Here is a 55,367-nt window from a genome sequence, read left to right on the forward strand (position 1 = left end):
GTGCGGCGGGTGCGCCGCGCCGATTTCTTTGCCATCGAAAACTCCTGTCGCCAGCCTTCCACGGCCGGCATCATGCACGGAGTTTCCACTGAAGACGCTGTTCAGATTTCCGGAGCCACTTCTCAGCCCCCAAAGCGTGCAGTCGATCCGCAAGCGGATCGAAGCGTGCATCGTCTGCCGCTGTGGCAACTCCGCGCAGCAGCTCACGTGCATCGATACTCATCTGAAACTCCCTTCGTAGCCACGCGCCCAGCCTCGTCAAGTCGGCGTCAGTGATCGGCCCCGGCTCGACTGCACCGCACCTGTCGAACAGCCGCCATGAGCCACACCGCACCGGCTTTCCTTCCAATGCGTTGAACCCCACAAGCCCCTGCATCTGAGGATGATTCCGAAAAAGCACCACGATATTGCCCGCCTCGCCCGCCAGTGCGCCCGTGCGCAGCTTCACGAGCTTGTCCCCCGACAACGCGAGCGACTCTTCGAGCCCCGGTGGCAATGTCGGGGCCGGCTGTCCGGGGGCGGTAGTGACTTGCTTGCGCATCCAATCCAGTGCAGCAACGCTGGCGCTGCTTACCGTTCGCGTTCTGTAGTCGTGGCGCTTCCATTTGCTGCGCTTGCTTAGGTCCGAGCCGCGCCACACCTCGCACACTGACTCTTGCGAGTCACACCCGTAGCGGCACGCTTGGATGCACAGGAACAGGTCCGCCGCACTGTGATCGCCGCCCCATGGTGCAAGGTCAGCGCGCAGGGCACTCGCCAACTTGCCTCTCGGCTTCTCCGCCGCACGGCGGCGCAGCTCATCGAGCACCGCACTTGCTGGTGAGACGGGCCGCAATTCCGCGAGCGCAGCGAAGCAGCCCTCTGCGCTGTCCTTGTCGGGGCCGGCGCCGTTGTCGGGGCTTCTGGCGCCTTTTCGCTGCAGCACGCTGGCCAGCCAGTCAATGCCTGCTTGGCATTCCACCACTGTGTCCAGTTCGCGCCCCTGCCACACCACCGGCAGTCCCGTGCAACGTAGCCAGCGCCCACCGTCACCCGCCGCGTACATCTCGACGCCAACCGGCTTGCCGCCGGCAGCCTCGCCAAACGTCGCCTTCGTCGGCGTTCCTGCCGGCACGGCGCCGACGGTGAAGATGCGGAGCCCCGTCCCACTCGGGGAGACTTCCACATAGCAGCCTGCGAACTTCTCCACCGCCTCCAGCGCCAACGGATGTAGTCCGGCTTCGCCCACGACGTTGTCAAGGTCGATACCGACAAGCCCCGGATTCCCCGCACTTACCAGGCCCCCGACTCCACCCATCGACAGCCGTTCCCGCACATGTAGCGCGTCTTCCAAGCTGCCCGCCGTGCTTGGGGCACTGCTCTTTCCCGCTCGAGCTTTGCCGCGCGGAGTGCGCGGTATTTTGCGATCCCTCCCCACATCGTCCGGCAGGCCCCACACGAACCAATACGGCATCCACTCTGCGAGGCGGAGGAGCCTCCCCACCTGTGCCTCTCCTAACTCGCCCTCAACGTATCGAGGGATTGCCGGCTCTGTCACTCCCATAGGACAATTCCATTCTTCGTCTTGTTGTTGTTGTTGGAATCCATAAAGCCCCGGCGTTGCCGCGCCGGGGCTTTGCGTTCTTAGGGGCGCGACGGCTTGACGTTCTCTGCTTCGTCCGCCGCGCAAAGAATTCGAGCCAGCGACGCCGCCGCCGGCAGCAGCCCGCTTGTGCTCGGCTCCATCGGCAAAGCACGGAGCGCGAATACGGCGCGCGCGAGGCGACGGTCCACGCCACCCCCAGTCCCTGAAGGAGGCAGAGGAGGAACGCTTCGCCGGCGCACCAACTCACACACATTTGCCGAGAGAACCTTGCGGGCACGCTTGGCGGCTTCGTAGCCAACTTGCTCCAGCACGTACCAGCTTGCCAGCTTCCAATGTTCCGCGTCGGCGCATGCCTCCTCCACCAGGCTCGCAACAGCGAGGTATGCGGAAGCGCTGGACTCTCCGGAAGGGACTCCCGCAAGGTGGGGATACGCGAACTGGAGCGCTGTCATTGCGCACCTCCTTGCTGCGCGAACTGCTCGACTGTGACCCGGGACCAGCGCACCACTCGACCCCGCTTCAGTGTGGCGGGAGGGAAGATGCCAGCCGCGATCCAGCGGAATAATGTTGCCCGGTGAATGCCCAGCATCTGGGCGACTGCGGCGGCGCTGACTAGGAGCGCGCGTTGCGAGGTTTCCATAGCTCTAACCTTCTTCTAGTTGTTGTGGGGATCAGCATGCCGCTGTTAGTCGCGGCGGGTAGCAGTCTGGGGAAAGACCTCCAAGAAGTGAATCCCCCATGAAAAAGCCCGGCATGCAGCCGGGCGAGTGGGACTCCGAAGTGTGGGGCAGAACGCCCCGGCAGGGACTCCAAAGGGTGGGCAATGCGCCCTTGCTCTAAGCGGCTTTCTTCGGCCGTTTGAACTCCACCACGGCGGCGCCATCGGCTGCCGCCACCGTGTCCAGATGGTCCGCCCACCACTGCGCGAGCTTGCGGCGCTCGTCCATGTAGTCGGACTTGTTGTACGTCTCTTCCACAGTCTGGCTGTTCACGTGCGCGAGCGCGTGCTCAATCGCCTTGGCCCGATTCACGCCTGCATACGGCCACATCGAGTGAGCCGCAGTGCTGAACAGCTTGCGGAAGCCGTGGCCGGTAAGCTGCCCATGCAGCCCTATGCGGTCCAGAAAGTCATTCACTGCGTTTTCGCTGCACACAGCGCCGGCCCCCGCCCCGGCGTAGCGAAAGAAGACAAGCTCGTTCGGGTTCACGTACTCCTCTGCATGCGCGCGCAGTTCGCGCAGGATCGCCGAAGCCTGTCGGGAGAGAGGGACAATCCACGGTTTGCGCTTCTTCATCCGCTCGGCAGGGACTTCAATGCGAGCGGCGTCGTCGTCGTCAAGTTGCTTGACGTCTCCCCACTTCGCCAAACGAATCTCCTTCGTACGGGCAGCGGTGAGGAGGAGCAATTCCGCCAGCCGCGCGCTGTAGTCCAAGACACCGACCTCCTGCTTAGCTCCGCCTCGGATAGCGCGAACGATCCCGCCAAGCTCGCTGACGTGCGGCGCGCGGTGCCCGACCCTCTGCGGCTTCTCCAACGTCCGCACAACGCCAGTGCAGGGGTTCTCGCCCTTGCGCCAACCCTTGCCCCTCGCCCAGTCAAACGCTTTAGTAAGGTCCTGCAGCACGCGCCGCGCAGTCTCAATGGCGGGAGCCTTCCGCGCGGTGAAGACTTCGAGCGCCGCAGCTATGTCCGCAGTTTCGACCGCCGCGACAGGCATACCGCGCAGCGCGGCGCGACCGGCGCTATGGTCCAACGCATCATCCAGGCGCCGGCCCTTCTGAGCAGCGTACTTCGGGCTGGTGAGCTTTCGAGTGTCCTGCACCAGCCATGCCTCCACAGCCGCACCAACTGTGTGTGCCTGCCGCGCTCGCTCGGCATGCGCGGCTTCGTGGCCGGCCCTCTTGTATTGCACGGGGTCGATGCCGCGTGCAAGCAGCCCCCTCAACTGCTCGGCTGTCTGCTTCGCTTCCTTCAGGCTGATTCCGGGGAATGGGCCCAGCCCCATGCTGTTTTTCGTGGCCTTGCCCGCCTTGCCGCCGGGGATCGAATACCGGAACACCCAGCTTGCGGACACCGGGGGGCGTACCTGCAGGAAGAGGAGGGGAGCAACGCGGAGCCGCTGCACCCCGTTTCCGGCGAGCGCGGCAGCTCGAAATTGCTGCAGTTGAGCGACAGTGAACTCGGACACAGTTACCTCTCAATTACCTCCGATTGTACTGCGCTTCGATGCAACTTCAAAAGACTTTCTGCGACCTCGGGAGACAATTTTCAGAGGAGAGAGGACAGCGATCCTCATTTACAGAGCCAATCTTGAAGGAACGTTAGGCGGACTCCTGCTCCGCCACCTAAAAGGGCCTACGCGCCCGCATGCAATGCGCAGGCACCGTCGCGAGCCACGGCTTGGGCGATCGCGGCCAGCAAGGGCTCCTCGAACAGCCAGGCGCGATCCGGCCTCTTCACGCTCCCCGCAGGGGCCGCCGGAAGCTCTCCGAGCGGGTGCTGCTGCCGCCAGTAGTTTTCTGCAGCCTCGGCCGGCGGGATATAGCCTATGGGTTCGAGCAAGCGAGTTGGTTGAACCGCAGACCCAGCCGAGCGTTGCAAGTTCGACGGCTTCACATGTCTTCCACGGTGCGCGGCAGTGAATCAATTCGGCCTTGTACAAACCATCGATCTCGATAACACGGACGGGACGGAGCTTCTGGCGGCGGGTTGATGCATGCCACTGTTTCGGCCGAGGCGTCAGTTACATCACCAGCGCCGGCGCCAGCGCGCGGATGCGAGACGCAACGTGGCGTGCAGCGCGCGACAGCGGCCGCTGGGTGCTGAGCGCCATTGCTATCGTGCGGCGGATTCCCGGCTTGATCACGCGGGCAGCGGCGAGCGTGCCGCGCTCGAGCTCTTCGTGCACCGCCATCATCGGCAGCAGCGTGTAGGCGTGGCCGCTGCGCGCCACGTCCTTCATACTGCCCGCGCCGTCGAGTGACATCGCAACCTCCAGCCGTACGCCGTGGCGGCGTGAGAGCTGGTCGAGCGTCACGCGCAGCCCGTTGGGCGCGGCTGGCAGCACGAGCGGCACACCAGCGAGGGACTTGAAAGCCACCGTTTCGCTCCCCAGCAGCGCGCTGCCCGGCCTGCCCACCAGCCACGTTTCCGCCGTGCCGAGCACTTCCTCCTTTCGCGCGGCGGCGGGCCCATAGCGATTGATCACAGCCACGTCGAGCCGCCCGTTCGCGATCTGCTCGTCCAAGCTGCCGCTAAACCCTTCGGTGGCATGCAGGCTCACGCCGGGCGCGTTCGCGCGCAGGTCCGCGAACAGCAGCGGCAGCAACTGCGGGGCCAGCGACGGGAGCACGCCGACGTGGACGGTGCCGGTGGGCACACCTGCCGATTCGCGCGCCACTTCATCGAGGCGCTGCACCTGGTGCAGCGCAGTGCTCACTTCCACCAGCATGCGCCGGCCGAAGTCGGTGAGTGCCATGCCGCGGCCCGTCCGCTCGAACAGGCGATCGCCCCAGCCGGTTTCGAGTGCGGCGATGTGCCGGCTGATGAGCGACTCGGCCAAGTCCGTCGCGGCCGCAGCCTTGGCGAGCGAGCCCTGCTGCGCGACGTGCAGGAACGAGTGCAGCTGCTTGAGATTCACGCCTTCACTTTAATGCAAGTCTGGATTGTGCGATCTGCTATTTGATGCAACGCCCTGCCAACCTATGCTGGCCCCATTCATCCAGGAGACATTCCCATGCGCATCGCCCGGCTGTTCCTCGCGCTCACCGCATCGCTGTGGTTCGCAGCGCCCCTTGCCCACGCACAGGCACCGGCCTGGCCGCGCCAGCCGGTGACGCTGGTGGTGCCGTTCCCCGCCGGCGGGCCGACCGATGCGATGGCGCGCGCGCTCGCGCAGAAGTTGGGCGAGCGCCTCGGCCAGACCGTCGTCGTGGACAACAAGGGCGGCGCGGGCGGCGCTATTGCCGCAGAAGCGGTCGCGCGCGCCGCGCCCGACGGCTACACGCTCTTCTTCGGGACGACGGGCACGCTCGCGATCAACCCCAGCCTCTACAGCAAGCTGCGCTACGACCCCGTGAAGGACTTCGCACCGGTCAGCCTCATGGCCACCACGATGAACGTGCTGGTGGTGCACCCCGACGTGCCGGCCAGGAACCTGGGCGATCTCGTGAAGCTCGCGAAGGCCCGGCCCGCTAGCCTCACCTACGGCTCCGCGGGCAACGGCAGCTCCAACCATCTCTCGGGCGAGTTGTTCCGCACGAGCGCCGGCATCCAGGTGAACCACATTCCGTACAAGGGGAGCGCGCCGGCGCTGGTGGACCTGCTGGGCGGCCGCATCACCATGATGTTCGACACCATCGCGCAGCAAACCCAGAACATTGCTGCGGGCAAGGTGCGCGCGCTCGCGGTGACCGGTCCCAGGCGCTCGCCGCTGCTGCCCGACGTGCCGACGGCCCAGGAAGCCGGCCTCAAGGACTTCGACGTGACGATCTGGTTCGGCGTGCTGGCGCCTGCAGCGACGCCTGCCCCGGTGGTCGAGCGGCTCAGCCGCGAGATCGCGACGGTCATGTCGAGCGACGACATGAAAAAGCGGATGCAGGCCGACGGCGCCGAGGCGCGGCCCACCACGCCCGCGGAGTTCGCCGCGCTCATCAAGCACGACATGGCCAAGTGGGGCCCTGTGGTGAAGGCATCCGGCGCCACGCTGGACTGAAGGAGCACGCGTGAACCCGCTCGACCCGCGCCTGGCCGCGATCTTCCGGCCGCGCAGTGTCGCCGTCGTCGGCGCCACTGAAGACCGCAACCGCGTCGGCGGCCGGCCGTTGCACTACCTGCGCAGCTTCGGTTTTGCCGGTGCGGTGTACCCGATCAACCCCAAGCGCGAGACCGTCCAGGGCTACCGCGCCTATGCCTCGCTCGCGGACTTGCCAGAAGCGCCTGACGTCGCGGTGCTTGCGGTCGCCGGCGACCAGGTGCAGGGCGTGCTGCGTCAATGCGCGGCGCGGGGGGTGCGCAGCGCCGTCGTGATGAGTTCCGGCTTCGGCGAAACCGGTGCGGCCGGTGCGCAGCGGCAAGCGCAGCTGGTCGAGGAGGCGCGTGCTCTTGGCGTGCGGCTCATCGGGCCCAACGCGCAAGGCGTCGCGAATTTCCAGACGGGGGCGGTGCTGAACTTCAGCACGATGTTCATGGAGGTGCCGCCGCAGGACGGCCCCGTCGCGGTGATCAGCCAGAGCGGCGCGGCCAGCGTCATGCCTTATGCGCTGCTGCGCGAACGCGGCATCGGCGTGCGCTACGTCGTTGCGAGCGGCAACGACGCCGACGCCTCCGTTTGCGAGCTTGCGCTCACCGCTGCGGCAGACCCCGACATCCGCGTCCTGCTGCTGTACATCGAGTCGTTGTCCGATCCCGCGATGCTGGCCGAGGCCGCGCGCCTAGCCCGCTCGCGTGGCGCCGCTGTCGTGGCGCTGAAGTCGGGGCGCAGCGCACACGGTGCGCAGGCTGCCGCTTCCCACACCGGGGCGATCGTCAGTGACGACGCGCTTGTGGATGCCTTCTTCGAGCGGCACGGCATCTGGCGCGCCGACGACGTGCACGGGCTCGTCAACGCCGTCGAGCTCTACCTCGCCAGCGGCTTGCGCGCCGCGGAACACCTCGTCGTCATGAGCCACAGCGGGGCGGTGGGCGTGGTGTGCGCGGACACGGCCGAGCGCTTCGGTGTACCCCTCGCGCAGCTTGACCGAAGCACCGTGCAGGCGCTTGCGCGCATCGTGCCGGGTTTTGCGACCGCGCAGAACCCGGTGGACCTCACCGCGTCGTTGCTCACGGACGGCAGCATGTTCGGACGCACGCTCGACGCGCTGGCCGGCGACCCGCAAGCCGACATGTTCCTCGTCGGCGTGCCGGTCGCGGGCGAAGGCTACGACGTTGCGGGCATGGCGGCCGACACTGCGCGATTCCTGCGGCAAACCGGCAAGCCGCTGGCCGTCTCTGCACCGCAGGCGTCCGTGCGCGACGCGTTTCGCGCGGCGGGCGTGCCCGTGTTCACGCACGAGACCGACGCGCTGGCTGCCTTGCACCAGGTCAGCCGGCACGCACTGCTCGCGCAAGGCGCAAGCGCGCGCGACGCCCGTGATGCGCCTGGGCAGGCTTCCCCTGTGCCGGGCGCGACGCGCACGTTGTCCGAGTCGCAGAGCCTCGCTTTGCTGCAATCGGCAGGGGTGCCGGTGGTAGCGCACCGGCTTTGCACGAGCGCCCACGAGGCGGTGCAGGCGTGGCGGGAACTCGGCCCCGACGTCGTCGTCAAGGCTTGCAGCGGCGACATCCCGCACAAGTCGGAGCACGGCCTCGTGTTCCTGAACCAGCGCAGCGAAGAAGACGTGCTGCGGTCATACGAAGAATGCGTCGCGCGCGTGCGCTCGCTTGGCGCGCCGCTGGAAGGCGTGCTCGTCGCCCAGCGTGTGCGCGGCCAGCGCGAGTTCGCGCTCGGCGTGAAGCAGGACCCGCTGTTCGGAACGGCGGTGATGGTCGGCGACGGCGGCAAGTACGTCGAGGCGCTGAAAGATTTTGCGGTGCTGCTGCACCCGTTCAGCGAGCAGGACGTGATCGACAAGCTTGCCCGGTTGCGCATCGCACCCATCCTGGCCGGTGTGCGCGGCGAGCCGGCCGTGGACCTGCAGGTCGTTGCACGGGCGGCGGTGGCGCTGGGTGGATTCGCAGCCGCGCGCGGGGCGCAGGTCGTGTCCATCGACCTGAATCCGCTGATCGCCGGTCCCGCAGGGACAGGTGGCTGGGCGGTCGACGCGGTGGTCGAGGAAAGCGTGGCCGGCCATGGCTGACGAGCAGCCCGTCACCACGCAACTGGACGGCCGCGTCGCCGTGGTACGTTTCAACCGTCCGCAGGCAATGCATGCGGTCAACGACGGCATCCGTACGGGCCTCATGGCCGCACTGCGCGAGCTCGATGCGCACGCGGGCGTCGATGCGATCGTGCTCACCGGCACAGGCGAGCGCGCTTTCTGCGCAGGGCAGGACCTGGAGGAATCCGCCGGCATCACGACCGCCAACGTGGCTGCGTGGCTGAACCGGCAGCATGCGATGTACCAGGCGGTGCGCGACGTGACCAAGCCCATCATCGCCGCGCTCAACGGCACCGCGGTCGGGGCGGGATTCCAGATGGCGCTGATGTGCGACCTGCGCGTTGCGCATCCCGGCATCCGCATGGGCCAGCCGGAGGTGCGCGCGGGTCTGGCCAGCATCGTGGGTTCGTGGTTGATGTCCTTGCAGATCGGGCACTCGCTCAACCAGCAGCTGTCGCTCACGGGCGAGTTGGTCTCCGGCGAGCGGGCGCATGCGCTCGGACTCGTGAACGACCTCGTGCCGCAGGGCGAGGTGCTCTCACGTGCGCTGCAACGGGCGCGCGAATTGGCGGCGCTGCCGCGCACCGCGGTGCGCCTGACCAAGCAACGCTTCCGCGAACGCACGCAGGCGGGCTTCGAGGAAGCCTGCAACGCAGGCATCCGGTACCAGCTCGAGTGCTATGCAAGCGGTGAACCCGCGCGGGTGATGGAGGAGTTCGTCGCCCGTCGCCGAAACAAGGACAACCCATGAAGATCCACGACCAACTTTTCATTGATGGCGCCTGGCGTACGGCCACCGGCGACGCCGAGCTGCAAGTGACCGACAGCTACACCGAAGAGCCGTTCGCGAGCTATCGCACGGCATCGCCCGCGGACGTGGACGCCGCGGTCCGCGCTGCACGCGCGGCGTTCGCCGCATGGTCGGTGATGCCGCTGCCCGAGCGGGTTGCGGCGGTCCGCCGCGTCGGGCAAGCCCTGCGGGAGCGCAGCGGTGCCATCGCAAACGTGATCTCGCGCGAAGTAGGCATGCCCTTGAAGCTGGCCGCGCGGATCCAGGCCGCCGCGCCGATCGCCGCATGGGAGCTCCATGCCGAACTCGCCACGCAGATCGAATGGGAGGAACGTATCGGCCACTCGCTCGTGCAGCAGGTCGCAGTCGGCGTCGTCGCATGCATCACCCCGTGGAACTACCCGCTGCACCAGGTGACTGCGAAGCTTGCACCGGCGCTGCTGGCCGGGTGCACGGTGGTGCTCAAACCGTCGGAGCTCGCGCCCTCGAGCGCCTTCATGCTTGCCGAGGCGATCGAAGCTGCAGGGCTGCCGCCGGGGGTTTTCAACCTGGTGCATGGCACCGGGCCCGAAGTGGGCGAAGCGCTGGTCAAGCACCCGGAGGTCGACATGGTCTCGCTGACCGGTTCCACCGCCGCGGGCCGGCGAGTCGCGGCGCTCGCGGCAGCCGATATCAAGCGCGTCGCGCTGGAGCTCGGCGGCAAGTCGGCCTCCGTGGTGCTGCCCGGCGCTGACCTCGCAGCCGCCGTGAAGGCGACACTCGCCAGCTGCTACCTCAATTCGGGCCAGACCTGCTCGGCGACTACGCGCCTGCTGGTGCCTCGCGCCCAGGCAACGCAGGCCGCGCACCTTGCGGCGGAACTCTCCGCGCAGTGGAAACCGGGTGACCCTGCCGACCCGGCAACGCGGCTCGGACCTCTTGTTTCCGCCGCGCAGCGCGCGAAGGTGCGCGCGATGGTGCAGGCGGCCCTGGCAGCAGGCGCGGAGCTCGCGACAAGCGATACGCCTCTGCCCGCGCACGGATTCTTCGTCGCACCGACAGTGCTCAAGCGCGTCACGCCCGACATGGCGATTGCGCGCGAGGAAGTGTTCGGGCCGGTGCTGGCGCTGATCGACTACGACGACGAGGATGACGCGGTTTCGATGGCCAACGGAACCGAGTACGGCCTTGCGGCGGCGGTGTGGGCGGCGACACCCGCGGCCGCACTGCCAGTCGCGCGCCGCCTGCGGGCGGGGCAGGTCGACATCAACGGCGCGCCCTTCAATCCGCAGGCTCCTTTCGGCGGCTTCAAGCGCTCGGGAATCGGGCGCGAGAACGGCCGCGCGGGCATCGAGGAGTTCCTCGAGCCTGTTTCATTGCAATTGCCAGCCACTTACTTCGAAACGCCATGACCTACCAGCAGATCCGCGTGAGCCTTGATGACGCCGTCGCCGTCATCACATTGAACCGCCCCGAGCGCATGAACGCGCTGACCAAGGTGCTCGAAGCCGAGCTGCGCGATGCCGTCGAACAAGCCGGCCGCGACAAGGAAGTGCGCGCCATCGTGCTGACAGGAGCGGGGCGCGCGTTCTGTGCCGGCATGGACATGGACGAACTCGAGGTCCTGCCGCCCGACGACATCCGCGCGGCGCAATGGATGCGCCCGTTCGACATGAACCGGCGCGCGGACTACCAGACGCGCTATTCATACTTCCCGGCGGCGCCCAAGCCGGTGATCACCGCGATCAATGGCGCCGCCGCGGGGCTGGGACTCGTGATGGCGCTGTACAGCGACTTTCGCATCGCCTCGGAGCAGGCGGTCTTCGCCACGGCGTTCGCCAAACGCGGGCTGGTGGCGGAACACGGCATCGCGTGGATGCTGCCCCGTATCGTCGGTCATGCGCATGCAACGGACCTGCTGCTCACCTCGCGCAAGGTCGACGCCAGCGAGGCGCTGCGCATGGGGCTGGTGAACCGGGTGGTGGCGGCGGATCACTTGCTGCCCGAGGCGCTGGCGCTTGCAAGCACGCTGTCCACCGAGGTCTCGCCGCGCTCCGTGCGCGTGATGAAGCGGCAGCTGTGGGAGGCGCCGTTCCAAAGCCTGGGCGAGGCCGTGGCGCTGGCCAACGCCGAGATGTTCACCAGCCTGCAAAGCGAGGACTTCAAGGAAGGCGTGGCGCACTTCCAGGAGAAGCGGCCGGCGCGGTTCACGGGCAACTGAGGGCGCTCAAGTACGTATGTCGGCTCCGTACGTGTCCTCGAGGCGGGCAGCTACCGTGCGCAGCGTTTCCAGCTTCTCCTTGCTGCCGATCGTCTGATCCGGATGGCTGAAGCAGCACACCGTTGCGAATGCGAGCCCGTCGCTCCCCACGATCGGTGCATCGCACGCGCCGCGTCGCGTTCGTCGCATGGCGCGACGCGGCTTGCGCAATGGAGGCTGCAGCCGCAGGGAGTCACCCGTCGTGCGCGGATCAGAAGTTCAGGTCGCGGTCGGCGTCCTGGACCTTGCGCCGCGACATGGCCAGGTTCGCCTTGGCCTTGTCGAGCACGTAGTAGATGAAGACGCCTTCCTTGCGCGCGCAGGGCCGGATGATGTGGTACTGGCGGCCAAGCGTGATGAGGATGTCCTCGATCGTCTCGTTCAGGCCCAATGCCTTCATGGTCTTGAGCTTGGCGCGCACCACCTCCGTGTTGCCCGCGGCGGCAATCTCGAGGTCCACCCCCGAGCCGGCCGAGCCGAGCATCATTCCGCTGTTGGAGTCCACGACAGCTGCGCACATGGCGCCGTCCCCCGTGAGCAAGTCGTCGAGCATCTGCTTGATAGTTGACATCTGAGTCCCTTTCGTAGGTCGTTGCGTCCGTTGGATCCAGTCCGGCGTGTGACGCGAAAGCCCGCCGGCCGGCATTGGGTGCCGCCTCAGGCGGCGGCAAGCGCGCGCGCGGCGGCCGCGGCGCGGTAGTTGACCTCACCGACGAGTGCGCCGGGCCCGGCGATCACGTTGATCACGAGCGGCGTGTCCACGCGTGCCACGCTGAAGACGACCGCGAAGCCGCCGTCGGTGTCGACCGTCACGCTGCGCGCCTTGCCCAGCTTGGCCTCGACGGAGACCACCTCGCCGATTGCGGCAATCGAACTGGCAAGGGCCGCGATGCGATGCGGGTCGATGCGGGCGCGCAGTGCAGTGGCGATGTCGAAGCCGTCCATGGTCGCAACGACCACCGCCTGCGCGCCACCGGTCTCGTCCAGGATGTGCTGGGCCTCGCGCTGGGCGGCGGCGGCGAGCGCGGCCGCCACTTTCACCTTGTGCTGTTCACTCATGGTCTTCGGTCCACTCCACTTCGATCTGCGCGAGCAGGCTGTCGATCAGCAGCAGCACGTCGTCGCGCTGCCGCACGTCGACCGGGATCACCGGCACGAGCACGCCCATGCTCGCGGCGGTGTCGGCGTAGTCGTCGCACGTCGGCGACTGCGTGATGTCGCAGCGCGTGACGCCGATCACGCATGGCACCTCGGCGATCTCCTGCGCGAATCCTTCGAGGTAGACCTTGAGGTCCTCGAGCGGCTGGGGCCTCGAGTTGTCCGCCAGGATCACCAGGCCCAGCGCATTGCGCGCCAGGATCTTCCAGAGGAAGTCGAATCGGGCCTGCCCCGGCGTGCCGAAGAGCCGGATGCGGTCGCCGGAGTCGAGCGAGAGCACACCGAAGTCGAGCCCGACGGTCGTGCGCGCCTTCGCCAGCGAGGGGTCGGAGTTGGCGACGTCCGTGATCACGGGCGGGATCTCCGTGACCTGGCCGATGGCGGTCGTCTTGCCGGCGCCCATGGTGCCGGTGAACAGGATCTTGTACTCGGTCATGCTCAGATTCCCAGGCGGCGGCGAAAGCTCTGCACCAGCGTGCGGCGTGCGTCCGGCGCGGCTTCGTTCGGGCGCACGGCCTGTGCACGCGCTTCGGACCGGGTTGGCGCGGGCGCGCCCCCCTCCTGGACGGTGAGCAGCCCCAGGCTGCGCAGCGTCTGCACGAAGCTCAGGCACTTCTCCGGGGGCAGGCGGCTGGCTTCGGAGAGTTCCTCGATCGAAAGCGTCTTGCGAGAAAGCATGGTGGCCATGCGCACGCGTGCGGGGTCGTTGTGCACCGACTCGGCCGGTGGCCAGCGCCGCAGGCGGTAGCGCGTCGTGCGCCCGGGCGAGCCGAACGCCGGCATGCCCACGGTTTGCGTCGCTTCGGCGCGCCCGAGACGCTGCTCCGCGGTTCGCAACCAGCGGCCCAGGCGCTCTGCACGGATCGGCCGCGGCAGCGTGTCATCCGCATCGACGGCACCAACCGGTGCCACCGTCAGGATGGCCGGCGCGAGCTCCTTGACCTGCGGCTCGTCGGCGAATTGGCTGTCGACGAGGACTGCGTCGTAAGGGCCGTTCTCCACGTACGCCCAGCCCTGTTGCGGCGAATCCGCGGACAGCAACGCGACCAGCGCGCGCACCAGCCGCGCTTCCGCCTGCGGAAGCTGGTACACGCCGAGTCTCAGGTCCGGCATGGATGACCTCCCGCTTCGTCGTTGCCTGTTCCGGGACGGATGTGGGTGCGGCGAAGCACCTGCAGCGCCGTGAAGGGCGGCATGATGCGCGCATCGACGGCCAGTGCATGTGCCCAGCACGTCGCGCCCTCGATGCGGTCGGAGCAGTACCAGAGAACCGGGATCGTGCAGGTTCGCGGATCGGCCTCCAGCCGCCGCAGCGCGACGATGCTTTCGAGCTCCGGCATCGCCGGGTCGAGCAGGATGGCCGCAGGCATGTGCCGGACGGCGTCTCGGTGCGCATCTTCGGCTGACTCCGCGATGCGCACCACAACGCCATCGCGCGTGAGTGCCCGCTTGAGTTCCTTTCGCAGCGGGCCCTGTTCACCGACGATGAGCATCATGCGTTCATCGTAGGCAGCGCGCCGGGCGGTTTCATCGGTGCGCATCGCCCACCGTTTGCCTGCGAACCCCCGCGGGGTGGGGGACTGCCCCTTAACCCCAACGCATTAGTGATGGCGGTGCGGCGCGCGGGCCTCGTGGAGGCAGCCGCAAAGCGACAGCCCATTGAGCACCGCGGCGATCGTTGCCGGCGCGACGTCCAGCTTCACCGAGAGTTCGACCGGCGTGCACGTCGTCTTGGCGAGGCGCTTGCAGACCCGCATCGCGAGCGGGTCCTCGCCAATCGCGTGGAACGATGGCCATCGCAGGAGTTCGTAGCGCCTGTCCTCGCCGAGCCAGGGCGCAAGCCCGTGGACGACCGCATAAAGGTCCCCGAGTTGCCAGCACACGCGGTCGAGGGGTTCGCCAGATTCGTCGTCGAGCCGGCCGCCGTGTTGCGCCGGCGGGGCATCGACTTCCTCGCAAAGGAGGCGCGGCAGCAACTTGAGGGCCCACGGGCCGGAGCTGTCGAACACGCGGTCGCGATGGACCCACGCCACGAGCGAGCCGTCCGAGCAAGCGAGCAGGGCATGGGGCCGCAGCCTCTGCGGCCCGCGGATGCGCTGCAGCACGCGCCAGTTGGCGAAGAGCACATACGGCGCGGCGCGCATGCGGGCATCACCCTTCGTATGGAGAGACGAGGCCGATGCGCACGGCGTAGCGCACGATGCCGGCGATGTCGCGGATGCCCAGCCTGTCCATGATCTGCCCCCGGTGCGTCTCCACCGTCTTGAGCGACAGGCCGAGCGTGCGCGCGATCTCCTTCGACGAGCGGCCCATGGCGACGAGTTTGAGGATGTCGGTCTGGCGCGTCGACAGGCCGGGGCCCGCACGCCGGCCGCTGCTGAAAGCCTGGGCGAGCTTGCTGGAGATCACCGGGCTGAGGTACATGTCGTCGCGCGCCACCGTCGCCAGTGCGCTCTCGAGTTCGGCGACGGCAGAGCCCTTCACCACGTAGCCGAGCGCGCCTTCGCGCAAGGCCTCGGCGACGTACTCGTCGCCGTCGTGCATCGACAAGAGGATGACCTTGGTGGCCATGCCGTTCGCGCGGATCCTGCGCAGCACGCCAATCCCATTGAGCTTGGGCATCGCGATGTCCAGCAACGCGATGTCGGGGTTCAGGGCAAGCACGAGCCTCAGGGCCTGTTCGCCGTCGGCGGCCTCGCCGGCGACCTCGATACCGGGCATCCGGTCCAGCAGCAGGCGCAGGCCCGCGCGCACCAGGCCATGGTCGTCCGCGACGATGATCTTCATGCCGCGCCGCCCTCGGTGGCTGCATCCGCAGCCGGCCACGGCAGGCGCACGCGGATGCTTGTCCCGGAGCCGACGGTGCTCTCCAGTTGCATGTACCCGTCCAACTCCTCCACCCGCTGTTGCATGCTCGCCAGCCCGAGCGAGTTGCGGCCCGGCGCGACGAACCAGGACGCGCCCGTCTCGAACCCGCTGCCGTTGTCGAGGACTTCGATGTGCAGGCAGCCACTGCGGTCTTCCACCAGCACGCCGGCGCGGGTCGCGCGCGAATGCCGCACCACGTTCGTCAATGCCTCCTGCACCACCCGGAACGCGCAGAGCTCGATGTCTTGCAGCGTCCTCTTGCGCTCGAGGCGGCAACGCATGGAGACGTCGGGGAGCGCCGGCCGCACGAAACGCTCGATGAGCCAGCCCAGCGCGGGCTCCAGGCCCAGGTCGTCGAGCACATGGGGATAGAGATTGGCCGTGACGTCGCGCACCCGGTGCAGCGACTCGTCGATCAGATAGGCGACGTGCCGCAGGTCCTGCGTCTGCGCGGGCGCCGCGCCTTGCGCGAGCGAATCGACGGCCAGCTTCAGCGCGGTCAGCACCTGGCCGACGTCGTCATGCAGGTCCTGCGCCACCCGGCGGCGTTCGCGCTCCTGGGCGTCAATCATCGACGCGGAGACGCGGTCGAGCCGGCGATGCAGCACAGTCAGCAGCCCCTCCTGCTCGCGCAGGCGCGTCACGTCGGCCTCGATGGCGATGATGCCCAGCAAGGCACCGTGCTGCCGGATGGCGTGCACCCGCAGCTGCACGTTGCGCACGACACCGTCGCTGGGGCGCAGTTCCAGCTCCTCGTCCACCGGCTCGCCGTTCGCGAGCGCCAGCTTGTCGCAGCGTGCGAAAGCAAGCGTGACGCTGGCCGGCAGCACGTCGCTGGGCGTGCGCCCGAGCACCTGCGCGCGGCGCACGTCGTGCCAGTCTTCGAAGGCGCGGTTGACACGCACGAACCGTCCCTTGTCGTCACGCAGCGACAGCGGCAGCGGGATCGCCTCGATCAGCTCCTGCCTGAGCTCGACGCGCGCGCGCTGCTGCGCGAAGTGCACCAGGCGGTGGCGTATGTCGTGCAGTTCCAGGTGTGCCCAGACGCTTCGGTCGGCCTCGTAGCGCACCGCGCGAACTTCCACCGGCCACTGCCGCGTGCCGAGCGTGGTGACCAGTTGGCAGTTGCGAACGCTGCCTTTGAAGAGCTGCATGACTCGCTGTCGGGAGGCGTCGGTCAGGTTGACCAGTTGCTGGAGGCGCAGGCCATCCGGTGCGGCGCAGCCTGCGGTGCGCAGCAGGGAGCGGGCCGCTTCGTTCGCAAGCTTCACCTGCCCTGCATCGCAGCAGATCAGGGTGGGCGTCGGCGCGCGGTCGAGCGCGAGCGCCGGCCATGCGGGCGCTTGCGCCTCGCCCCTCAGGAGCGACCACCAGTTTCCCCTCCTGCGCCCGTTCGGCGGCGCCCCTTCACTTCCGGATTCCACTCGTGATACTGTCAATTTATTGTGCTAGCACAGCGACAGCTTTTTGTAACAGATGTACTCAACAGTGAACAAGTTCGCAGCAGAAACCCTCGCCGCGGCCCGACAATTCGAAAATGGCTCGTGCGCTGTTGATCGAAGAAGTGGAGGCGGCGACGGCGATCCCCCGGGCGACGCTGCGCGTCTGGGAGCAGCGCTATGGAATACCCGGTCCATCGCGCAATGAGGCAGGTCGCCGTTCCTACTCGCTCGATGAGGTGGAGTACCTCAAGTCCGTCGCATCCCTTGTGCGGCGTGGCGCGCGTCCCAAGCAACTGCTGGCGATCCCCCGCGACGAGGTGCATCGGCGCGCACGCGCTGCGGACCGCGAGGACGCCGCGCGGGTGCGCAGGCATCCCGTCCTGTCGCTCATGAAGGCACACGACGTGCACGGCCTGCGCGCGCACCTGCGCGGCAGGCTGCTGCTGCTGGGGATTTCGGGCTTCGTCGACGAGCTCGCGACCACGACCCAGGACGTGGGGAGCGCGTGGCAGTGCGGTGGCGTGAGCATCTTCGAGGAGCACGCGTTTACCGAGTGCGTGGAAAACATCGTTCGCGAAGCGCTGTCCATGCAGCCGGCTCCCCCGGCCGGCGCGCCGCGCGTGCTGCTGGCCACCCTCGAAGGCGAGCACCACCGCCTCGGCCTGCTTTTCGCGCAGGCGGTCCTCGTCGCGGAAGGCTGCGACTGCATCTCCCTGGGGCCCAACGTACCCTCACGGGAGGTCGCACGCGCCGCCAAGGCCTATGAGTGCCGCGTCATCGCGCTGAGCAGCAGCGCGGGCGCGAACTCGCGGAAAGTGAAGTCGAGCCTTGGCGAGCTCGTCAAGGGGGTGCAGGCACACGCGCCCGGCACCGCGGTGTGGTTCGGCGCGAACCAGGCGCCCCCCCGCCTCCTCATGGGGCAGGTGCGGCACCTGCCGACGCTCCAGCATGCACGGCTGGCGGCTCGGGAGCTGCTGGGGAAAGGTAGACGGACCAAATAGGTCCACATCGGCTGGCGATGCCCCGTCCAGGAAGGACTGGTCCCGCCGGGCTTCACACGACGCGATGTGAGCCTGGGCGCGCGGTCGCCTGCAAGCGCGGGCGTCCTGCCCGGCCGATCGCGAGTGCCGGTCGCGGCGAGCGAGCTGCGCAGTTTCTGGGGCGCGCTCGGGTGCGACTGCTTTGCGTTCTGACGCGCGGCGGCCTAGTGCAATCCGGAAGTGTCCTCGTCGCCGGAAGCGACGGCACGCATTGCGGAGCCAGCAACCGGGTCGAGAGCACCGCGCGCGTACTGGTATCGCGGCGGCTCGGCGTCCGCATTCCCATGCAGCCAGATCTGGAACAGGTGCGTCGGCTCCTGCGGGTGGGGGTTGCGTTCGGAGTGCCGAATGCCTGTGCCGCTACTGATCAGCTGCACGTCGCCTGCTGCAAGCTGGCCGGAATGGCCAGCGGAGTCCTGATCTCAAAGTGATCATGGGCGTGTTCCGCAAACCCGGAGCCGCCTGCAATGATGTCCTCGTTGATCACCCGAAGTGCCCTGAATCCCATGCGCGCGGGGTCGTTGAAGCTTCCGAACGAAAACGTGTGGAACGATTGCAGCCAGCCGGTGCGCGTCCGCCCGCGTGCATTCCTGTCGTGAAAGACGTTCTGCCGGTCCATACTGCGATTACGCCACAGCCAAGCTCTTCTGAACCGCCATGTCCAAGCACACACCTTTGCTGGCCGGTACCCGCGTCGCACTCGATCACGGCCTGACGCTCGCGGAAGTGGAGGGTGGGGCCCCCGTACCAGCGGCGCGGCAGCATTCGTGATCGCCACGGGCCTGTTCAATTGCCAGGCGGTATTGCCGCCCTTTCCGGCAGACGTGCTGCGCGGTTGCGCATGATCACCTTTCCAGAAGGGCCGTGTCCCAGCCGCGCAATGTGGCCGCGGCGCGATACGTGGTCTCCATGAACTGCAGCAAGGCGGCGCGGGGGGCGGCGCTCTTGCGGACCTCTTCGTAGGGCAGGATGAACTCGCCCAGCGCCGCATCGAAGCGCGCCGAGCTGGGCACAACGCTCGCGGATTCCAGGCCTTGGGCCGCAGGCACGACGTAGGCGTAGAACACGGCTTCCGGAACGCGAGCGGAACCCGGCCAGTCGCCGCCCGGCCAGAAACCGTGCGAGATGACTTCGTGCGAGTATGCGGCAGCCATCATGGGATCCTGCGGCGGCTGCGGATTGCGCGTCCCGCAGAAGCGGGAAACGGCCAGGTCGAAGGCGCCCCAGAAGAAATGCACCGGACTGGATTTCCCGAGGAAGCCGCCCCGGTGGATCCTGAACACGTTGTCGACGAGGACCAGGATGCGGTGCAGCCGCGTGATCGCACCCCGGTCATACGCGGCGTGCTTCCGGTCTTCGTTCAGTGGCGTGCGGTCCGCAACTTCGGCTGGAACGGGGTTCAATTCCGGTCGGATCCCGAGCCCGGCGAGGGTTTCGAGAGTCGCCGTCCAGAAATCAGCAACCGACAACCCCTCGAGGGGGAATTCTCCGCCAGCGCCGTCGCTGCAGTGAACTTCGAGCCGATGTCGGCAGAAGTCCAGCGTCACCGAAAACATACGCGCGCCATCTGTGAGTCCCTGTGTGGTCAGCCCTCGCGAGGTCACCGCCAATGCGCTGTGCCACCAGTGGTTCTGCGGGGGAGCGTAACCGAGGCAGAGTTTGCCGAGGACCTGCGTGAACCGGTGAACCGTCAAGTAGGTCGGCTCCCACTCATCAAGCACCAGCGGCGGCCAATTGGCATGCGCATTGGGTTCGGTCACGATGTCTCCTTGTGGTGGCAATGCGGCGCTTCAAGGCTCGACAGCAGCCCAGTGTCGCGGACGCTCAAGACAAGATCTGGGCCACCGCCTGAGTTCCCAAGCCGCAAGACGCCGCCCGTTGAACAAGCCGCCTCCAGGACCCGGTCAGCGCCGCGCCGACTTCAACACATCCGCGATCCGAAAGGCGAGCTCCAGGCTCTGCGAGCCGTTGAGCCGCGGGTCGCATGCGCTGCGATAGCGCTCCTCCAGCCGGGCATCGGTCAGCGCCTGCGCGCCGCCGCGGCACTCCGTCACGTCCTGGCCGGTCATCTCGAAGTGCAGGCCACCGGGGTACGTCCCTTCCTGCGCATGCGCCGCGAAGAACAGGCTCATCTCCTGCAGGATGCGCTCGAAGTCGCGCGTCTTGTAGCCGTTCGACGAAGTCACGGTGTTGCCGTGCATCGGGTCGCAACACCACACCGGCGTGCGGCCGGCCTGGCGCACCGCGCGCAGCAGCGGCGGCAAGCGCTCGGCAACCTTGTCGGCGCCCATCCGCGCGATCAGCACCAGCCGGCCCGGTTGCTGCCCGGGGTCGAGCAAGTCCATCAGCCGGAGCACGTCGTCGGGCTTCGCGCTCGGCCCGATCTTCACACCCACTGCGTTGTCGATGCCGCGCAGGAATTCCACATGCGCACCTTCGGGCTGGCGCGTGCGCTCGCCCAGCCACAGCATGTGGGCCGATGCGCCGTACCAGCGCTGCTTGCGCTCGTCGTAACGGGCCAGCGCCTCTTCGTAATGAAGGTGCAGCGCCTCGTGCGAGGTATAGAACTCCACGGCGTGCAGTTGGGGCGCGCGCGTCGCGTCGAAACCGCAGGCCTCCATGAACGCCAGCGACTGCGTGATGCGGTCGGCGAGTTCCTCGAAGCGTTCGCCTTGCGGGCTCCTGCGCACGAAGTCGGCCGTCCAGCGATGGACTTCGTGCAGGTCGGCGAAGCCGCCTTGGGCGAGCGCGCGCAGCAGGTTCAGCGTCGATGCCGAATGCGAATAGGCCTGCAGCAGCCGGGCGGGGTCGGGTTGGCGCGCGGCTGGGCTGAATTCGCTGCCGTTGATGATGTCGCCGCGGTACGAAGGCAATGTGACGCCGCCTGCCGTCTCGGTGTCGGACGAGCGCGGTTTCGCGAACTGCCCCGCGATGCGCCCGACCTTCACCACCGGGCAGGCGGCCGCATAGGTCAGCACCACGGCCATCTGCAGGATGACGCGGAACGTCGACTCCACCGGCTCCTGGCCGAACTCGTCGAAGCTTTCGGCGCAGTCGCCGCCTTGCAGCAGGAACGCCTCGCCGCGCGAGACCGCAGCCAGGCGTTCACGAAGCTGTGATATCTCCCCCGGGAAGATCAGCGCCGGCAGCGCCTGAAGGCGCCGCTCCACTGTCTGCAGAGACGGCGCATCCGGATAGGCGGGCAACTGCAACGCGGGCCGGCCGCGCCAGGAGTCGGGAGTCCACGGGTGCATCTTGCGATGCTACGCCTATGCGACCGACGGAGGCCGTTGCAGCCGTGAGCAGCGCTGGCCGGTTGGCTTCCGGGCTGCTCGGCGTTTCGGGAAGTGCACTGTGTTGCGTGTAATGAAACGCAGTTGTGTTCTGTGCAACGACGCCTAGACTTCATGCCACGCCGCCGTCGCCGGCCGCAACTGCGCTTGCCTGCGTTGCGCCACCGCCCGCAGCGCGGGTATGAGCTCGAACGCCTCGCGACAGACGATCGCGCCGGCCGCGGCGAGCTCGTCGCCGACGTCGGTCGGCAAGTTGCCTTCCGCGCCTTCGGCGATCTGGTTGAGGCGGCCCCCGATCAGCACGGGGATGTCGAGGCCCTGCTGCGCCAGCAGCGCCTTGATGCGGTTGAAGTATCCGAGCGCCACGCCGTTGTAGGTACTGATCGCGATCACGTCGGGGTGCGTGCGCTGCGCGATCGCCACCAGCTTGTCGGGATCGGTGGACACGCCGCCGTCCTCGATCGTCATCGAGAGCCTTCGCAGCAACTCCTCGACCAGCATCTTGCCGTGCTCGTGCACGTCGCTGGTCGCGACGAGCACCTTGAGCGGCTCGACACGCGGCTCCAGCGCCTTCAGCCGCGCCGCGGCTTCGATGGCGGCATCCGCCATCTCGCGGATCTCGTGCAGGATGGTCGCGGGCACGACCGGGATGCGCACGCCCGGCCGCAAGGGGTCTTCGCAGCCCGCGCCGTACTCCGATTCGAGCCTGCGCGGGCCGATGCGGCGCAGCGCGAGCAGCATCTGGAACAGGTCGTCCGTGTCGACGCCGGCTGCCGCCAGGCCGGTCATCACGTTCTGCTGGAAGCGGCGAGCGCCTTCGAGGATCGTCGCCGCAACGGCGTCGCGCGCCTGCGCATCCACCAGCGGCGCGTACCCTGCCGCATGTTCCTTCATCCGGCCCGCGAACAGGTGCGCGTCGATCACTTCCTGGATCGTCGGGATGCGATCGTTCTCCGTCACCGGCACCGGGTTGATCGCGTGCCCGGTGGGGTGCGTGATCTGGCCCACGATGTCCATCGTGAGGTAGCTGGCCAGGCTCGCGAAGTTCTGCGGCACGTTGCCGCGGTAGCTGGTCGTGTTGCCGTAGATCACCGTGCCCGGCGACGCGCCCGCCATGGACATCGCGCGATGGAACGCAAGGCGCATCATCGGGTCGGAAAAATGGTGGCCGAAGCAATGGCCGATGGGGGCGCCCGCCAGGCGCGTGATCAGGTCGCGCTCGACGAGGATGATGCCCAGGCAGCTCGTGAGGTCGGTGAATTGCGCGGCATACCCGTCGTCGATGTTGGAGTGGACCATCACCGTCACCGGTTGCGCGGCAATCAGGCCGATGGCGCGCACCGTAGCAGCCGTGGCTTCGACGTCGTCGTCATGCCCCGGGATGCGGAACGTGAAGTACTGGCCGAGGTTGCCGATGGCCGTGCTGCCTGCGGCAAGCGCCGCCTGCGTGTTCTCGAGCGCGCCCGGAAAGCCGAGCACGAAGTCGCCGAAGTGCGGCGCGGCAGGCGCACTGGCCGTGAGGCGGCAGAAGTCCTCCACCTCCGGAAGGATCATGCCCGTGCCGCGCGTCGCGCGTGCGCGGATGGCGCGGGGCAGCGCCATCGACCAGTCGAGGCAAAGCCCGTAGCGGTCGACCGTCACGCCATGGCGCTGGCACGTCTCCCAGATCTCCGCATACGCGCGGCAGCTCTGCGCGGGCTCGCGGTAGCCGATCTGCGCATGCTGCATGACCTTGCCGGCCGCCATCTGCCGCGTCTTGAACTCGTATTCGCTTTTCGCCGCGACGTGTTCGAGGAAGGCCGACCTGCCCACCGGCCACAGGGGTGCCAGCGCACGGCCTTCCTGCAGCAGCTGCCGGCCCGAGGGAAGCTCGCGCTCCGGAAAGATCGTCTTGAAGTCGGCCGGCATGTTCAGGTGCTGGACAGCAGCTGCGGCATGTCGCTGTGCAGTTGGGGCGGCCAGTGCTGGCCGCGCTGGCTGGAAAGGTCGCGGTTCAGGCGCGGGCCCGCCTTGCGGTTCGGCAGCCCCACGAGCTTGCCTTCCTGCAGCCACGCGAGGTCGCTGCCGTACAGGTTGGCGACAAGCGTTTCCGTCAGGCCCCCGAGCGTGCTCGCATGCTCGCGTTGCGCCGAAAGATCCACGCGTTCCTGCGGATCGGCCTCGATGTCGAACAGCTGGCGAACGTTGCCGACCGGGTAGTAGATCAACTTGAAGCGCCCGCTGCGCACCATCCGCGTCGCGCCCGGGCCTTCGCCGAACTCTCCGTACAGCGTCTCGCGCGGCGCGCTCGACATCATCGACACGCCGTCGCAGCTGGCCGGTATCTCGACGCCCGCGAGGTCCAGCAGCGTCGGCATGACGTCGGCGAGCCCGACGGGGCGCTCGTCGACGGCACCCACTCGCACGCGCGGGTCCTTGGCGCGGCCGAGCAGGATCATCGGGACCTTGGCCGACCCTTCGTAGAACACCGCCTTGGCCCACAGCCCATGGTCACCCAGCATGTCGCCGTGGTCGGCGGTGAACAGCACGATCGTGTTGTCGAGGAGTTGCTCTTCGCGCAGCGTCCCGATCACGAGGCGGATCTGGTGGTCGATGTGCGTGCCCAGCGCATAGAAGGCGCGGCGGATCGCCGCGACCTGCGCGGGCGAGTACTTGATGCCGCGCATGCGCTTGCTGGCCACGGCGTAGGGCAGTTCTTCGGCGCTGTTCCAGTCGCCGGTGATCGGCGGGTCCATGTCCATCGATGCATAGGCGTCGAGGTAGCACTGCAGCGGCACCAGCGGCGGATGCGGGTGCCGGTACGACAGGTACCAGAAGCCGGGCCGGGTGGGGTCGCGCCGCTTGATCTGGCGCACCATCTGCTGCGTCGCCCAGTTGGTCACGTGCATCTCCTCCGGCAGATGCCAGGGGCGGGACACGTAGCCGTCGGTGCTCATGCCATGGTCGAACTGCTGGCCGGGGCGTCCACGGTCGCCCAGCCAGATTTCGTAGTCGTCCATCACGCCGTATTGCGCCCGGCCTTCCTCGTCGAGCAGCACGTCGTCGAAGCCGATGCGGTTGCGCTGCGGCAGCACGTGCAGCTTGCCGACGGCGAAAGCCTGGTAGCCCGCGTTGCGGAACGCGCTCGCGAGCGTCGGCGAGTCTGGCATGGGCATGCGGTCGTTGTAGACGCGGTCGCCGTGCGAGCGCGCCGAACGGCCCGTCATCAGCGAGCGCCGCGCGGGCACGCAGATCGGGCACTCGGAATAGGCGTTCGTGAAGAGGGTGCCGTTGCGCGCCAGCTCGTCGAGCGTCGGCGTCTGCACCACGGGATGGCCCGCGATGCCCAGCAACTTCCCGGGCCACTGGTCGGCCGTGATGAGAAGGATGTTCGGTTTCTGGCTCATGCAAGCCCCTGGATGGTGTTGCATTGTCCGGGGCGCTAAGGTAGATTGTCAACCATCGACGATCGATCATCGACCGCAAACCCCGTGAAAATCTCAGAAGTCGCCCGCCTGACCTTCCGCCACCGGATCGCGGACAACCTGCGCGCGGCCATCCTCAACGGCGACATGCCACCGGGCACGCCGCTCGTGGAGGCGCGCCTTGCGGAGCAGTTCGGCGTGAGCCGCGGGCCGCTGCGCGAGGCGATGCGGCAGCTCACGGAAGAGGGCTTGCTCACGACGCGTGCGTACACGGGCACGCACGTCACGCCGCTCACGATCCAGGATGCGCGCGACCTGTTCGCGTTGCGCGCGGCGCTGGAAGTCTTCGCGTTCGAGCAGTGCTGGGACAAGCGCGGCCCCGAGTTCTTTGCGGAAATGAAGCGCCGCCACGGCGCGCTCCTGCACGCGATCGACTCGGGCGACTCGCGCGCGGCCATCCTCCACGAGCTGGAGCTGCATTCGCTCGCCTACGAGACCACCGGCAATGCGCAGCTGCTGTCCGTGTGGTCGGGCATGCGCGGGCGCATCCAGCTGTACTGGGCCGTGCACCATCGCGTCCAGGGCGGGCCGCGGCGCGAAGGGCACGACTCGTACGTCAAGCTCGCCTGCGGCAACGACCTGAAGGCCATGATCCGCGAGATCAAGGCCCACGTGCGCCACGGCGAAGAGCGCACGGCGGAATTCCTCGAACAGCTCGAAGCGCAAAGAACTGGCCTTGCGCCGGTGGTGTCGGTGGTGAAAGCCGATGCCCGTCCTCCCACTCGCATGAAGGAAACCACATGACCCATCCGATCGGCCGACGGGCCCTCCTCTGGTCGGCGGCAGGCCTCGCCGTCGCGTCAGCAGTCCCCGCCCGCGCGCAGGGCGGCTCCACCATGGAGCAGATCAAGGCGCGCAAGGTGCTTCGCGTCGGCGCCACCCCGGCCGAGCCCTGGTTCTACAAGGACCCGGTGTCGGAGAAGTGGTCGGGCGTCGCGGTCTCGCTGGGCGAGCAGATGGCCAAGGACCTCGGCGTGGGCATGCAGCTGGTGGAGACGACGTGGGCCAATGCGCCCGCCGCGATCCAGGCCAACCAGCTGGACGTGCAGTTCATCCTCGACCCGACCGACGTGCGCAAGCAGGTCATCGACTTCCCGGAAGCGCCCCTGCTTTATTACGCACTCGGCGCGCTGTTGCGCCCGGGGCTCACGGCCAAGGCCTGGTCCGACATGGACAAGCCCGACATCAAGGTGGGGGTCACCATCGGCACCAACATCGACCAGATGCTCACGGCCATGTTCAAGCAGGCGAAGATCGAGCGCTTTGCGAACAACGACGAGGCCGTCGCGGCTTTCGCCGCGCGGCGCGTCGACGTGGTGTCGCAGTTCCACCCCGCGCTGCTGGTGCAGCAGACGCGCGTGAAAATGGGCACGGTCATCATCCCCACACCGGCCACTGCCGTGGCCACGAGCGTGGGCCTGCGCAAGGACAGCGACCCGACGTTCCGCAACTGGGTGAGCGACCGCATCGCCGACTACTACAAGACCGGCAAGACGCAGGCGCTGTTCGCCGCGTACATGAAGGGCAAGGGCCTCGACCCCGACAAGATGCCCGGCGTGATGAAGGAAAAGTGGTAGGCGCAGACCCGGCGCGATGAACTACCAGTGGAACTTCAAGGCCGTACTCGCGTACTGGCCGATGTTCCTCGAAGGCTTGTACGGCACGGTGAGCATTGCCTGCGTGGCCGTGCTCATCGGGCTCGTTGCCGGCGGCGTGCTCGCGGCGATGCGGCTCTCGCGCACGAAGTGGCTGCGCTGGCCGGCGGCGTTCTACATCGACTTCTACCGCAACACGCCCGGCATCGTCCACTTCTTCTGGTTCTACTACGCGCTGCCGGTGCTGACGTCGATCCGGCTCGGCGCGTTCGAAGCCGCCGTGATCGCGCTGTCGACCCAGTCGGCGGCCTTCTACGCGGAGGTGTTTCGCGGCGGCATCAACTCCATCGCACGCGGCCAATGGGAAGGCGCGTTCGCGCTGGGCATGACGCGCCTGCAGGCGGCGCGGCGAGTGATCGTGCCGCAGGCGGCGCGCCGGATGATCCCGCCCCTCACGGAGCGGACGTTCGAGCTGCTGAAGACGACGTCGCTGGCGTCCACGCTGGCGTATTCGGAGTTGCTGTACCAGGCGATGCAGGTGACCAGCACCACGTTCCGCCCCCTCGAGGTGTACACGCTCGTCGCGGCGATCTACTTCGTGATGCTGTTCGTGCTCAGCAAACTCGCCGGCGTCGCCGAACGGCGGCTGGCACTCGCCTGAGGGAAGGACGACATGGAATACCAGTGGGACTTCGCCCTCATGTGGACCAGCCTTCCCGTGCTGGTGCGCGGCGTGGGCGTGATGGCGCAGCTGTGGGTCGGGTGCTTCGTCGCCGGGCTGGCCATCGGTTTCCTCGTGTGCCTGATGCGCCTTTCGCATTCGCGCGTGCTGGGCGCGGCCGCGTCCGCATGGGTCGAGGTGTTTCGCAATGTGCCCGCGCTGATCCAGCTGATCTGGTTCTTCTACGCCTTCCCCGTCCTGATCGACACGCAGCTCACCCCGTTCGTTGCCGCCTTCATCGGCATCGCCCTGAACACGTCGGCCTATTGCGCGGAGATCTTCCGGGCGGGCATCCAGTCGATGGAGACGGGGCAGTGGGAAGGTGCCGCGGCACTGGGCATGACGCGGCGCCAGGCCATGCGGCGCATCATCCTGCCGCAGGTGTTCCATCGCATGATCCCGGCGTTCACCAACCGCGGCGTCGAACTGGCCAAGGTCACCTCGCTCGCATCGGTGCTGAGCGTGCACGAACTCATGTACCAGGGCCGCCTGCTCAGCGCGACGTACTACCGGCCGCTGGAGATCTTCACGGCGGTGGCGCTCACCTACTTCGTCGTCATCTATCCCTTCAGCTACGCGTCGCACCGCCTGGAGCAGCGGCTCGGCAGCCGGCTCTGAGACTGCACATGCAAACAAGCACGCCCATCCTGCGCATCCGCGGCCTGCGAAAGTCCTTCGGCCCGAACGAGGTCCTCAAGGGCATCGACCTCGACGTCATGCCGGGCGAACGCGTGGCCATCATCGGCGGCAGCGGGTCCGGCAAGAGCACGTGCCTGCGCTGCATCAACCTGCTCGAGTTCCCGACGGCGGGAAGGATCGAGCTCGATGGCAAGCCGGTGGGCAAGGCGGCGGGCGCCGATGGGTCCGGTGCCGTGAAGTTTTCCGAGCGCGAACTGTGCGACGTGCGCGAGCGCGTGGGCATGGTGTTCCAGCAGTTCAACCTCTTTCCCCACATGAGCGTGCTGCAGAACGCGATGGAAGCGCTCGTCACCGTGAAGGGCATGAACCGGGCAGCGGCACGCGAGATCGCGGCGCAGCAGCTGCGCAAGGTCGGGCTGGAGGAGAAGCTCGATGTCTACCCGGCGCGCCTGTCGGGCGGCCAGCAGCAGCGCGTCGCCATCGCGCGCGCGCTGGCGATGGAGCCGGAGGTGCTGTTGTTCGACGAGCCCACGTCGTCGCTCGACCCGGCGCTGGTCGGGGAAGTCCTGCGCACGATTCGCGCTCTGGGCGATGAAGGCCGCACGATGATCCTCGTGACGCACGAGTTCGGCTTCGCCTACCACTTCGCGACGCGCGTGATCTTCCTTGCCGACGGCGTGATCCACGAGGAAGGCACGCCCGAGCAGATCTTCAAACACCCGCAGAAGCCGGCGACGCGCGCATTCATCGCGCAGTCCGCCGAATTCGCCTTTTGACGTTCCAGAGAAAGCCACATCTTGACCACCGCCTACGCCAATCCCGAATCGAGTGCCCAGTCGTACATCGACGATCCCCGCAACGAGAACGTGCTGGTCTACGTCAACGGTGACCTGGTGCCGCGCGACAAGGCTTCGGTTTCCGTCTTCGATGCGGGCTTCGTGCTCGGCGACGGCATCTGGGAGGGCCTGCGCCTGATCAAGGGCCGGCTGCTGGCCCTGGACGCGCACATGGATCGTTTGTTCGAAGGTGCGCGCGCCATCGCGCTCGACATCGGCATGACGCGCCAGCAGGTGGTCGATGCCGTGATGCACACGTGCCGGTCGAACGGCATCGACGACGGCGCGCACATCCGCCTCATGATCACGCGCGGGCGCAAGCGAACGCCCAACCAGGACCCGCGCTTCACGCTGGGCAAGGCCACGGTCGTGATCGTGGCGGAACGCAAGGCGAAGAACCCCGCCGCCAAGGAGAAGGGCCTGGCCCTCTTCACGTCCACGTTCCGTTGCAGCACGCCCGACGTGTTCGACCTGCGACTGAACTCGCACAGCCGGCTCAACCTGATCCAGGCGCTGATCCAGGCGATCAACGCGGGGGCCGACGAGGCGCTGATGCTCGACACGCAGGGGTTCGTGTCCAGCTGCAACTCGACCAACTTCTTCATCGTCCGCGGCAACGAACTGTGGACCTCGACCGGCCGCTGCTGCTTCAACGGCATCACGCGCGGGCATGTGATCGACCTGTATGCGCAGCAGATCGGGGCGGTGCACCAGAAGGACTTCACGCTCGCGCAGACGTACTCGGCGGACGAAGCGTTCGTCACGGGCACGCTGGGCGGCGTGACGCCGGTCACGCGCATCGACGGCAGGCCCATCGGCAGCGGCACGATGGGCCCCGTGACGCGCAGGATCAGCGCCGCCTACGAGGAGTTCATCCTTTCGGCTTGAAGGCGCCTCAATCGGTCGTGATCTTCAGGTCGACCACTTCCTTCTTCCACCGCCCGGCTTCCTCCTGCATGTAACGCGCTGCCTCGGCGTCGCCCTGCGCCGGCACGGTTGCGCCCTGCGTCTTCCAGGCCTCCGCGACTGTGGGGTCCTTGAGCGTTTCACGAATCGCATGCGCCATCTTCTCGACGACGGGCGCGGGCGTGCCGCGCCGTGCCCACCAGCCGTACCAGATCGTCGCGTCCATGGCGGGGCCGCCCGCTTCCTTCAGCGTCGGCGCATCGGGGAACAGCGGCGTGCGCGTCGCCGTTGCGACGGCGAGCAGCTTGATCCGGCCGGTGCGGATCTGCTGCGCCGACGTGCCCAGGCCGTCGAACATCAGCATGCACTGGCCGCCGATCAGGTCCGTCATGGCGGGTGCGGTGCTGCGGTAGGGAATGTGCAGCATGCTCACGCCGGCGAGGCGCTTGAACGACTCGCCGACGATGTGCTGCGCGGTGCCGCTGCCGGAGGAGCAGTACGTCACCTTGCCCGGGTTCTTCTTCGCATACGCGATCAGCTCCTTCACCGAAGCGAACGGCGCCGAGTTGGTGACGACGAGGACGCTCGGGACGCGCGCGGTCATGGCGACCGGGACGAAGTCCTTCTCGAGGTCGTAGCCGCGCTTGGGATAAAGGCTCTCGGCCATCGGCTGGTGCACGCCGCCCGAGAGGAAGGTGTAGCCATCGGCCGGTGAGTCGAGCACGTTCTTGACACCGATCGTGCCGCCCGCGCCAGGTTTGTTGTCGACGATCACGGTCTGGCCGAGGATCGTGCCCAGCTTCTGCGCGATCGGCCGGGTGAACGTATCGACACCGCCGCCGGGCCCGTAGGGCGCGACGACGCGAACGATCTTTTCCGGCCACTCGGCATGCGCACTCGTCATGGCGACGGCGCAGGCGGCCGCAATCAGTGCGCTTTTCAGAATCAACTTCACTTTCAGGTCTCCTGTGGTTTGCTTGTGTCTGTCTGCTTCAGGCGCTTCCAGGTGGCCGTCGCAAAGGCCACCACGTCGCCGTCGTTGTCGACGAGGGTCGAACGCAGGTACGAAATGCCCTGGCCCTGCTGGATGAACTCGCCGGTGCAAGTGAGGGTGCCTGTACGCGCTGCCTTCACGTATTGCGTCTTCATTTCCAGCGTCGTGCCGGGTCCCTGCACGTGGTTCAGCAGGTGCCCCATGGAGATGTCCATCACCGTGGCGATCACACCGCCATGCAGCGAGCCTTGCGGGTTGAACATGAAGTCCTTCGCTTCGAAACTGACGATGCACTTGCCCTCGTCGTAGGCGAAGCGAAGGCCCAGCAGCTTCGAGAGGAAGAAGTCCTCGAAGGCGGGCCGGTGCGACTTCAGCGCGGCTTCGAAAGCCTCGGTGGCTGCGCGTTCATCCATGGGTCACCTCCAGGTCGTTGCAACGCAGGACGCCTCGATCAGCCAGGGCATCGATCTCGGTACGCGACATCCCGAGCAGCTCGCCGACGATCTCGGCGGTGTGCTGCCCAAGCAGCGGCGGCGGCTGGTGATCGTCGAAGCTTCCGTCGTCGAACCGCACCGGGCTCACGATGTTCCTCACCGTGCCGGCCGTCGGGTGCTGCATCTCCACGACCATGCCGCGCGATGTCAGCTGCTCGGCCTCGCACACTTCCTGCACCGACCGGATGTCGCCGTAAGGCACACCCGCCTTCGACAGCCTGTCGATCCAATGGCGCCTCGGCTTCGTCGCGATGACTTCGGCCACGACCGGCACGAGCTCTTCGCGCAGGCGCACGCGATCGACCGCCTTGGCGAAACGCGGTTCGGCCGCGAGAACCGGGCGTTCGATCACGCCGCAGAACAGCTGCCAGAACTTGTCGCTTGCCACGCCGATATTGAGCCAGCCATCGGAGGCTCGGAATGTCTCGTAGGGAGCAATCGTGGCGTGCGTATTGCCGCGGCGTTGCGGGCTCTTCCCGGTCGTGAAATAAATGCCCGCGTTGAAGGTCAGCAGCGACGCCATGCAGTCCAGCATGGAAATGTCGACGTGCCGTCCCTTGCCCGTGCGAGCGCGCTCGAGCAGGGCCGCCATGATCCCCTGGCTGGCGAACTGGCCGGTCAGCAGGTCGCCGATCGAAGTGCCCACCTTGGTGGGCGGCCCGTTCGGGTCGCCGGTGATGTCCATGATGCCGGACTCGCCCTGGATGATCAGGTCGTAGCCGGGCCGCTGTGCGTCCGCGCCCGTGCGGCCGAAGCCGGTGATCGAGCAGCTGATCAGGCCCGGGTTGGCTGCGCGCAGCTCACGGTGGTCCAGGCCGAGGCGCTCCATCGCGCCCGGCCTGAAGTTGTCCAGCATCACGTCGCATTGCGCCGCGAGGCGCCGCACGATGCCCGCGCCTTCCGGCGCCTTCATGTTGACCGCGCAGCTGCGCTTGTTCCGGTTCACGGAGAGGAAGTACGCGCTCTCGCCGCCGCTGAAGGGCGGCCCGAAAGCGCGGCTGTCGTCCCCGTGCTCCGGCTCCTCGATCTTGATGACCTCGGCGCCCAGGTCCGCCAGCAGCATGCTGCAGAACGGGCCCGAGACCACGCGGCTCAGGTCGAGGATCCGAACGCCCGAGAGCGGCCCCATGTCAGACCATCGCGTCGGCGAGCGACTTCATGTCCGGCACCCAGATGTCCGGCTGGTGCGGCGTGCGGCCGAAGGGGCGGTTGCGGCGGTCGATGAAGGCGCTGTGCATGCCCGCGGACTTGGCGCCCAGGCAGTCGAACGCGTGGTTCGCCACGAACAGCACTTCGTCCATGCGCACGCTCAGGATGTTGGCGGCCTTGGTGTAGGTGGCCACGTGCGGCTTGAAGGTGTTGGCCTCGGCCACAGAGATCACGTGGTCGAAGGGGACACCGTGGTACCGCTTGGCGGTCTCCAGCATGTCGCGGTCGCCGTTGGACAGCACGACGATCTTGTACTTCGTCTGCAGTTTGGCCAGCGCCGCCGGCACGTCGGGGAAGCACTTGAGGCGCTCGATGTTGCCGATCAGCTCCTTCACTTCGCCGGCGGTGTGCTGGATGCCGGCACGCTCGAGCGTGTAGTCGAGCGCGCGCTCGCCGATCTCGCGGTAGGGCGTGTGCTCCTTGTGCAGCAGCGCGTCGATCATCGAGTTCTCGAAGTGCGTGCGGCGGTACCAGGTCACGAGGGAGCCGGGGTTGCCGGTCCAGCCCTTGGCCTGCAGGTAAGGCGTGAACGCCTCGGTCAGGCCCTTCTGCATGTCGACCACGGTGCCGTACTGGTCGAACATCACGACCTTGATCTTGCTCTTCAACTCTTCCACGCTAGCCATCTCGTCTCTCCGGTTGGGGTGCAGCGAACATTCGCGTGGGGTGGAATCTAGGGACCGGACCACCATCGGTCCAATGGATGGTTGGTATGGCGTTATTCGAATGGCAGATAATGGGCCGGCATGCGAATCAACCTGCGCTCGGTCGACATGAACCTGCTCGTCATGTTCGATGCGCTGATGGCGGAAAAGCACGTCACGCGCGCCGCGGCGCGCGCGGCGATGAGCCAGCCGGCGATGAGCAATGCCCTCTCGCGGCTGCGCGCCCTGTTCAAGGACGAGCTGCTCGTGCGCACGGCCCATGGCATGGAGCCCACGCCGCGCGCGCTGGAGCTGCAGGAGTCCGTCCACCAGATCCTGCTGCAGGCCGAGCGGCTCGTGCACAGCGATTCGCAGTTCGACCCGCGCACTTCCGAGCGGTCCTTCACCATCCGGATGTCGGACCTTGTCGGCTCGCTGCTCCTGCCCGGCTGCATGAAGCGGCTTGCGGCCGAGGCGCCCGGCATTTCGCTCGACGTCCTGCACATCACGCCGGAGCGCTCGATCCGTGCGCTGGAAGAGGACCAGCTGGACTTCGCGGCGAGCTTCGAGCTCGCCCACGGGCAAGCCATCCGCTCCGAGAAGCTGTTCACGGACCGCATGGTCTGCGCGATGCGCGTGGGGCACCCGCTCGCCAGCGGGCGGATGACGCTGAAGCGCTTCCTCGATGCCAGCCACCTGCGCGTGGCCATGAGCCCGACGGACCTGCGTTTCGTCGACAGCAAGCTGGCCGCCCAGGGGCTGAGCCGCAAGATCGCGGTCAATGTGCCCCAGTGGCTTCTCGTGCCGGAGATGCTGCGCGAAACGGATTTGCTCGGCGTGGTCTCCGAGCGCATCGGCGCGAAGCTCACGTCGCAGGGCATCGTGTGCAAGCCCTTGCCTTTCGAGGCGCCCGAGTTCGACTGGAAGATCTACTGGCACAACCGGTATGCGCACAGCAACGCGCATGCCTGGATGAAGAAGGTGATGCTGGAGGTGGCCGCGACCATTGCGCGCTGAGCGGTATTCGCCGCGTCAATGGCGCCAGACGAAGTCTCAATTGGCCCGCGCGCGCGGCAGCCGCTGTAATGGCGCATGGCCGGTATTTCGATCAAGCCCGTCGCGGCGCCCATTCCGCTCGCGCAGGCGTACCGCGACTTCTGCCGCGCACTCAAGGAGTCAGGCTTCGAGGGCGAGGTCGGCGACACCTATGCGGAGCGCACGGTGCTGTCGACGGACAACTCCATCTACCAGCGCCTGTCGCAGGCGGTTGCCTACCCTCGACACGCGGCGGACGTGCAGTGCATCGCGCGGCTGGTCGCGCAGCCCGAGCATCGGTGCATCGTCGTCACGCCGCGTGGCGGTGGCACGGGGACGAACGGCCAGTCGCTCACCGACGGCATCGTGGTGGACCTCTCGCGGCACATGAACCGCATCCTCGAGATCGACGTCGCGGCGCGACGCGTGCGCGTGGAGGCGGGTGTGGTCAAGGACCAGCTCAATGCTGCCCTCAAGCCGCACGGGTTGTTCTTCGCGCCGGAGCTGTCGACGTCCAACCGGGCCACCATCGGCGGGATGATCAGCACGGATGCCAGCGGGCAGGGCAGCTGCACCTATGGCAAGACACGGGACCATGTGTTGGGTTTGTCCTGTGTGTACCTGGGTGGCGAGCGCCATGACAGCCGCGCGGTCACCGATGCGCAGGCGCAGCGGCTGTCGCAAGGCGACGCGCCGGTGGCACGCGGATATCGCGTTGCACGCACCATCGAGGCCGAGCAGGGCGCGCTGATCGAGTCACGCTTCCCGAAGCTCAACCGGTGCCTCACGGGTTACGACCTCGCACACCTGCGCGAGCCGGACGGCCGCTTCAATCTCAACAGCCTGCTCTGTGGGTCCGAAGGTTCGCTCGGCTTTCTCGTCGAAGCGACGCTGAATGTGCTGCCGATTCCGCGGCACACCACGCTGGTCAATGTCCGCTACGCGAGCTTCATGGAGGCGCTGCGCGACGCGCAGGCGCTGATGGCGCTGCGCCCACTTTCCATCGAGACGGTGGACTCTCGCGTGCTCTCGCTGGCGATGAAGGACATCGTCTGGGAGCGCGTCTCTGGCTATTTCCCGAGCGACGCGCAGACGCAGACGCTCGGGATCAACCTGGTCGAATTCGCGGGCGACGACGAGCAGGATCTGGCGCGGCGTGTCGAGGCATTCGTGCGGCACATCGAAGCCGATCGCAGCGTCACGCGGCTTGGCCACACGCTGGCGGTTGGAACGCAAGCCGTCGAGACGGTTTATGCGATGCGCAAGCGCGCGGTGGGGTTGCTCGGCAACGTCCCGGGCGAGGCGCGGCCGCAACCCTTCGTCGAAGACACGGCGGTCCCGCCGGAGAACCTGGCCGACTACATCGCCGAGTTCCGGGAACTGCTCGACGGGCACGGCCTGCAGTACGGCATGTTCGGCCACGTGGACGCGGGCGTGCTGCACGTGCGCCCTTTGCTGGACATGAAGGACGAGCGCCAGGCGGCGCTGGTGCGGCCGATCACGCAGGAGGTCGCGCGCCTCACGCAGAAATATGGCGGCTTGCTCTGGGGCGAGCATGGCAAGGGCCTGCGTTCCGAGTTCTCGCCGGCGTTCTTCGGCGAGCTCTATCCCGCGTTGCAGGCAATCAAGGCCGCGTTCGATCCGCACAACCAGTTGAACCCCGGCAAGATCGCGACGCCTCTGCAGTCCGAAAGCGCGCTCCTGCGCGTCGACGAGGTTGCGCTGCGGGCCCATGCCGATCGACAGATCGACGAACGCGTGTGGCAAAGCTACGGCACCGCGATGCATTGCAATGGCAACGGAGCCTGCTACACCTTCGACCCGGACGACGCGATGTGCCCGTCATGGAAGGCGACGCGCCAGCGCGTTCACTCGCCGAAGGGGCGTGCGTCGCTGATCCGCGAGTGGCTCAGGTTGCAGGGCGCCGCAGGCATCGACGTGCTCGAGGCGGAGCAGCGGGCGCCTTCTTTTCTCGCGAGCCTGCCCGAGCGATGGCGCAACTCGCGCAGGCGAGGGCACGAGGCGGATTTCTCCCACGAGGTGTACGACGCGATGGCCGGCTGCCTGGCCTGCAAGTCGTGCGCAGGCCAATGCCCGGTCAAGGTGAACGTGCCGGAGTTCCGCTCGCGCTTCCTCGCGCTCTACCACGCAAGGTACCTGCGCCCGCTGAAGGACTATCTGGTCGGGTCGCTCGAATACACGATCCCGTTTCTTGCGACGATGCCCGCGGTCTACAACACGATCATGTCGGCCGGGTTCGTGCAGCGCTGGCTCGCCCGGCGCGCCGGCATGGTCGACAGCCCCTTGCTCAGCCGGTTCGCATGGCGAAAACACCTGCAGACCTGGGGCGTGCGCAACGCATCGCAACGATCTCTGCAGGCGCGGACGCCGCAGGAGCGCGCACGTTCGGTCGTCTTCGTGCAGGACGCATTCACGCGCTATTTCGAGTCACCGGTCGCAGCAAGCTTCATCGAGCTGGCTGCGCGGCTGGGGTTCACGGTCTACCTCGCGCCCTTCCTGCCGAACGGCAAGCCGCTGCACGTGCAAGGTTTCCTGCGCGCGTTCGACCGCGCCGCGCGGAACAATGCCGCGCAGCTGCGTGAGCTCGCTCGCAGCGGCATCCCGATGGTTGGCCTGGACCCTGCCATGACATTGGTCTATCGGCAGGAATACCGCAAGGTGCCAGGCCTCGAGATGCCCGATGTGCTGCTGCCGCAGGAGTGGCTGCTCGAGGTGATGCCCCAGGCACCGCTCGCAGCGGAGAGCTCGCGCTTCAGACTCCTTGCGCACTGCACCGAGAAGACCAACGTGCCATCCAGCAGCAGCGACTGGGGGCGCGTGTTCGAACGCGCCGGCTTGCAACTCGCGACCGAGGCCACGGGATGCTGCGGCATGTCCGGCACTTACGGCCACGAGACGCGCAACGTCGCGACCTCGCGCGCCATCTTCGAGCTGTCGTGGGGCGCCGTCGTCGACCGGTGCGCGCCCGAGGAGCTTCTTGCGACAGGCTACTCGTGCCGCAGCCAGGTGGACCGGTTGCGCGCCAGGCGGCTGCGGCACCCCGTCGAAGTACTGGTCGCCGCGATGCGAGCGGCACAGCCCCGACCCGCGTGATACGCGCCTGGCTGCAGCGGACGCCGAAGCGAGAACGCCATCAGTGCGCGGCGAGCCACCTCGCGCACTCGTCCGCGAGCTGCGCGATCACGTCCGCGTCGGTTCGCCCCGACCGTGCCAGGACGTGAAACGCATGGTCCGCGCCATCGATGACGACCAACGTGGCTCGATCACCCAAGCCCGACGTCACCTGTTCGATCAGTTCCAGCTCCGCCAGCGCGTCGCGCGTTCCCTGCAGGAACAGCATCGGGACGCTCACTTGGGCCAGATGCTCGGCGCGTGAAGTCGCGGGCTTGCCCGAAGGATGAAGCGGGAAGCCGACGAAGATCAGGCCGCGCACGCCGTCGATACCGCCTTGCGCCTGCGCCTGCGAGCTCATGCGGCCGCCGAAGGACTTGCCGCCCGCGAACAGGGGAACGCCCGGCAAGCGCTGCGCCGCTTCTGCGGCCGCGGCGCGAACCGCGGCTTGCGCGACGGCCGGCGGGTCGGGCCGCTTGCTGCCTTCTTCCATGAAGGGGAACTGGAAGCGCAGCGTCGCGACTCCCCGCTCGGCCAGTGCATTCGCAAGGCTCGCCATGAATGCGTGGCCCATGCCGGCGCCCGCGCCGTGCGCGAAGACGAAGCACGCCGACGGCGATTCAGGTGTGCACAGCAGGCCCGAGACGGATTGGCCCGACGCGAGCGGGATGCGAATCGGTGTCGTCGTTGCGCTCATCGAGCGGGTGTTCGCTGCGCGAGCAAAGCCCGCACAGCTTCCGCGCGCGGGATCGGAGCGACCGCGCCATAGCCCGTTGTCGCAAGCGCAGCGGCCGCGTTGGCGTAGCGCGCCGCTTCACCGATCTCATCGCCGGCAGCCAGGCGCGCGAGCAGCGCACCCGCGAAGGTGTCCCCCGCACCGGTGGCATCGACCGCATCGACGCGCTGGCCCGCGACCTTGGTGCGCCGCTGCGTCGTCGCGACGATGGCGCCTTCCTTGCCGAGCTTCAGCACCGCCACCGGCGCTCCCGCGGCGAGGCACCAGTCGATGATGCCTTCTGCATCGTCCACCCCGGCGAGGTGGACCACATCGTCATAGCTCGGCAGGAACACGTCGCACTGCGAGATCGTCTCGCGAATGACGGCACGCGCACGCGCCAGCGGCCACAGCTTCAACCGCAGGTTCGAGTCGTACACCACCTTCACGCCCGCGTTGCGCGCGATCTCGATGGCGGCAAAAACCGTGTCGCAGGCGCTCGCGCTGATGGCCTGGCTGATCGCCGAGACGTGCAGGTACTTCGCGCCTTCGATCACCTCACGTGGCAAGTCGGCCGGCGTCATGCGGCTTGCCGCGCTGCCCGCACGCAGGTAGCTGAACTGGTGACCCGTGGGCCCGTGCGTCACGAAGTACACCGCCGTGGGCGCATCCGGGTCGCGCCCGACGGCGGCCGTGGATACGTTCTCGCGCTCCCACAAGGCAACGAGCTCGTCGCCGAAGGTGTCGCAGCCCAGCAGCGTGATGTACGCGGTGCTCGCACCCTGCCGCGCCGCCGCGATGATCGCGTTCGACGTATCGCCGCCGTACCCCTGCAGGTACTCGCGGCTGCCGGGCTGCGTCTGGTTGAACTCGATCATCGCCTCGCCGAGCGAGACGATGTCCACCTTGCCCACGGCCGCCTAGTACGTGCCGGGGTAGGCGCCGCCGTCCGTGAGCACGTTCTGCCCCGTGATGTAGCCGGCCTGCGCGCTGCACAGGAAGGCGCAGGTCGCGCCGAACTCATCGGACGTGCCGAAGCGCTGCGCGGGGATCTGCACGCGCCGTGCTTCCATCACCTCGTCGATGCTCTTGCCGGACTTCTTCGCGGCGCCGGTCATCGTGCCGCGCAGGCGGTCGGTGTCGAACGCGCCGGGTAGCAGGTTGTTGATCGTCACGTTGCGGCTCACCAGGCTCGGCGTGCGGGCCACGCCCGCAACGAAGCCGGTCAGGCCGCTGCGCGCGCCGTTCGACAGGCCCAGCGTGCTGATCGGCGCCTTCACCGCACCCGACGTGATGTTGACGATGCGCCCGAAGCCGCGCTCGGCCATGCCGTCGATCGTGGCCTTGATGAGCTCGATCGGCGTGAGCATGTTGGCGTCGATCGCCTTCACCCAGTCCTCGCGGTTCCAGTCGTGAAAGTCGCCGGGCGGCGGGCCGCCCGCGTTGGTGACGACGATGTCGAAGTCGCGCCGCTTGCCGAACACGGCGTTGCGGCCGTCCACCGTGGTGATGTCGGCCGGGACCGCGATGACTTCCACGCCGGGCGCGTCCTTGCGGATGCGGTCGGCCGCTTCCTGCAGCGCCTGTGCCGTGCGGGCCACGATCACGACGTTGGCGCCCTCACGCGCCAGCGCGTGCGCGCAGCCGAAGCCCAAGCCCTTGCTCGCGCCGCACACGAGCGCCCATTTGCCTTTGATGCCGAGGTCCATAAGTCATCCTGCCTTGGTTCTGGTGTTGCCATCATAGGCGCCAAGGCGTTAGTCCGAAATTCGCAATTCACATCCGCCGCCGTTTCGCGCAGCATCGGGCGACAAAGGAGACAGCATGCGCAGTCATCACAGCAGGCTTGCCCGGCTTGCCGCTATTTCATTCTTCGTAACGAGCGTCGCAACCGCGCACGCGCAAGTCGTGCGGTTCGAAGTGCTCCAGAGCACGCCGGCCTATGGCGGCCGCAGCTTCGGCAGCGTCGGCCCGTACGTGAAGGTGACCGCGCGCGCCACCATCGCGCTCGACCCCGCCGATCCGCGCAACGCGGTCATCGTCGACATCGACAAGGCGCCGCGCAACGCGGCCGGCCGCGTCGAAGCGACGGCCGACGTCGTCGTGCTTCGGCCGGCGGACCCGGCCCGCGGCAACGGCACGTTGTTCGTCGACGTGCCGAATCGCGGCCGCCGGATCGGGCAGCAGCTCTTCGACGACGCGCTCGAGGCGAACAGCCTCGACAAGGGCGACGCCGGCAACGGCTTCCTCGAGCGGCAGGGCTACACCGTCGCATGGATCGGCTGGCAGGCCGACCTCGAGTCGAAGCCCGGCCAGATGGGCATCCAGGCGCCCGTGCTGCGGGGCGTGACCGGGCCCGTGCGCGAAGAGTTCGTCTTCGACCACATGCGCAACCCGGCCACCGCAACCCTGCAGTGGCCTGTGGCGGACCCGTCGAAGCTCGCGGTCACGGTACGCCCCACCTGGGATGCGCCGCGCCAGACACCGGTGGGCCTCGCGGTGCGAGCGACGGGGGCGAACACGATCGAGATCCAGCGGCCCGCGAGCGGCTTCGATGCGGGGGCGCTCTACGAAGTCACCTACACCGGCCGCGACCCCATCGTGCTGGGCATGGGCTTCGCCGCGACGCGCGACGTCGCGGCCTTCCTGCGCCGCGACACCAGCGCGTCCAACCCGCTCGCGGTGGCGGGCCGGCCGTCCGTGCACCACGCCATCGGCTTCGGCGTCTCGCAGTCGGGACGCTTCCTGCGCGACTTCCTCCACCTCGGCTTCAACGAAGACCTGCTGGGCCGCACCGTGTTCGACGGCCTCATGCCGCACGTGGCGGGCGGCCGCCGCATGGCCACCAACGTGCGCTTCGGCCTGCCCAACCGCAACTCGCGGCACCCGCAGGACCCCGCGTGGCAAGTGGACACCTTCCCCTTCACGTATGCCGTGCTCGAAGACCCGCTCACCGGCCGGCGCGACGGCCTGATGCTGCGTTGCCGCCTGAACGCCACCTGCCCGCGCGTGATCCACACGGACAGCGAGCACGAGTGGTGGGCGTCGCGCGCGTCGCTGAACGTGACGGACCTCGCCGGCAACCACCTCGACCTGCCGCCCGACGTGCGCGCGTACATGCTCACGGGCACGCCGCACTACGCCGCGCCCAACGAGCGCGTGAAGACGGTCCAGACGATGGCGTTGCCCGTGAACCCGCTGCACAACGGCGCGTCGATGCGTGCGCTGCTGACGGCGATGCAGGAGTGGATCACGACCGGCAAGGAACCGCCCGCGAGCCGCGTGCCGATGCGGGCGCATGGCACGCTGGTCGAAGCGCAGGCCGCGGTGCCGGCCGGCATTCCCGGGTTGCCTTATGCGGGCATCCACAGTGCTGCACGCGTATCGGACCAGTCCGTCTTCCCGCCCCGTGAACTCGGTGGCTACCCCGTGTTCGTGCCGAAGGCGGATGCGGACGGCATGTCGATCGCGGGCGTGCGCCAGCTCGCGCTGGCCGTGCCGCGTGCCACGTACACCGGATGGAACCCGCGCGCGGCAGGCTTCGGTGCGGACGCGTTGTTCCCGCTGCAAGGCGCGGTCGTGCCTTTCGCGGCGACGCGTGCGCAGCGGCAGGCGGCGAACGATCCGCGGCCTTCGCTCGAAGAACGCTATGCGAGCAATGCGGCGTATGTGGCCGCCGTGCGCGCGGCGGCCGACAGGCTGGTGGCGGAGCGCTTGCTGTTGCCGGAGGATGCGCAGCGTTCGGTGGAGCTCGCGACGCAGGACAACCTGGCGCAGTTGCGCTGACGCGGATCGGCGCCGCCGCCAGCGGCCGGCGCCGCAACGTCAGCGGCGGTTGCGCCGCAACGTCACCGAAGGCGATTCACCGAAGGCGCGCCCGTAGGCCGCGGCGAACTCGCCGACGTGGCTGAAGCCCAGCTCCAGCGCGACATCGGCGACTCGCAAGTCCTCGCGCGAAGGCTTCTCCAGCAGGGCGCGGGCCGCTTCCAGCCGGCGCTGCCGCAACCAGGCCATCGGCCCGACACCGTGATGCGCCTGGAAGGCCGCGAACAATGAGCGACGCGACACGCCACATGCAGCACTGACGGCTTCGACCGTGACGGCTTCGCGCAGCCGCTGCAGCATGAATTCCTCCGCGAGCCGCACCACGCGCGGGGCCGGCGCGCCCTGCGGCTGCTCGTCCAGCAGGAACCGGTGGTTGTGCGGGTGCTGCGTGAGCAGGACCGAGGCGACGCTCGCGGCCAGTGCGTTCTGCGCGTACTCGCGCGCGGCGCTGCCCAGCGGCAACTTCGCCACGCTGGCACCGAGCGTCACGATCGACATCCAGCTCGCCGCAAGTGACGGCGTGTCGGGGATGGCGGGCTCGAAGTACAGCGGCGCGGTGAGCGGCTGCCCCGAGATGCCCTGCCACGCGCTCGCCAGGAACGCCGCATCCACGCGCACCACCATGTGGTCGAAGTCCTCGTAGGCCTCGATCTCGAAGCTGCGCAGCGGGCTGAACACACCGCCCGCGCCCTGGGCCAGTTGCTGCACATGCCCGTCCTGCCGCACGCGCGCGGCGCCGCGGATCGGCAGGTTGACGATGTAGTAGCCGGGCAGCGACTCCGCGCGTGGCACGAGCGCCGTGTGCGCACCCCAGCTCATGCGGTCGAACGACACCGGCCCGAACGGCACGTGGTCGTGCGTGTAGTGGAACGCGCCGCCGGCGCGCAGACGGCGCATGCGCGCGGCGCCGAAGAGACGCGCCGACAGCTCGTTGGACTGGTCGACGTCGCGGCTGTCGGCCAGCCGCAGCCCGGCGATCCGGTGGCCGGCGAAGTCGATGCGGGACGGCAGGGTGGCAACGCGCATGGGCCCACTTTGCGCGAGGCGGCAGCCCGCCGCAAGGGGGAAAACGGCAGTCCCGCTGCACTCCTGCCGCTGTCCTGCACTCTTCCGCTAGCGGCGGCCGCGCCCGGCGGCGAAGCTGCGCCTGTCCAAGGATCGCACCCTCCCATGTACCTCACGCAAGGACTGCACCGCTCGCTGCAGCGCCACCCCGGCAAGGAAGCACTGAATCACCTTGGCGACAGCACGCGGCGGTCCCTCACGTTCGCCGAGCTGGTGCCGTCTGTCGCAAGGCAGGCCGGCGCGCTGGCACGGCAGGGGGTGCGTGCGGGCGACCGTGTCGCGCTGCTCGCGCCCAACAACGACTATCTCGTGCAGGCGCTGCTCGCGTGCTGGTGGCTGGGCGCGGTGGCCTGCCCGCTCAACATCCGCTGGAGCGCCGCCGAGCTGGCCCACGCGGTCGCCGACAGCGGGGCTGAGCTGCTGCTCGTGGACGAGACGCTCGTGCCGCCGGCGAACCCCCTCGACGTGCGCACGGTCGCGCTCGAGCGCTTCGCCGCCGAGGCAGACAGCTGCGCCGAGCTGCCCGACACGCGTACCGGCGACGACGCACTCGCGGCGATCCTCTACACCGGTGGAACGACCGGCCGCGCCAAGGGCGTGATGCTGTCCCATGCCAACTTCTGGTCGGCCTGCGTCGCGCGCGGTGCCGAGCTGCCCAATTCGCCTCACTCCGTCGCGCTGCTCGTGGCGCCGCTGTTCCATGTGGCGGGCCTCGGCCGCCTGCTCGGCCAGTTGGTCGTCGGCGGCACCTGCGTGACGCTCGCGCGCTTCCAGGCCGACCGCGTGCTCGATGCGATCGAGAACCACGGCGTGAGCGACATCGTCGCCGTGCCGACGATGCTGCAGTCGCTGCTCGACGCGCCCGGCTTCCGGCCCGAGCGCGTGCAGGGCCTCACGCGCGTCGCCTTCGGAGCGGCGCCGATGCCGCCGGACCTGCTGGCGCGGGCGCTCGACTCGCTGCCGCACGCGGAGTTCTTCCAGGCCTATGGCATGACGGAGACGGCGGGCGCGGTGTGCATGAACCCGCCGGAGAACCACCGCGCTGAGGCCCGCGAGCTGGGGCTCGCCAATTCGGTCGGCTGCGCAGGCCTGGGTGCGGAGATCGTCGTGGCCGACGATGCGGGCCGTGAAGTGCCGCGCGGCGCGGTCGGCGAGGTGATCGTGCGCGGCCCGATGGTGATGCGCGGCTATTGGCGGCAACCGGAGACCACGCAGGCGGCATTCCGGGACGGGTGGCTGCGCACCGGCGATGCCGGGCGCATGGACGCGAGCGGCCACCTGTTCATCGTCGACCGCATCAAGGACATGATCATCACGGGCGGCGAGAACGTGTACAGCGGCGAGGTCGAGACGGTGCTGCGTGCGCATCCCGCGGTGGCGCAGGCGGCAGTGGTCGGCGTGCCCGATGCGCGCTGGGGCGAGTCCGTGCATGCGGTCGTCGTGCTGCGCAACGGCACCACGGCCGACGTGCTGCGCGAGTGGTGCCGCGGTCGGATGGCCGGCTACAAGTGTCCGCGCGGCTTCAGCTTCGTGCCCGAACTGCCCGTTTCGGCCGCCGGCAAGGTCTTGAAGAATGTGCTGCGCGAACAGGTGCGCGGATGAGGGCTGCGCGATGAAGCACGGCGGATCCGGCGGGCGCTCACGGCCCACGCCGCTGCTCGAAGTGCGCGATGTCACGGTGCGCTTCGGTGGCGTGGTGGCGCTGGACGCCGTGTCGTTCGACGTCGCGCCCGGCGAAATCTGCGGCCTGATCGGGCCCAACGGCGCGGGCAAGACAACGCTGTTCAACTGCCTGTCGCGGCTGTACGCGCACCACACCGGCGAGATCCGGTTCGACGGGCGCGCGCTCGGCGCGCTGCCGCAGCATCGGATGGCCGGCCTGGGCATCGGCCGCACATTCCAGAACCTCGCGCTGTTCCGCACGCTCACCGTGCGGCAGAACATCGCGGTCGGCGCAACGTGCCGCCGCGGCACGGGGTGGCTCGCGCACACCTTGCGCCTGCCTTCCGTACTGCGCGAAGAGGCGGAGCAGGCCGCGCGAGTCGACGAGCTCATCGAGCTGCTGCAGCTGCGCGACGTCGCGAGCGTTCCCGCGAGCGAACTGCCGTTCGGCACGCAGAAGCGCGTGGAGCTCGCGCGCGCACTCGCGATGCAGCCGCGCCTGCTGCTGCTCGATGAGCCGGCCTGCGGGCTCAACCACCACGAAGTCGGGGAGCTCGGCTCCTTGATCCGCACGCTGCGCGAGCGCTTCGCGCTGACGGTGTTGCTGGTGGAGCACCACATGGGACTGGTGATGCAACTTTCCGACAAGCTGGTCGCGTTGAACTTCGGGCGCAAGATCGCCGAAGGCACACCTGCCGAGGTGCGGCGCGACCCCGAGCTGATCGCGGCTTATCTCGGCGCCCCGGCGCAAGCGGAGGCAAGGACATGAGCGAACCGCTGCTCGACGTGCGCGGCCTCGAGGCCGGCTACGGCAACACCCGCGTGCTGTTCGGCGTCGACCTGCAAGTGGCGGTTGGCGGCGTCACCGCACTGCTGGGCGCCAACGGCGCCGGCAAGACCACGACACTGCGCGCGCTGTGCGGCATGGTGCGCCGGCGCGGCACGATCACGCTCGCGGGCCAACGCATCGACGCGCTGGCCACCGAAGAGATCGTGCGCCTGGGCGTCGCCCATGTGCCCGATGGCCGCGGCACGTTCGCGGGCCTCACCACGGAAGAGAACCTGCTGCTCGGCGCCTGCACGCGCAGCGACCGCGCCGCCGTGCGCGACGACTTCGAGCGCCTCTACGGCTACTTCCCGCGCCTGAAGGAGCGGCGCCACCAGCAGGCCGGCACGCTGTCGGGCGGCGAGCAGCAGATGCTGGCGATCGCGCGCGCACTGATGCTGCGCCCGCGCCTGCTGCTGCTGGACGAGCCGTCCTTCGGCCTGGCGCCGATGGTGGTGCAGGACATCTTCCGCATCATGCGCCGCGTGCGCGCGGAGCAGGGCGTGGCGATACTGCTGGTGGAGCAGAACGCGGCGCTCGCGCTGGAGCTGGCCGACACCGCCTGCCTGCTCGAAACCGGCCGCGTCGTGCTGGCGGGCCCGGCCGCGGCGGTGGGCAACAACGAGGCCGTGCAAGCGGCCTACCTCGGCGGGGAGATCGCGACATGAACACCTTGCTGCCGCAGCTCGCGGCGGGCCTGGCCACGGGCGGCATCTACGCCAGCCTCGCGCTTGCGCTGGTGATGGTCTACCGCAGCACGCACCACGTGAACTTCGCGCAGGGCGAGATGGCGATGTTCTGCACCTTCATCGCGTCGGTGCTGATCGAGGCGGGGCTGCCGTACTGGGCGGCGTTCGCGGGCACCGTCGTGATCGCGTTCGTGCTCGGTGCGGTGATCGAAGCGCTCCTGATTCGCCGGCTGCGGCATGCGCCGGTGCTGTCCATCGTGGTGGTGTTCGTCGCGCTGCTGGTCATCCTGCACAGCATCGCGGGCTTGCTGTTCGGCTATGCGATCCGGTCGTTCCCGAGCCCCTTCCCGGATAGTGTGCGGGCCGGCGGCCTGCTCACGCCGCACCAGCTTGGCGCCGTGGGCGTCACGCTGGCAGTGCTGGCCGTTGTCTACCTGTTCTTCCGCTATTCGCCGCTCGGCCTGCAGATGCGCGCCACGGCGGAGAACCCGGTTTCGAGCCGACTCGTCGGCGTGCGCGTGGACCGGATGCTGGCGCTCGGCTGGGGCATGGCCGGTGCGATCGGCGCCATCGCGGGCATGATGATCGCGCCGGTGGTGTTCCTCGACGTGCACATGATGTCCGGCGTGCTGGTGTACGCGTTCGCCGCGGCGGTGCTCGGCGGCATCGGCAGCGCGCCGGGCGCGGTGATCGGCGGCTTCGTCGTCGGCGTGCTGGAGAACCTCGTTGGGACCTACGTGGTCGGCGCGGAGCTGAAGCTCACCGTGGCGCTGGTGCTGATCGTCGCTGTGCTGGTCGTGAAGCCCGCCGGCCTGCTGGGCAAGGCCATCGTGGTGAGGGTGTGAGATGAACCGGTTGCTGCTGCCCGCCGCCGTGTTGATCGCGTGTGCCGCGCCGTTCGTGCTGCCCGGCTACGCGGTGTTCGAACTCACCATCGTCATCACCTACGCGGTGGCGCTGCTCGGGCTGAACCTGCTCACCGGCTACAACGGGCAGATCTCGCTGGGCCACGGGGCGTTCTTCGCGCTCGGGGCATACGTCGCCGGCATGCTGATGGAGCACGCAGGCTGGCCGTACTGGGCGACGCTGCCGGCGGCGGCTGCGCTCGGCGGCGTGCTCGGCTGGCTGTTCGGCCGGCCTGCGCTCAAGCTCGATGGCGTGTACCTCGCGCTCGCCACCTTCGCCTTGGGCGTGGCCACGCCGCAGTTGCTGAAGTACAAGGGGTTCGAAGCCTGGACCGGCGGCTCGCAAGGGCTGGTGCTGGTGAAGCCGGAGGCACCGTTCGGCCTGCCAGTGGATGCGGACCAGTGGCTGTACTTCTTCTGCCTCGCCGTCGCGGCGGTGTTGTTCGCCTGCGCGCGCAACCTGCTGCGCGGTGGCTTCGGCCTGGACATCGTCGCCGTGCGCGACCACCCGATCGCCGCGCAGGCCATGGGCGTGGACAACGCGCGCATCAAGACGCTCACCTTCGGCCTGTCGGCGCTGTGCACCAGCGTCGGCGGCGCGCTGTCGGCGATCGTCGTGCAGTTCGTCGCGCCCGACAGCTTCTCGATCTTCCTGTCGATCACGCTGCTGGTGGGCGCCGTCGTCGGCGGCCTCGGCTCGCTGCAAGGTGCCGTGTACGGCGCGGTGTTCATCCAGTTCGTGCCGCGCGTCGCCGAGCAGGTCTCGAAATCGGCGCCGTGGGCCGTCTACGGTGCCATCCTGCTGCTGCTGGTGCTGCTGTGGCCCACCGGCGCGGCGGGCGGCATCCGCCACCTGAAGAACCGCATTCCTGCGAGGAGCAAACCATGAAGTCGATCATCCTGGCCATCGCCGCCACGCTGGCGCTGGCCTGCGGCAATGCCGCCGCGCAGAAGCGCTACGACCCCGGCGCGTCGGACACCGAGATCCGCATCGGCCAGACCATGCCGTACAGCGGCGCCGCGTCGATCTACGGTGAGGTCGGCAAGACGCAGGCCGCGTATTTCCGCATGCTCAACGAGCAGGGCGGCATCAACGGCCGCAAGGTGAATTTCCTCAGCCTCGATGACGGCTACTCGCCGCCGAAGACCGTGGAGGGCGTGCGCCGGCTGGTGGAGCAGGACCAGGTGCTGCTGCTGTACGGCATGTTCGGCACCGCGACCAATTCCGCGGTGCACCGCTACCTCAACGCGAAGAAGGTGCCGCACCTGCTGCTGCTGACGGGCGCGTCCAAGTGGAACGACCCCAAGGGGCACCCGTGGTCGATGGGCTTCTACCCGGACTACCCGTCCGAGGCGCGCGTCTACGCACGGCACATCCTGGAGAACCGGCCCAACGCGAAGATCGGCGTGCTCTACCAGAACGACGATTACGGCAAGGACTACCTGCGCGGGCTGAAGGAAGGGCTCGGTGCGAAGGCGAAGTCGATGATCGTCGCCGAGGCTTCGTACGAAGTCACCGACCCGACGGTCGACTCGCAGATCGTGCAGCTGCGCGGCGCCGGTGCCGACGTGCTGGTGAGCTTCAGCACCGCCAAGGCCGCGATCCAGACGCTGCGCCGCATCCACGACACCGGCTGGAAGCCCACGCACTACCTCGCGCAGGGTGCCGCGCTGATCGGCGCGGTGTTCACCCCCGCGGGCCCCGAGAAGGCCGTCGGCGTGATCTCCACCGCGTATGCCAAGGACCCGAACGACACGCAGTGGGAGAACGACGCCGCGTTCCGCGAGTGGCTCGCGTTCATGAAGAAGTACCGGCCTGAAGCCGACCTGCGCCTGGGCTCGCACGTCTATGCGTATTCCAGTGCGAAGCTGATGGCGGAGATCCTGCGCGCGTGCGGCGACAACCTCACGCGCGAGAACGTGCTCAAGCACGCGGCGTCGATCAAGGCGGTGCAGTTGCCGATGTTCCTGCCCGGTGTCGTGGTGAGCAGCAGCCCCGACGACTATCGCCTCATCAAGTCGCTGCAGCCGGTGGTGTTCGACGGCAAGCGCTGGAACCGCCTGGGCGGTTTCGTTTCGATCTTCTGACCTTTCGGGAACCCATGCACCCCGCTTTCCGCAAGCTGCGCCTGCCCGCCATCGCGGCGCCCCTGTTCATCATCAGCACGCCGCAGCTGGTCATCGCGCAATGCAAGGCCGGCATCGTCGGCTCGATGCCGGCGCTCAATGCGCGCCCGCCCGAGCTGCTGGACGACTGGCTGGCCGAGATCACCGAGACCCTCGCCGCGCACGACCGCAAGCACCCCGAGGCGCCCGCGGCGCCGTTCGCCATCAACCAGATCGTGCACCGGAGCAACACGCGGCTGGAGCACGACATGGCCGTGTGCGAGCGCTACAAGGTGCCGATCGTCATCACGTCGCTCGGCGCGCGGCCCGAGATCAATGCCGCGGTGCACGGTTGGGGCGGTGTGGTGCTGCACGACGTGATCGACGATGCGTTCGCGCGCAAGGCGGTCGAGAAGGGCGCTGACGGGCTGGTCGCCGTCGCGGCCGGTGCGGGCGGGCATGCGGGCACCATCAGCCCTTTCGCGCTGGTGCACGAGATCCGCCGCTGGTTTCGCGGGCCGCTTGCGTTGAGCGGCGCAATCGCGACCGGTGACGCGCTGCTCGCGGCGCTGGCCGCAGGCGCGGACTTCGGCTACATCGGCTCGGCGTTCATCGCGACCGAGGAAGCGCGCGCCGACCCGGCCTACAAAGCGATGATCGTCGGCAGCAGCAGCCGCGACATCGTGTATTCCAACCTGTTCACCGGCGTGCACGGCAACTACCTTCGCGGCTCGATCGTGGCCGCGGGGCTGGACCCGGACGCGCTGCCGCAGAGCGACGCGAGCCAGATGAACTTCGGCACCGACCGCAAGAAGCCGTGGAAGGACATCTGGGGTTGCGGGCAGGGGATCGCCGCGGTGACCGAGGTCGTGCCCACCGCGACGCTGGTCGCGCGGCTCGCGCGCGAGTACCGCGCGCGCCTGGACCGCCTGGCGAGCACGCACAAGGGTTAACCCCTGCCATCTTTTCCTTGATCTGGATCAAGGATTGCGCCTATTCTATTTCAAACGACTGTTTGAGGTAGCGTAGTGAAAATCTGGTTCCAGCTGCTCTCGTCGGAAACCGGCATGCGGGGTTTCCTCGACGCGACGCAGAAGCTCGTCGACCGGGCCATGCCGCCCGGCGTGACGGTCGAGGTCCGCGGCACGACGCACGGCGTCATCGGCGACCAGTACCGCCTGTTCTGCAACTACGACACGCGCGAGGTCATCGACAACGCGCTGCGCATCCGGCAGGAGGGCGGCTACGACGCGTTCGTCATCGCCAACTCGATGGACCCGGTCCTGGTCGAGCTGCGCGAGATGCTCGACATCCCGGTCGTCGCCTTCATGGAGACGTGCGCGTTCACGGCCTGCACGTTCGGCGAGCGCTTCGGCGTGATAGGCGTCAACCGCAAGCTGATGGCGTGGTACCGCTCCATCGTCTACGGCTACGGCATCGCCGACCGGCTGGCCGCGATGGAGCCGATGGAGGTGGCGGACACCCGCAGCCTCGACCTCGGCTTCACCGACTCGGCGTTCGGCGACATGCTGCAGGAGCAGCTCGTGGCGGCCGGCCGCCGCGCGATCGACAAGGGCGCGGAGGTGCTCTTCGTGGGCGGCCCGCCCGGCACGCTGATGGCCCAGCGCGGCGTCTTCACGATCGACGGCGTGCCGCTGCTGGACACCTACACGCTGCTCGCCAAGACGGCCGAGACCATGGCGGTCATGCACAAGCTCACCGGCACCTGCGTCAGCCGCCACCTCCTGTACGCCGCGCCGGCGCCCGAGCTCGTCCGCAAGGTCGGCGCGGCCTACGGTGTGCCGCCGCTTCGCAACGGTTGAGGGATCCCAATGAAACAGCTGTTTGAATTCATCCGCTGCGTCGTCGCGGCGGCGGCCCTCGTCGCCTTTGCGGGCGGCGCGTACGCGCAGGCTTGGCCTTCGAAGCCGATCCGCATCATCGTGCCGTTCTCCGCGGGCGGCGGCGTGGACACGCTCGCACGCATGGTCGGCCAGCGGCTGTCCGAGCAGGTGGGCCAGCCGGTGGTGGTCGAGAACAAGCCCGGCGCGGGCGGCAACATCGCCACCGCCTACGTGGCCACGCAGCCGGCGGACGGCTACACGCTGTTGATCGGCGCCAACGGGCTGGCGGCCAACACCACGCTCTACCGCAACCAGCCCTTCGACATGATGAAGGACTTCGCGGCGGTTGCGTACATCGGCGCGTCCCCGCTGATCCTCGTGGCCGCGCCCTCGTTCGCGCCGAAGAACATGCAGGAGCTGGTCGCGCTCGCGAAGTCGCAGCCGGGCAAGGTGACGTACGCAACAGGAGGCACCGGCACCTCCGGCCACCTCGCGAGCGAGATGCTCAAGGCCGCGGCGCAGGTCGACATCGCGCACGTGCCCTACAAGGGCGGCACGCAGGCGTTCGTGGACCTGCAGTCGGGCCGCGTGGACGTCATGTTCATCGACCCGCCGCTGGCCATGCCGCAGATCAAGGCCCAGCGCCTGAAGGCCATCGCGGTCGGCAGCGCCAAGCGCTTCGACCTGCTGCCGGACGTGCCCACGGTGGCCGAGTCGGGCGTGCCCGGCTTCGAGGCCACGGTGTGGTGGGGCTTCGTCGCACCCGGCAAGACACCGCCGGACGTGCTTGCGAAGCTCAACGCGGAGATCGTGAAGGCCATCGCGCACTCGTCGGTCAAGGACCGCCTGCACGACATGGGCGTGGTGCCCGCGGCGTGGTCGCCGGAGCAGTTCGGCCGCTTCCTCGGCACGGAAACCGAGAAGTGGGCCGTGGTCATCAAGCGCGCCAACATCCAGCCCGAATGAACGAGATGCCCGAACGCCTGCGGGACGACAGCGCGCCGGCCGCCTCCGCCGGCGCGCTCGACGACGCAACCCCCGCCCCCCGTGGCCGCAAGGCCCGTGCGCTCGCGGAGGTGTCGGTCGAGCGCAAGAAGGACCACATCCTCAACGCGGCCGAGGCCCTGTTCGCGGAAGAGGGCTTCGCGCAGGTCTCCATCCGCGACATCGCCGATGCCGCGCAGGCCAACGTCGCGGCGGTCAACTACCACTTCGGCTCCAAGGAAAAACTGTTCGAGGCGCTGTTCGCGCGCCGCGTGATCCCGGTCAACCAGCACCGCCTGGACCTGCTGGCCGCCGCCCGGGCGCGCGGCCGCGGCGGCAAGCCCGCCCTGCGCGACGTGGTGGAAGCCTTCGTGCGCCCGCCGCTGCTGCTGGGCGACCCGAAGTCGCACGGTTCGCAGGGCGTGGTGATGATGCGCTTCCTCAGCCGCATGCTGGCCATGCCCAAGGAGCACGTGTTCCTCGAGGCGTATTACGGCGAGGTGCGCAGCCGCTTCATCGCCACCTTCGCCGAGCTGCTGCCCAGGCTCTCGGCCGAGACGCTGCTGTGGCGCTACAACCTGATGGTCGGCGCGCTCATCTACGCGCTCGCCGGCCCGCAGCGCATGCTGCGCCCGCCCGCCGCGGAGCCCCGCACGCCGCGCAACTGGAACGTCGAGGACGCGATCGCCGAGGTCGTGGCTTTCTGCACCGCCGGCTTCGAGGCCGCACCCCGCAAGAAATAGGACCGCCATGCCCACACCCTTCAACCCGCCCGAGCTGTGCTCGCACTTCGTCGACGCCGCGGCCATGCCGTGGTCGCCGACGCAGTTCGAGGGCATCGAGATGAAGATCCTCTACAGCGACGACGACGGCCGCTCCGCCATCCTCTTCAAGCTCGCGCCCGGCGCGGTCGTGCCGCTGCACGAGCACCAGGCGCTGGAGATGACCTACATGCTCGAGGGCGACCTCACCGACCACGAAGGCTCGTGCACGCCGGGCAATTTCGTGTGGCGGCCGGGCGGCAACCGGCACATCGCGCACTCCAAGGGCGGCGCGGTGTTCCTCTCGATCTTCAACAAGCCCAACCTGTTCGAGTCGGGCACGCGGTTCTTCACGGAAGCGCAGGCGTGAACACGGGCATCGCCTTGCCGGACACCGCCGCGGGGCTGAAGCCGCTGCTGGCGGGCGCGCGCCTGGACCATGCGTGCATGGTGGTGCGCGACCGCGAGCGGGCGATCAACAACCTCTCGCTGCTGGTCGCGGGCCCGTTCGACCGCTTCGAGTACACCAACACCGCCATCGTGCTCGGCGAGCGCTGCACCTACACGCTGCACATGGCGCTGGCGCCGCTGTCCGCCGGCGTGGACCTCGAGATCATCGAGCTGCACGCGGGGCGCAACCCGGTGCACGAGCAGTTCCTGGCCGAGCGCGGGGAGGGCCTGCAGCACCTCGCGTTCGAGGTCGAGGACTTCGATGCGTCCATCGCCGCTTTCCGCGCCTCGGGCTTCCCGCCCATGCTGCAGAAGGAGAGCGGCACCGCGGTGGCCGTCTACATGGACACGCGCAGCGTGGGCGGCTTCTTCATCGAGCTGGTGCGCAAGGGCTTTCGGATGCGCGACCCTTCCACGTGGCCCGGCGCGGAGCAGCGGCCGTGAAGGTCAGCGCGCCCTTCGAGCCGGCCATCGTGGCGGGCGCCATGGAGCCGATGCTGGCGTTCTACCAGGGCGTGCTCGGCATGCAGCTCTTCTCGCTCGACGAGATCCCCGCGCAGCCCGCGCGCGCGGCGGGCCTGTCGCCGCAGGGCTATGCGATCGCGCGGCTCCAGACCGAAGGCGGGGACCGCCTGAAGATCGTCGTGCCGCAGCAGCCGGCCACGCCGGGCGCGCGCGGCGATTTCGTCATGCAGCGGCACGGCTTCGCGTACCTCACGTTCATCGTGCCCGACGTTCGCGCGGTCATCGCGGCGCTGCGCGGCGCCGGCGCGACGGTGCGCACCGGCGCCGAGCCGGTGGCATTCCGACCCGGCGTCGTGGACCTCGCGTTCGCCGAGGACCCCGAAGGCAATTGCGTGGAATTCGTGCAGCGCAACGACCTCGCCACCTACCGCCCGCACAGGGCTGGGGGTGGCGCATGAACCTGCAACTGAAGGACCAGGTGGTGCTGCTCACCGGCGGCAGCAGCGGCATCGGCCTGGCGACCGCGCAGCAGTTCGCGCGCGAAGGCGCGCGCCTCTTCATCTGCGCGCGTGGCGAAGGGCGCCTGCGCGAAGCCGCCGGGTCCATCGCCGCCGAGACCGGCACCGAGGTTGGCTTCCATGCCTGCGACGTGACGCGGCCCGCGGAGATCGACGGGCTGCGCGACGCGGTGATGGCCCGCTTCGGCCGCGTGGACGTACTCGTCAACAACGCGGGCACCGGCATCTACAAGCCGTTCCTCGAAGTCACCGACGACGAGCTCGTCAACGGCATGGCGCTGAACTTCTTCGCGCAGTTCCGCGTGACCCAGCGCATTGCGCCGGTGATGATCCGGCAGGGCGCGGGCGCCATTGTCAACGTCGCGGGCTGCTCCGGGCTGCAGGTGCTGGACCCGCCGTTCTTCTCCACCTGCACCGGCCCGGCGAAAGCGGCCGAGATCCGCTTCACCAAGGCGCTCGCCGCCGAGCTCGGCCAGCACGGCATCCGCGTGAACTGCGTCGCGCCGAACTTCGTGGAAGTGCCCGAACGCACGCAGGCCTGGGTGGCGCAGATGAGCCCGCCCGGCACGAGCCCCGAAGAGACCAAGAAGCAGTGGGCGCAGCGCGTCGCGCTGCCCGGCAAGCGCTGGTGCACGCTGGACGAGGCGGCCGCCACGATCGTGTTCGCGGCGTCGCCCGCGGCCGGCTACACCACCGGCGAAGTGTTCGTGGTCGACGGCGGCTTCGCGCGCGACTGAGCCCCTGCGCAAAGGACGACCCGCATGTTGCTTGCAGTTGAACCCCCTCCCGTCGTGGCCGCGCCCGTGCTGCGCATCCAGGGCGCCGGCAAGACGTATCGCAGCGCGGCGGGCCGCCCTGCGCCGGCCCTGCTGCCGGTGAACGAATCGATCGCGCCCGCGGAGTTCGTGAGCTTCGTGGGCCCCAGCGGCTGCGGCAAGACGACGCTGCTCAAGATGGCCGCGGGGCTGGTGGGCGCCAGCGAGGGGGCGATCACCTATCGCGACACGGGGCGCGGCATCCAGCCCGGCGCCTATGGTTTCGTGTTCCAGGGCGCGGCGCTGCTGCCGTGGCGCACGGTGCTCGAGAACGTGATGCTGCCGGCCGACATCCTGGGCCTGCCGCGCGCCGAGGCGCGCGAGCGCGCGCTGCGGCTCATCGAGCTGGTCCACCTCGGCCGCGCGGCCCACAGCTACCCGAACCAGCTGTCCGGCGGCATGCAGCAGCGCGCCTCGATCGCGCGCGCGCTGCTGCACGACCCCGAGGTGCTGTTCATGGACGAGCCCTTCGGCGCGCTCGACGCGATGACGCGCGAGCAGCTGAACATGGAGCTGCAGCGCATCAGCCGCGAGCAGCGCAAGACGGTGCTCTTCGTCACCCACGACATCGAGGAGGCCGTGCTGCTGTCCGACCGTGTCATGGTGTTCTCGCGCGGCCCGGGCCAGCTGGTGGCGACGCTGCCGATCGACCTGCCGCGGCCGCGCCTTCTTTCCACCAAGGGCGATGCGCGCTTCATCCGCGCCGTCGCCGAAATCCGGGCGCTGCTGGACCGCGGCGACGTCCGCCCCGCGGAGGTTGCGCATGGCTGACGCCGTCCTGGATGCACCCGCGCC

Annotated in this window: 58 protein-coding genes and 1 pseudogene (1 of these 59 running past the window's edge); 31 read left to right on the top strand and 28 right to left on the bottom strand. The window is 68.4% G+C overall.

All coding sequences use genetic code 11. The features are described 5' to 3' along the window. Positions 1–70: 70 nt before the first annotated feature. The 6 genes and pseudogenes from H8R02_RS25275 to H8R02_RS25300 all read right to left on the bottom strand — a co-directional run bounded on the left by H8R02_RS25275 (position 71) and on the right by H8R02_RS25300 (position 5,226). Positions 71–1,333, bottom strand: a complete 1,263-nt coding sequence (locus H8R02_RS25275; RefSeq protein WP_187084291.1) for a hypothetical protein — start codon at positions 1,331–1,333, stop codon at positions 71–73. 290 nt (positions 1,334–1,623) lie between these two features. After that, positions 1,624–2,037, bottom strand: a complete 414-nt coding sequence (locus H8R02_RS25280) for a hypothetical protein (RefSeq protein WP_187084292.1) — start codon at positions 2,035–2,037, stop codon at positions 1,624–1,626. Beyond that, entirely contained in the window at positions 2,034–2,225 is a 192-nt protein-coding gene (locus tag H8R02_RS30880) for a helix-turn-helix transcriptional regulator (protein WP_187084293.1), read from the bottom strand. The genes H8R02_RS25280 and H8R02_RS30880 overlap by 4 nt, the downstream gene beginning before the upstream one ends. Before the next feature lie 196 nt (positions 2,226–2,421). After that, on the bottom strand, positions 2,422–3,774 hold the full coding sequence (locus H8R02_RS25290) for a tyrosine-type recombinase/integrase (RefSeq protein ID WP_187084294.1): 1,353 nt from the start codon (positions 3,772–3,774) through the stop codon (positions 2,422–2,424). 314 nt (positions 3,775–4,088) lie between these two features. Further along, positions 4,089–4,257: pseudogene (locus tag H8R02_RS25295) on the bottom strand (IS3 family transposase); the annotation flags it as partial. 72 nt (positions 4,258–4,329) lie between these two features. Then, positions 4,330–5,226, bottom strand: a complete 897-nt coding sequence (locus tag H8R02_RS25300) for a LysR family transcriptional regulator (protein ID WP_187084295.1) — start codon at positions 5,224–5,226, stop codon at positions 4,330–4,332. Positions 5,227–5,322: 96 nt separating this feature from the next. Between H8R02_RS25300 and H8R02_RS25305 the strand changes: the two genes are divergently transcribed. Genes H8R02_RS25305 through H8R02_RS25325 form a run of 5 tightly spaced genes read left to right on the top strand, consistent with a single transcriptional unit; the run spans position 5,323 to position 11,433 of the window. Further along, on the top strand, positions 5,323–6,300 hold the full coding sequence (locus tag H8R02_RS25305) for a Bug family tripartite tricarboxylate transporter substrate binding protein (protein WP_187084296.1): 978 nt from the start codon (positions 5,323–5,325) through the stop codon (positions 6,298–6,300). A gap of 10 nt (positions 6,301–6,310) precedes the next feature. Continuing rightward, the gene (locus H8R02_RS25310; RefSeq protein WP_187084297.1) at positions 6,311–8,422 is read left to right on the top strand and encodes an acetate--CoA ligase family protein; all 2,112 of its coding nucleotides are present in this window, start codon (positions 6,311–6,313) and stop codon (positions 8,420–8,422) included. Further along, the gene (locus H8R02_RS25315; protein ID WP_187084298.1) at positions 8,415–9,194 is read left to right on the top strand and encodes an enoyl-CoA hydratase/isomerase family protein; all 780 of its coding nucleotides are present in this window, start codon (positions 8,415–8,417) and stop codon (positions 9,192–9,194) included. Before H8R02_RS25310 ends, H8R02_RS25315 begins: the two co-directional genes overlap by 8 nt. Then, positions 9,191–10,624 carry an aldehyde dehydrogenase family protein gene (locus tag H8R02_RS25320; RefSeq protein ID WP_187084299.1) on the top strand — a complete coding sequence of 478 codons (1,434 nt, stop codon included), beginning with the start codon at positions 9,191–9,193 and terminating at the stop codon, positions 10,622–10,624. The genes H8R02_RS25315 and H8R02_RS25320 overlap by 4 nt, the downstream gene beginning before the upstream one ends. Continuing rightward, positions 10,621–11,433, top strand: a complete 813-nt coding sequence (locus tag H8R02_RS25325) for an enoyl-CoA hydratase (protein ID WP_187084300.1) — start codon at positions 10,621–10,623, stop codon at positions 11,431–11,433. Before H8R02_RS25320 ends, H8R02_RS25325 begins: the two co-directional genes overlap by 4 nt. Positions 11,434–11,683: 250 nt before the next feature. Here H8R02_RS25325 and H8R02_RS25330 read toward each other — a convergent pair whose 3' ends face one another. The 8 genes from H8R02_RS25330 to H8R02_RS25365 all read right to left on the bottom strand — a co-directional run bounded on the left by H8R02_RS25330 (position 11,684) and on the right by H8R02_RS25365 (position 16,922). Next, a complete protein-coding gene (locus H8R02_RS25330) occupies positions 11,684–12,043 on the bottom strand; it encodes a hypothetical protein (RefSeq protein WP_187084301.1) in 360 nt (119 codons plus the stop codon). Positions 12,044–12,129: 86 nt separating this feature from the next. Next, positions 12,130–12,531 carry a roadblock/LC7 domain-containing protein gene (locus H8R02_RS25335; RefSeq protein ID WP_187084302.1) on the bottom strand — a complete coding sequence of 134 codons (402 nt, stop codon included), beginning with the start codon at positions 12,529–12,531 and terminating at the stop codon, positions 12,130–12,132. Continuing rightward, complete coding sequence (locus tag H8R02_RS25340) at positions 12,524–13,066, bottom strand: GTP-binding protein (protein ID WP_187084303.1); 543 nt, start codon at positions 13,064–13,066, stop codon at positions 12,524–12,526. The genes H8R02_RS25335 and H8R02_RS25340 overlap by 8 nt, the downstream gene beginning before the upstream one ends. Before the next feature lie 2 nt (positions 13,067–13,068). Then, positions 13,069–13,743 (bottom strand): hypothetical protein, encoded by a 675-nt coding sequence (locus H8R02_RS25345; RefSeq protein WP_187084304.1) that lies wholly within the window; start codon positions 13,741–13,743, stop codon positions 13,069–13,071. Next, the gene (locus tag H8R02_RS25350; protein WP_187084305.1) at positions 13,731–14,126 is read right to left on the bottom strand and encodes a response regulator; all 396 of its coding nucleotides are present in this window, start codon (positions 14,124–14,126) and stop codon (positions 13,731–13,733) included. Before H8R02_RS25350 ends, H8R02_RS25345 begins: the two co-directional genes overlap by 13 nt. A 105-nt stretch (positions 14,127–14,231) precedes the next feature. Further along, positions 14,232–14,774: a hypothetical protein gene (locus H8R02_RS25355; protein WP_187084306.1), complete on the bottom strand. Its 543-nt coding sequence runs from the start codon at positions 14,772–14,774 to the stop codon at positions 14,232–14,234. 7 nt (positions 14,775–14,781) lie between these two features. Beyond that, the gene (locus H8R02_RS25360; protein WP_187084307.1) at positions 14,782–15,417 is read right to left on the bottom strand and encodes a response regulator; all 636 of its coding nucleotides are present in this window, start codon (positions 15,415–15,417) and stop codon (positions 14,782–14,784) included. After that, a complete protein-coding gene (locus H8R02_RS25365) occupies positions 15,414–16,922 on the bottom strand; it encodes a PAS domain-containing sensor histidine kinase (protein ID WP_187084308.1) in 1,509 nt (502 codons plus the stop codon). The genes H8R02_RS25360 and H8R02_RS25365 overlap by 4 nt, the downstream gene beginning before the upstream one ends. 113 nt (positions 16,923–17,035) lie before the next feature. Here H8R02_RS25365 and H8R02_RS25370 point away from each other — a divergent pair, with 113 nt between their 5' ends. Then, complete coding sequence (locus H8R02_RS25370; protein WP_187084309.1) at positions 17,036–17,941, top strand: MerR family transcriptional regulator; 906 nt, start codon at positions 17,036–17,038, stop codon at positions 17,939–17,941. A gap of 203 nt (positions 17,942–18,144) precedes the next feature. Here H8R02_RS25370 and H8R02_RS30885 read toward each other — a convergent pair whose 3' ends face one another. From H8R02_RS30885 to H8R02_RS25395, 6 genes are all read right to left on the bottom strand, one after another. After that, positions 18,145–18,357, bottom strand: coding sequence for a pirin family protein (locus tag H8R02_RS30885; RefSeq protein WP_354004973.1), 213 nt, complete (start codon positions 18,355–18,357; stop codon positions 18,145–18,147). Next, positions 18,348–18,599, bottom strand: a complete 252-nt coding sequence (locus tag H8R02_RS30120; RefSeq protein ID WP_222622636.1) for a pirin family protein — start codon at positions 18,597–18,599, stop codon at positions 18,348–18,350. Before H8R02_RS30120 ends, H8R02_RS30885 begins: the two co-directional genes overlap by 10 nt. Before the next feature lie 226 nt (positions 18,600–18,825). After that, the gene (locus H8R02_RS25380) at positions 18,826–19,740 is read right to left on the bottom strand and encodes a DUF5996 family protein (RefSeq protein ID WP_222622637.1); all 915 of its coding nucleotides are present in this window, start codon (positions 19,738–19,740) and stop codon (positions 18,826–18,828) included. A 144-nt stretch (positions 19,741–19,884) separates the two neighbouring features. Beyond that, the gene (locus tag H8R02_RS25385) at positions 19,885–21,234 is read right to left on the bottom strand and encodes a class II 3-deoxy-7-phosphoheptulonate synthase (protein ID WP_187084310.1); all 1,350 of its coding nucleotides are present in this window, start codon (positions 21,232–21,234) and stop codon (positions 19,885–19,887) included. A 144-nt stretch (positions 21,235–21,378) separates the two neighbouring features. Continuing rightward, positions 21,379–23,181: a cobalamin-dependent protein gene (locus tag H8R02_RS25390; protein WP_187084311.1), complete on the bottom strand. Its 1,803-nt coding sequence runs from the start codon at positions 23,179–23,181 to the stop codon at positions 21,379–21,381. Between the two features lie 2 nt (positions 23,182–23,183). After that, a complete protein-coding gene (locus H8R02_RS25395) occupies positions 23,184–24,659 on the bottom strand; it encodes a sulfatase-like hydrolase/transferase (RefSeq protein WP_187084312.1) in 1,476 nt (491 codons plus the stop codon). Positions 24,660–24,743: 84 nt separating this feature from the next. Between H8R02_RS25395 and H8R02_RS25400 the strand changes: the two genes are divergently transcribed. Genes H8R02_RS25400 through H8R02_RS25425 form a run of 6 tightly spaced genes read left to right on the top strand, consistent with a single transcriptional unit; the run spans position 24,744 to position 29,416 of the window. Beyond that, positions 24,744–25,481 (top strand): GntR family transcriptional regulator, encoded by a 738-nt coding sequence (locus H8R02_RS25400; protein WP_222622638.1) that lies wholly within the window; start codon positions 24,744–24,746, stop codon positions 25,479–25,481. Further along, positions 25,478–26,314: a transporter substrate-binding domain-containing protein gene (locus H8R02_RS25405; RefSeq protein WP_187084313.1), complete on the top strand. Its 837-nt coding sequence runs from the start codon at positions 25,478–25,480 to the stop codon at positions 26,312–26,314. Before H8R02_RS25400 ends, H8R02_RS25405 begins: the two co-directional genes overlap by 4 nt. Before the next feature lie 16 nt (positions 26,315–26,330). Further along, a complete protein-coding gene (locus tag H8R02_RS25410; protein WP_187084314.1) occupies positions 26,331–26,993 on the top strand; it encodes an amino acid ABC transporter permease in 663 nt (220 codons plus the stop codon). A gap of 12 nt (positions 26,994–27,005) precedes the next feature. After that, positions 27,006–27,671, top strand: a complete 666-nt coding sequence (locus tag H8R02_RS25415) for an amino acid ABC transporter permease (RefSeq protein ID WP_187084315.1) — start codon at positions 27,006–27,008, stop codon at positions 27,669–27,671. Positions 27,672–27,679: 8 nt separating this feature from the next. Continuing rightward, complete coding sequence (locus H8R02_RS25420) at positions 27,680–28,468, top strand: amino acid ABC transporter ATP-binding protein (protein ID WP_222622639.1); 789 nt, start codon at positions 27,680–27,682, stop codon at positions 28,466–28,468. Between the two features lie 21 nt (positions 28,469–28,489). Beyond that, positions 28,490–29,416: an aminotransferase class IV gene (locus H8R02_RS25425; protein ID WP_187084316.1), complete on the top strand. Its 927-nt coding sequence runs from the start codon at positions 28,490–28,492 to the stop codon at positions 29,414–29,416. 7 nt (positions 29,417–29,423) lie between these two features. Here H8R02_RS25425 and H8R02_RS25430 read toward each other — a convergent pair whose 3' ends face one another. From H8R02_RS25430 to H8R02_RS25445, 4 genes are read right to left on the bottom strand one after another with little or no spacing between them, the layout of a single operon-like run. Further along, positions 29,424–30,389: a Bug family tripartite tricarboxylate transporter substrate binding protein gene (locus tag H8R02_RS25430; RefSeq protein ID WP_354004974.1), complete on the bottom strand. Its 966-nt coding sequence runs from the start codon at positions 30,387–30,389 to the stop codon at positions 29,424–29,426. 2 nt (positions 30,390–30,391) lie between these two features. Continuing rightward, positions 30,392–30,841 carry a PaaI family thioesterase gene (locus H8R02_RS25435; protein WP_187084317.1) on the bottom strand — a complete coding sequence of 150 codons (450 nt, stop codon included), beginning with the start codon at positions 30,839–30,841 and terminating at the stop codon, positions 30,392–30,394. Next, the gene (locus H8R02_RS25440; RefSeq protein WP_187084318.1) at positions 30,834–32,051 is read right to left on the bottom strand and encodes a CaiB/BaiF CoA transferase family protein; all 1,218 of its coding nucleotides are present in this window, start codon (positions 32,049–32,051) and stop codon (positions 30,834–30,836) included. Before H8R02_RS25440 ends, H8R02_RS25435 begins: the two co-directional genes overlap by 8 nt. Before the next feature lies 1 nt (position 32,052). Beyond that, positions 32,053–32,757, bottom strand: coding sequence for a haloacid dehalogenase type II (locus H8R02_RS25445; protein ID WP_187084319.1), 705 nt, complete (start codon positions 32,755–32,757; stop codon positions 32,053–32,055). Positions 32,758–32,877: 120 nt separating this feature from the next. Between H8R02_RS25445 and H8R02_RS25450 the strand changes: the two genes are divergently transcribed. Next, positions 32,878–33,792 carry a LysR family transcriptional regulator gene (locus tag H8R02_RS25450; RefSeq protein WP_187084320.1) on the top strand — a complete coding sequence of 305 codons (915 nt, stop codon included), beginning with the start codon at positions 32,878–32,880 and terminating at the stop codon, positions 33,790–33,792. 84 nt (positions 33,793–33,876) lie between these two features. Then, entirely contained in the window at positions 33,877–36,924 is a 3,048-nt protein-coding gene (gene ydiJ / locus H8R02_RS25455; RefSeq protein ID WP_435531305.1) for a D-2-hydroxyglutarate dehydrogenase YdiJ, read from the top strand. 40 nt (positions 36,925–36,964) lie between these two features. Here ydiJ and H8R02_RS25460 read toward each other — a convergent pair whose 3' ends face one another. Genes H8R02_RS25460 through H8R02_RS25470 form a run of 3 tightly spaced genes read right to left on the bottom strand, consistent with a single transcriptional unit; the run spans position 36,965 to position 39,366 of the window. Then, positions 36,965–37,639 (bottom strand): alpha/beta hydrolase family protein, encoded by a 675-nt coding sequence (locus tag H8R02_RS25460; protein ID WP_187084322.1) that lies wholly within the window; start codon positions 37,637–37,639, stop codon positions 36,965–36,967. Continuing rightward, positions 37,636–38,571, bottom strand: a complete 936-nt coding sequence (locus tag H8R02_RS25465; protein WP_187084323.1) for a sugar kinase — start codon at positions 38,569–38,571, stop codon at positions 37,636–37,638. The genes H8R02_RS25460 and H8R02_RS25465 overlap by 4 nt, the downstream gene beginning before the upstream one ends. A gap of 6 nt (positions 38,572–38,577) precedes the next feature. Further along, complete coding sequence (locus H8R02_RS25470; protein ID WP_187084324.1) at positions 38,578–39,366, bottom strand: SDR family oxidoreductase; 789 nt, start codon at positions 39,364–39,366, stop codon at positions 38,578–38,580. Between the two features lie 115 nt (positions 39,367–39,481). Between H8R02_RS25470 and H8R02_RS25475 the strand changes: the two genes are divergently transcribed. Continuing rightward, positions 39,482–41,443, top strand: a complete 1,962-nt coding sequence (locus tag H8R02_RS25475) for an alpha/beta hydrolase domain-containing protein (protein WP_222622640.1) — start codon at positions 39,482–39,484, stop codon at positions 41,441–41,443. A 39-nt stretch (positions 41,444–41,482) separates the two neighbouring features. On the opposite strand, the gene H8R02_RS25480 is transcribed toward H8R02_RS25475, so the two are convergent. Beyond that, a complete protein-coding gene (locus tag H8R02_RS25480) occupies positions 41,483–42,508 on the bottom strand; it encodes a helix-turn-helix transcriptional regulator (RefSeq protein WP_187084325.1) in 1,026 nt (341 codons plus the stop codon). Positions 42,509–42,652: 144 nt separating this feature from the next. Here H8R02_RS25480 and H8R02_RS25485 point away from each other — a divergent pair, with 144 nt between their 5' ends. From H8R02_RS25485 to H8R02_RS25560, 16 genes are all read left to right on the top strand, one after another. Beyond that, positions 42,653–44,149: a class I adenylate-forming enzyme family protein gene (locus tag H8R02_RS25485; RefSeq protein ID WP_187084326.1), complete on the top strand. Its 1,497-nt coding sequence runs from the start codon at positions 42,653–42,655 to the stop codon at positions 44,147–44,149. 10 nt (positions 44,150–44,159) lie between these two features. Continuing rightward, positions 44,160–44,978, top strand: a complete 819-nt coding sequence (locus tag H8R02_RS25490) for an ABC transporter ATP-binding protein (RefSeq protein WP_187084327.1) — start codon at positions 44,160–44,162, stop codon at positions 44,976–44,978. Beyond that, positions 44,975–45,703, top strand: a complete 729-nt coding sequence (locus H8R02_RS25495; RefSeq protein WP_187084328.1) for an ABC transporter ATP-binding protein — start codon at positions 44,975–44,977, stop codon at positions 45,701–45,703. The genes H8R02_RS25490 and H8R02_RS25495 overlap by 4 nt, the downstream gene beginning before the upstream one ends. Next, on the top strand, positions 45,700–46,569 hold the full coding sequence (locus H8R02_RS25500; protein ID WP_187084329.1) for a branched-chain amino acid ABC transporter permease: 870 nt from the start codon (positions 45,700–45,702) through the stop codon (positions 46,567–46,569). The genes H8R02_RS25495 and H8R02_RS25500 overlap by 4 nt, the downstream gene beginning before the upstream one ends. 1 nt (position 46,570) lies before the next feature. Beyond that, positions 46,571–47,518, top strand: a complete 948-nt coding sequence (locus H8R02_RS25505; protein ID WP_187084330.1) for a branched-chain amino acid ABC transporter permease — start codon at positions 46,571–46,573, stop codon at positions 47,516–47,518. Then, entirely contained in the window at positions 47,515–48,717 is a 1,203-nt protein-coding gene (locus H8R02_RS25510; protein WP_187084331.1) for an ABC transporter substrate-binding protein, read from the top strand. The genes H8R02_RS25505 and H8R02_RS25510 overlap by 4 nt, the downstream gene beginning before the upstream one ends. Before the next feature lie 14 nt (positions 48,718–48,731). Further along, on the top strand, positions 48,732–49,688 hold the full coding sequence (locus H8R02_RS25515; protein ID WP_187084332.1) for an NAD(P)H-dependent flavin oxidoreductase: 957 nt from the start codon (positions 48,732–48,734) through the stop codon (positions 49,686–49,688). 75 nt (positions 49,689–49,763) lie between these two features. Then, the gene (locus H8R02_RS25520; RefSeq protein WP_187084333.1) at positions 49,764–50,558 is read left to right on the top strand and encodes an aspartate/glutamate racemase family protein; all 795 of its coding nucleotides are present in this window, start codon (positions 49,764–49,766) and stop codon (positions 50,556–50,558) included. Positions 50,559–50,567: 9 nt separating this feature from the next. Then, the gene (locus H8R02_RS25525; RefSeq protein ID WP_187084334.1) at positions 50,568–51,545 is read left to right on the top strand and encodes a tripartite tricarboxylate transporter substrate binding protein; all 978 of its coding nucleotides are present in this window, start codon (positions 50,568–50,570) and stop codon (positions 51,543–51,545) included. Then, a complete protein-coding gene (locus H8R02_RS25530; protein WP_187084335.1) occupies positions 51,542–52,306 on the top strand; it encodes a TetR/AcrR family transcriptional regulator in 765 nt (254 codons plus the stop codon). The genes H8R02_RS25525 and H8R02_RS25530 overlap by 4 nt, the downstream gene beginning before the upstream one ends. Before the next feature lie 7 nt (positions 52,307–52,313). Then, positions 52,314–52,694 (top strand): cupin domain-containing protein, encoded by a 381-nt coding sequence (locus tag H8R02_RS25535; protein ID WP_187084336.1) that lies wholly within the window; start codon positions 52,314–52,316, stop codon positions 52,692–52,694. Beyond that, complete coding sequence (locus H8R02_RS25540) at positions 52,691–53,218, top strand: VOC family protein (RefSeq protein WP_187084337.1); 528 nt, start codon at positions 52,691–52,693, stop codon at positions 53,216–53,218. The genes H8R02_RS25535 and H8R02_RS25540 overlap by 4 nt, the downstream gene beginning before the upstream one ends. Further along, on the top strand, positions 53,215–53,697 hold the full coding sequence (locus tag H8R02_RS25545) for a VOC family protein (RefSeq protein WP_187084338.1): 483 nt from the start codon (positions 53,215–53,217) through the stop codon (positions 53,695–53,697). Before H8R02_RS25540 ends, H8R02_RS25545 begins: the two co-directional genes overlap by 4 nt. Continuing rightward, a complete protein-coding gene (locus tag H8R02_RS25550; protein ID WP_187084339.1) occupies positions 53,694–54,494 on the top strand; it encodes an SDR family NAD(P)-dependent oxidoreductase in 801 nt (266 codons plus the stop codon). The genes H8R02_RS25545 and H8R02_RS25550 overlap by 4 nt, the downstream gene beginning before the upstream one ends. Before the next feature lie 24 nt (positions 54,495–54,518). Continuing rightward, positions 54,519–55,343, top strand: a complete 825-nt coding sequence (locus H8R02_RS25555) for an ABC transporter ATP-binding protein (RefSeq protein ID WP_187084340.1) — start codon at positions 54,519–54,521, stop codon at positions 55,341–55,343. Further along, positions 55,336–55,367: the 5' end (the start) of an ABC transporter permease gene (locus H8R02_RS25560; protein WP_187084341.1), read on the top strand. The gene runs 799 nt beyond the window's last position; only the first 32 of its 831 coding nucleotides appear in the window; it begins with the start codon at positions 55,336–55,338; its stop codon lies off the right edge, out of view. The genes H8R02_RS25555 and H8R02_RS25560 overlap by 8 nt, the downstream gene beginning before the upstream one ends.

The sequence above is a fragment of the Ramlibacter albus genome (assembly GCF_014297445.1).
In the GTDB taxonomy this organism is placed as follows: Bacteria; Pseudomonadota; Gammaproteobacteria; order Burkholderiales; family Burkholderiaceae_C; genus Ramlibacter; species Ramlibacter albus.

Coding starts and splice junctions, on each gene's coding strand:
- H8R02_RS25435 (WP_187084317.1), bottom strand. CDS start 30,841: ATGGATGAACGCGCAGCCACCGAGGCTTTCGAAGCCGCGCTGAAGTCG.
- H8R02_RS30120 (WP_222622636.1), bottom strand. CDS start 18,599: ATGGACCGGCAGAACGTCTTTCACGACAGGAATGCACGCGGGCGGACG.
- H8R02_RS25485 (WP_187084326.1), top strand. CDS start 42,653: ATGTACCTCACGCAAGGACTGCACCGCTCGCTGCAGCGCCACCCCGGC.
- H8R02_RS25475 (WP_222622640.1), top strand. CDS start 39,482: ATGCGCAGTCATCACAGCAGGCTTGCCCGGCTTGCCGCTATTTCATTC.
- H8R02_RS25530 (WP_187084335.1), top strand. CDS start 51,542: ATGAACGAGATGCCCGAACGCCTGCGGGACGACAGCGCGCCGGCCGCC.
- H8R02_RS25360 (WP_187084307.1), bottom strand. CDS start 15,417: ATGAAGATCATCGTCGCGGACGACCATGGCCTGGTGCGCGCGGGCCTG.
- H8R02_RS25390 (WP_187084311.1), bottom strand. CDS start 23,181: ATGCCGGCCGACTTCAAGACGATCTTTCCGGAGCGCGAGCTTCCCTCG.
- H8R02_RS25515 (WP_187084332.1), top strand. CDS start 48,732: ATGCACCCCGCTTTCCGCAAGCTGCGCCTGCCCGCCATCGCGGCGCCC.
- H8R02_RS25345 (WP_187084304.1), bottom strand. CDS start 13,743: ATGCCGGACCTGAGACTCGGCGTGTACCAGCTTCCGCAGGCGGAAGCG.
- H8R02_RS25410 (WP_187084314.1), top strand. CDS start 26,331: ATGAACTACCAGTGGAACTTCAAGGCCGTACTCGCGTACTGGCCGATG.
- H8R02_RS25555 (WP_187084340.1), top strand. CDS start 54,519: ATGTTGCTTGCAGTTGAACCCCCTCCCGTCGTGGCCGCGCCCGTGCTG.
- H8R02_RS25510 (WP_187084331.1), top strand. CDS start 47,515: ATGAAGTCGATCATCCTGGCCATCGCCGCCACGCTGGCGCTGGCCTGC.
- H8R02_RS25470 (WP_187084324.1), bottom strand. CDS start 39,366: ATGGACCTCGGCATCAAAGGCAAATGGGCGCTCGTGTGCGGCGCGAGC.
- H8R02_RS25525 (WP_187084334.1), top strand. CDS start 50,568: ATGAAACAGCTGTTTGAATTCATCCGCTGCGTCGTCGCGGCGGCGGCC.
- H8R02_RS25335 (WP_187084302.1), bottom strand. CDS start 12,531: ATGAGTGAACAGCACAAGGTGAAAGTGGCGGCCGCGCTCGCCGCCGCC.
- H8R02_RS25460 (WP_187084322.1), bottom strand. CDS start 37,639: ATGAGCGCAACGACGACACCGATTCGCATCCCGCTCGCGTCGGGCCAA.
- H8R02_RS25305 (WP_187084296.1), top strand. CDS start 5,323: ATGCGCATCGCCCGGCTGTTCCTCGCGCTCACCGCATCGCTGTGGTTC.
- H8R02_RS25315 (WP_187084298.1), top strand. CDS start 8,415: ATGGCTGACGAGCAGCCCGTCACCACGCAACTGGACGGCCGCGTCGCC.
- H8R02_RS25480 (WP_187084325.1), bottom strand. CDS start 42,508: ATGCGCGTTGCCACCCTGCCGTCCCGCATCGACTTCGCCGGCCACCGG.
- H8R02_RS25550 (WP_187084339.1), top strand. CDS start 53,694: ATGAACCTGCAACTGAAGGACCAGGTGGTGCTGCTCACCGGCGGCAGC.
- H8R02_RS25325 (WP_187084300.1), top strand. CDS start 10,621: ATGACCTACCAGCAGATCCGCGTGAGCCTTGATGACGCCGTCGCCGTC.
- H8R02_RS25495 (WP_187084328.1), top strand. CDS start 44,975: ATGAGCGAACCGCTGCTCGACGTGCGCGGCCTCGAGGCCGGCTACGGC.
- H8R02_RS25370 (WP_187084309.1), top strand. CDS start 17,036: ATGGCTCGTGCGCTGTTGATCGAAGAAGTGGAGGCGGCGACGGCGATC.
- H8R02_RS25440 (WP_187084318.1), bottom strand. CDS start 32,051: ATGGGGCCGCTCTCGGGCGTTCGGATCCTCGACCTGAGCCGCGTGGTC.
- H8R02_RS25445 (WP_187084319.1), bottom strand. CDS start 32,757: ATGGCTAGCGTGGAAGAGTTGAAGAGCAAGATCAAGGTCGTGATGTTC.
- H8R02_RS25405 (WP_187084313.1), top strand. CDS start 25,478: ATGACCCATCCGATCGGCCGACGGGCCCTCCTCTGGTCGGCGGCAGGC.
- H8R02_RS25505 (WP_187084330.1), top strand. CDS start 46,571: ATGAACCGGTTGCTGCTGCCCGCCGCCGTGTTGATCGCGTGTGCCGCG.
- H8R02_RS25450 (WP_187084320.1), top strand. CDS start 32,878: ATGCGAATCAACCTGCGCTCGGTCGACATGAACCTGCTCGTCATGTTC.
- H8R02_RS30880 (WP_187084293.1), bottom strand. CDS start 2,225: ATGGAAACCTCGCAACGCGCGCTCCTAGTCAGCGCCGCCGCAGTCGCC.
- H8R02_RS25490 (WP_187084327.1), top strand. CDS start 44,160: ATGAAGCACGGCGGATCCGGCGGGCGCTCACGGCCCACGCCGCTGCTC.
- H8R02_RS25420 (WP_222622639.1), top strand. CDS start 27,680: ATGCAAACAAGCACGCCCATCCTGCGCATCCGCGGCCTGCGAAAGTCC.
- H8R02_RS25535 (WP_187084336.1), top strand. CDS start 52,314: ATGCCCACACCCTTCAACCCGCCCGAGCTGTGCTCGCACTTCGTCGAC.
- H8R02_RS25350 (WP_187084305.1), bottom strand. CDS start 14,126: ATGATGCTCATCGTCGGTGAACAGGGCCCGCTGCGAAAGGAACTCAAG.
- H8R02_RS25355 (WP_187084306.1), bottom strand. CDS start 14,774: ATGCGCGCCGCGCCGTATGTGCTCTTCGCCAACTGGCGCGTGCTGCAG.
- H8R02_RS25340 (WP_187084303.1), bottom strand. CDS start 13,066: ATGACCGAGTACAAGATCCTGTTCACCGGCACCATGGGCGCCGGCAAG.
- H8R02_RS25395 (WP_187084312.1), bottom strand. CDS start 24,659: ATGAGCCAGAAACCGAACATCCTTCTCATCACGGCCGACCAGTGGCCC.
- H8R02_RS25385 (WP_187084310.1), bottom strand. CDS start 21,234: ATGCACCCGTGGACTCCCGACTCCTGGCGCGGCCGGCCCGCGTTGCAG.
- H8R02_RS25415 (WP_187084315.1), top strand. CDS start 27,006: ATGGAATACCAGTGGGACTTCGCCCTCATGTGGACCAGCCTTCCCGTG.
- H8R02_RS25280 (WP_187084292.1), bottom strand. CDS start 2,037: ATGACAGCGCTCCAGTTCGCGTATCCCCACCTTGCGGGAGTCCCTTCC.
- H8R02_RS25320 (WP_187084299.1), top strand. CDS start 9,191: ATGAAGATCCACGACCAACTTTTCATTGATGGCGCCTGGCGTACGGCC.
- H8R02_RS25500 (WP_187084329.1), top strand. CDS start 45,700: ATGAACACCTTGCTGCCGCAGCTCGCGGCGGGCCTGGCCACGGGCGGC.
- H8R02_RS25330 (WP_187084301.1), bottom strand. CDS start 12,043: ATGTCAACTATCAAGCAGATGCTCGACGACTTGCTCACGGGGGACGGC.